The 57,671-nt window shown below is 62.7% G+C and carries 45 protein-coding genes and 1 pseudogene (1 of these 46 running past the window's edge); 15 read left to right on the top strand and 31 right to left on the bottom strand.

Annotation, left to right across the window (positions count from 1 at the left end; genetic code table 11):
* A protein-coding gene (locus ACIOVD_RS19900) for a hypothetical protein (RefSeq protein ID WP_401129781.1) crosses the window boundary here: on the top strand, positions 1-297 show its 3' portion. Its footprint begins 75 nt before the window's first position; only the last 297 of its 372 coding nucleotides appear in the window; its start codon lies beyond the left edge, outside the window; the stop codon is at positions 295-297.
* A 9-nt stretch (positions 298-306) separates the two neighbouring features.
* On the opposite strand, the gene ACIOVD_RS19895 is transcribed toward ACIOVD_RS19900, so the two are convergent.
* The 15 genes from ACIOVD_RS19895 to ACIOVD_RS19825 form a co-directional block, all read right to left on the bottom strand.
* The gene (locus tag ACIOVD_RS19895; RefSeq protein WP_095170273.1) at positions 307-1,158 is read right to left on the bottom strand and encodes a LuxR C-terminal-related transcriptional regulator; all 852 of its coding nucleotides are present in this window, start codon (positions 1,156-1,158) and stop codon (positions 307-309) included.
* Between the two features lie 53 nt (positions 1,159-1,211).
* Positions 1,212-2,630 carry an aminotransferase gene (locus ACIOVD_RS19890; protein ID WP_095170297.1) on the bottom strand — a complete coding sequence of 473 codons (1,419 nt, stop codon included), beginning with the start codon at positions 2,628-2,630 and terminating at the stop codon, positions 1,212-1,214.
* Positions 2,631-2,697: 67 nt separating this feature from the next.
* Positions 2,698-3,801: a polyamine ABC transporter substrate-binding protein gene (locus ACIOVD_RS19885; RefSeq protein WP_159995930.1), complete on the bottom strand. Its 1,104-nt coding sequence runs from the start codon at positions 3,799-3,801 to the stop codon at positions 2,698-2,700.
* A 250-nt stretch (positions 3,802-4,051) separates the two neighbouring features.
* On the bottom strand, positions 4,052-4,942 hold the full coding sequence (locus ACIOVD_RS19880; protein ID WP_095170271.1) for a universal stress protein: 891 nt from the start codon (positions 4,940-4,942) through the stop codon (positions 4,052-4,054).
* A 94-nt stretch (positions 4,943-5,036) separates the two neighbouring features.
* A complete protein-coding gene (locus ACIOVD_RS19875; RefSeq protein WP_401129778.1) occupies positions 5,037-5,750 on the bottom strand; it encodes an NAD(P)H-dependent oxidoreductase in 714 nt (237 codons plus the stop codon).
* A gap of 9 nt (positions 5,751-5,759) precedes the next feature.
* Positions 5,760-7,406 carry an ABC transporter ATP-binding protein gene (locus ACIOVD_RS19870; RefSeq protein ID WP_401129776.1) on the bottom strand — a complete coding sequence of 549 codons (1,647 nt, stop codon included), beginning with the start codon at positions 7,404-7,406 and terminating at the stop codon, positions 5,760-5,762.
* A 2-nt stretch (positions 7,407-7,408) separates the two neighbouring features.
* A complete protein-coding gene (locus tag ACIOVD_RS19865) occupies positions 7,409-8,248 on the bottom strand; it encodes an ABC transporter permease (protein ID WP_401129774.1) in 840 nt (279 codons plus the stop codon).
* Between the two features lie 3 nt (positions 8,249-8,251).
* Positions 8,252-9,211 carry an ABC transporter permease gene (locus ACIOVD_RS19860; protein ID WP_401129772.1) on the bottom strand — a complete coding sequence of 320 codons (960 nt, stop codon included), beginning with the start codon at positions 9,209-9,211 and terminating at the stop codon, positions 8,252-8,254.
* Positions 9,212-9,402: 191 nt separating this feature from the next.
* A complete protein-coding gene (locus ACIOVD_RS19855) occupies positions 9,403-11,004 on the bottom strand; it encodes an ABC transporter substrate-binding protein (protein WP_401129770.1) in 1,602 nt (533 codons plus the stop codon).
* Between the two features lie 106 nt (positions 11,005-11,110).
* Positions 11,111-12,526: an aldehyde dehydrogenase family protein gene (locus ACIOVD_RS19850; protein WP_401129768.1), complete on the bottom strand. Its 1,416-nt coding sequence runs from the start codon at positions 12,524-12,526 to the stop codon at positions 11,111-11,113.
* Positions 12,519-13,709: a pyridoxal phosphate-dependent aminotransferase gene (locus tag ACIOVD_RS19845; RefSeq protein WP_401129766.1), complete on the bottom strand. Its 1,191-nt coding sequence runs from the start codon at positions 13,707-13,709 to the stop codon at positions 12,519-12,521. The genes ACIOVD_RS19850 and ACIOVD_RS19845 overlap by 8 nt, the downstream gene beginning before the upstream one ends.
* 30 nt (positions 13,710-13,739) lie before the next feature.
* The gene (locus ACIOVD_RS19840; RefSeq protein ID WP_095170263.1) at positions 13,740-15,347 is read right to left on the bottom strand and encodes a 5-guanidino-2-oxopentanoate decarboxylase; all 1,608 of its coding nucleotides are present in this window, start codon (positions 15,345-15,347) and stop codon (positions 13,740-13,742) included.
* A 10-nt stretch (positions 15,348-15,357) separates the two neighbouring features.
* Positions 15,358-17,457 carry an acetate--CoA ligase family protein gene (locus ACIOVD_RS19835; protein WP_401129764.1) on the bottom strand — a complete coding sequence of 700 codons (2,100 nt, stop codon included), beginning with the start codon at positions 17,455-17,457 and terminating at the stop codon, positions 15,358-15,360.
* 19 nt (positions 17,458-17,476) lie between these two features.
* Positions 17,477-18,637, bottom strand: a complete 1,161-nt coding sequence (locus ACIOVD_RS19830; RefSeq protein WP_095170261.1) for an acyl-CoA dehydrogenase family protein — start codon at positions 18,635-18,637, stop codon at positions 17,477-17,479.
* 40 nt (positions 18,638-18,677) lie between these two features.
* On the bottom strand, positions 18,678-19,469 hold the full coding sequence (locus ACIOVD_RS19825; protein ID WP_401129761.1) for an enoyl-CoA hydratase/isomerase family protein: 792 nt from the start codon (positions 19,467-19,469) through the stop codon (positions 18,678-18,680).
* Positions 19,470-19,926: 457 nt separating this feature from the next.
* On the opposite strand from ACIOVD_RS19825, the gene ACIOVD_RS19820 reads away from it, so the two are divergent.
* The 4 genes and pseudogenes from ACIOVD_RS19820 (at position 19,927) to ACIOVD_RS19805 (ending at position 24,916) form a co-directional block, all read left to right on the top strand.
* The gene (locus ACIOVD_RS19820) at positions 19,927-23,169 is read left to right on the top strand and encodes a T6SS effector BTH_I2691 family protein (RefSeq protein WP_401129759.1); all 3,243 of its coding nucleotides are present in this window, start codon (positions 19,927-19,929) and stop codon (positions 23,167-23,169) included.
* A gap of 54 nt (positions 23,170-23,223) precedes the next feature.
* Positions 23,224-24,033 (top strand): DUF6708 domain-containing protein, encoded by an 810-nt coding sequence (locus tag ACIOVD_RS19815; protein WP_401129757.1) that lies wholly within the window; start codon positions 23,224-23,226, stop codon positions 24,031-24,033.
* A gap of 48 nt (positions 24,034-24,081) precedes the next feature.
* A pseudogene (locus ACIOVD_RS19810) lies at positions 24,082-24,579 on the top strand (DUF6708 domain-containing protein); the annotation flags it as partial.
* Between the two features lie 85 nt (positions 24,580-24,664).
* Positions 24,665-24,916, top strand: coding sequence for a hypothetical protein (locus ACIOVD_RS19805; RefSeq protein ID WP_401129755.1), 252 nt, complete (start codon positions 24,665-24,667; stop codon positions 24,914-24,916).
* Positions 24,917-25,278: 362 nt separating this feature from the next.
* Here ACIOVD_RS19805 and ACIOVD_RS19800 read toward each other — a convergent pair whose 3' ends face one another.
* The 7 genes from ACIOVD_RS19800 to ACIOVD_RS19770 all read right to left on the bottom strand — a co-directional run bounded on the left by ACIOVD_RS19800 (position 25,279) and on the right by ACIOVD_RS19770 (position 33,322).
* Positions 25,279-26,691, bottom strand: coding sequence for an amino acid permease (locus ACIOVD_RS19800; RefSeq protein WP_401129753.1), 1,413 nt, complete (start codon positions 26,689-26,691; stop codon positions 25,279-25,281).
* A gap of 176 nt (positions 26,692-26,867) precedes the next feature.
* Positions 26,868-29,129: an ATP-binding protein gene (locus tag ACIOVD_RS19795; RefSeq protein ID WP_401129751.1), complete on the bottom strand. Its 2,262-nt coding sequence runs from the start codon at positions 29,127-29,129 to the stop codon at positions 26,868-26,870.
* Positions 29,126-29,899 (bottom strand): substrate-binding periplasmic protein, encoded by a 774-nt coding sequence (locus ACIOVD_RS19790; protein ID WP_401129749.1) that lies wholly within the window; start codon positions 29,897-29,899, stop codon positions 29,126-29,128. Before ACIOVD_RS19790 ends, ACIOVD_RS19795 begins: the two co-directional genes overlap by 4 nt.
* Before the next feature lie 4 nt (positions 29,900-29,903).
* On the bottom strand, positions 29,904-30,620 hold the full coding sequence (locus ACIOVD_RS19785; protein ID WP_095170257.1) for a response regulator: 717 nt from the start codon (positions 30,618-30,620) through the stop codon (positions 29,904-29,906).
* A gap of 92 nt (positions 30,621-30,712) precedes the next feature.
* Positions 30,713-31,360: a TetR family transcriptional regulator C-terminal domain-containing protein gene (locus ACIOVD_RS19780; protein ID WP_401129747.1), complete on the bottom strand. Its 648-nt coding sequence runs from the start codon at positions 31,358-31,360 to the stop codon at positions 30,713-30,715.
* A 100-nt stretch (positions 31,361-31,460) separates the two neighbouring features.
* Positions 31,461-32,255, bottom strand: coding sequence for a class II aldolase/adducin family protein (locus ACIOVD_RS19775; RefSeq protein WP_401129745.1), 795 nt, complete (start codon positions 32,253-32,255; stop codon positions 31,461-31,463).
* Positions 32,256-32,326: 71 nt separating this feature from the next.
* Entirely contained in the window at positions 32,327-33,322 is a 996-nt protein-coding gene (locus ACIOVD_RS19770) for an ABC transporter substrate-binding protein (protein WP_401129840.1), read from the bottom strand.
* Between the two features lie 270 nt (positions 33,323-33,592).
* On the opposite strand from ACIOVD_RS19770, the gene ACIOVD_RS19765 reads away from it, so the two are divergent.
* The gene (locus ACIOVD_RS19765; protein WP_401129743.1) at positions 33,593-35,554 is read left to right on the top strand and encodes an FAD-dependent oxidoreductase; all 1,962 of its coding nucleotides are present in this window, start codon (positions 33,593-33,595) and stop codon (positions 35,552-35,554) included.
* A 99-nt stretch (positions 35,555-35,653) separates the two neighbouring features.
* Positions 35,654-36,250, top strand: coding sequence for a cupin domain-containing protein (locus tag ACIOVD_RS19760; RefSeq protein ID WP_095170252.1), 597 nt, complete (start codon positions 35,654-35,656; stop codon positions 36,248-36,250).
* On the opposite strand, the gene ACIOVD_RS19755 is transcribed toward ACIOVD_RS19760, so the two are convergent.
* Positions 36,247-37,179: a helix-turn-helix domain-containing protein gene (locus ACIOVD_RS19755; protein ID WP_401129741.1), complete on the bottom strand. Its 933-nt coding sequence runs from the start codon at positions 37,177-37,179 to the stop codon at positions 36,247-36,249. The two genes, ACIOVD_RS19760 and ACIOVD_RS19755, sit on opposite strands and share 4 nt — an antisense overlap.
* A 162-nt stretch (positions 37,180-37,341) precedes the next feature.
* Here ACIOVD_RS19755 and ACIOVD_RS19750 point away from each other — a divergent pair, with 162 nt between their 5' ends.
* The 4 genes from ACIOVD_RS19750 to ACIOVD_RS19735 all read left to right on the top strand — a co-directional run bounded on the left by ACIOVD_RS19750 (position 37,342) and on the right by ACIOVD_RS19735 (position 41,925).
* Positions 37,342-38,700 (top strand): glutamine synthetase family protein, encoded by a 1,359-nt coding sequence (locus ACIOVD_RS19750; RefSeq protein ID WP_159995893.1) that lies wholly within the window; start codon positions 37,342-37,344, stop codon positions 38,698-38,700.
* A 156-nt stretch (positions 38,701-38,856) separates the two neighbouring features.
* The gene (locus ACIOVD_RS19745) at positions 38,857-39,945 is read left to right on the top strand and encodes a polyamine ABC transporter substrate-binding protein (protein ID WP_159995891.1); all 1,089 of its coding nucleotides are present in this window, start codon (positions 38,857-38,859) and stop codon (positions 39,943-39,945) included.
* Complete coding sequence (locus ACIOVD_RS19740; RefSeq protein ID WP_401129738.1) at positions 39,942-41,255, top strand: NAD(P)/FAD-dependent oxidoreductase; 1,314 nt, start codon at positions 39,942-39,944, stop codon at positions 41,253-41,255. Before ACIOVD_RS19745 ends, ACIOVD_RS19740 begins: the two co-directional genes overlap by 4 nt.
* 178 nt (positions 41,256-41,433) lie before the next feature.
* Positions 41,434-41,925, top strand: a complete 492-nt coding sequence (locus ACIOVD_RS19735) for a GNAT family N-acetyltransferase (RefSeq protein ID WP_401129736.1) — start codon at positions 41,434-41,436, stop codon at positions 41,923-41,925.
* An 11-nt stretch (positions 41,926-41,936) separates the two neighbouring features.
* On the opposite strand, the gene ACIOVD_RS19730 is transcribed toward ACIOVD_RS19735, so the two are convergent.
* The gene (locus tag ACIOVD_RS19730; protein WP_401129734.1) at positions 41,937-44,201 is read right to left on the bottom strand and encodes an ATP-dependent DNA helicase; all 2,265 of its coding nucleotides are present in this window, start codon (positions 44,199-44,201) and stop codon (positions 41,937-41,939) included.
* Positions 44,198-45,850 (bottom strand): VRR-NUC domain-containing protein, encoded by a 1,653-nt coding sequence (locus ACIOVD_RS19725; protein ID WP_401129732.1) that lies wholly within the window; start codon positions 45,848-45,850, stop codon positions 44,198-44,200. Before ACIOVD_RS19725 ends, ACIOVD_RS19730 begins: the two co-directional genes overlap by 4 nt.
* A 251-nt stretch (positions 45,851-46,101) precedes the next feature.
* Between ACIOVD_RS19725 and ACIOVD_RS19720 the strand changes: the two genes are divergently transcribed.
* Together ACIOVD_RS19720 and ACIOVD_RS19715 are read left to right on the top strand one after the other, a co-directional pair.
* Positions 46,102-46,326, top strand: a complete 225-nt coding sequence (locus tag ACIOVD_RS19720; RefSeq protein WP_095170244.1) for a YgdI/YgdR family lipoprotein — start codon at positions 46,102-46,104, stop codon at positions 46,324-46,326.
* A gap of 124 nt (positions 46,327-46,450) precedes the next feature.
* A complete protein-coding gene (locus ACIOVD_RS19715) occupies positions 46,451-48,472 on the top strand; it encodes a reprolysin-like metallopeptidase (protein ID WP_401129729.1) in 2,022 nt (673 codons plus the stop codon).
* A gap of 53 nt (positions 48,473-48,525) precedes the next feature.
* On the opposite strand, the gene ACIOVD_RS19710 is transcribed toward ACIOVD_RS19715, so the two are convergent.
* From ACIOVD_RS19710 to ACIOVD_RS19690, 5 genes are all read right to left on the bottom strand, one after another.
* On the bottom strand, positions 48,526-49,629 hold the full coding sequence (locus ACIOVD_RS19710; RefSeq protein ID WP_401129727.1) for a P1 family peptidase: 1,104 nt from the start codon (positions 49,627-49,629) through the stop codon (positions 48,526-48,528).
* Positions 49,630-49,773: 144 nt separating this feature from the next.
* On the bottom strand, positions 49,774-50,868 hold the full coding sequence (locus ACIOVD_RS19705) for a polyamine ABC transporter substrate-binding protein (protein ID WP_401129725.1): 1,095 nt from the start codon (positions 50,866-50,868) through the stop codon (positions 49,774-49,776).
* Positions 50,869-50,921: 53 nt separating this feature from the next.
* Entirely contained in the window at positions 50,922-51,263 is a 342-nt protein-coding gene (locus ACIOVD_RS19700) for a cupin domain-containing protein (RefSeq protein ID WP_095170241.1), read from the bottom strand.
* A gap of 28 nt (positions 51,264-51,291) precedes the next feature.
* Complete coding sequence (locus ACIOVD_RS19695) at positions 51,292-52,698, bottom strand: NAD(P)/FAD-dependent oxidoreductase (protein ID WP_401129723.1); 1,407 nt, start codon at positions 52,696-52,698, stop codon at positions 51,292-51,294.
* Positions 52,699-52,748: 50 nt separating this feature from the next.
* Positions 52,749-53,564, bottom strand: coding sequence for a helix-turn-helix domain-containing protein (locus tag ACIOVD_RS19690; RefSeq protein ID WP_401129721.1), 816 nt, complete (start codon positions 53,562-53,564; stop codon positions 52,749-52,751).
* A 244-nt stretch (positions 53,565-53,808) separates the two neighbouring features.
* Here ACIOVD_RS19690 and ACIOVD_RS19685 point away from each other — a divergent pair, with 244 nt between their 5' ends.
* Positions 53,809-54,084, top strand: a complete 276-nt coding sequence (locus ACIOVD_RS19685; protein WP_401129719.1) for a DUF1652 domain-containing protein — start codon at positions 53,809-53,811, stop codon at positions 54,082-54,084.
* Here the strand turns inward: ACIOVD_RS19685 and ACIOVD_RS19680 are convergent.
* Complete coding sequence (locus ACIOVD_RS19680; RefSeq protein WP_401129717.1) at positions 54,075-56,591, bottom strand: UvrD-helicase domain-containing protein; 2,517 nt, start codon at positions 56,589-56,591, stop codon at positions 54,075-54,077. The two genes, ACIOVD_RS19685 and ACIOVD_RS19680, sit on opposite strands and share 10 nt — an antisense overlap.
* A gap of 253 nt (positions 56,592-56,844) precedes the next feature.
* Here ACIOVD_RS19680 and ACIOVD_RS19675 point away from each other — a divergent pair, with 253 nt between their 5' ends.
* The gene (locus ACIOVD_RS19675; protein ID WP_159995871.1) at positions 56,845-57,540 is read left to right on the top strand and encodes a pirin family protein; all 696 of its coding nucleotides are present in this window, start codon (positions 56,845-56,847) and stop codon (positions 57,538-57,540) included.
* Positions 57,541-57,671: the final 131 nt, after the last annotated feature.

Here is a 57,671-nt window from a genome sequence, read left to right as displayed (position 1 = left end):
CCTGACCCGCTCCCGGCCGCAGCAGCCGTACTGAAAACAGCACCTGAATCGGATGGTAAAAAAATCATCTCGGCGCAGTGGATGAAGCGTGATTTTTCTGCCGAAATCCACAGCCTGTCCAGTGGCGATGTTTCGGGGCTTCTTATAAGAACCACCGGCTACGCGCCGGGAGAACAAATTACCGTTGAGCTCGATGATAAAAACAGCAATGACGATGGTGGTAGCTACACGCTAACCAAAAAAATAACCGGCGTCGTGGATAAGCACGGTGAAGTCAGAGTACTGATCAAAAGTTAAACCACCTTATCAGATGCGGTCCTGGCGCAGCCACTCGATGAATAGCGCAAACAACTCGGACTGGGAGTTGATCGCCAACTTCAGGTACAGGTTCTTGCGGTGCATGCGCACGGTTTCTGCGGCGATCCGCAGTTCGTTGGCCGTCGACTTGACCGAGTGACCGCGCAGCACCATGTGCGCCACTTCACGCTCACGCTCGGTCAGCACCTCACAACCGAAATGCTCGAAGGCGTGCTGGATACTCGGTTTGAGATCGACCGTCGCAGGTGCAGCTACCGCCTCCTGTTGGGTGATCAGCCGGTTGCACTGGGCAAACTGGCGGATGAACTGGCGGACCATAGGCTCGACTGCGCGCAGCAGGTCCAGTTGCCCGGTGCTCAAGGCCTGGCCGCCAAAGCCCTGGAACAGGCTCAGGGACACCTTGCTCTGATTGCCGACATCGACAATGAAATAACTGTCTTCCGAACAACCGCCCTTGAGGTAGTAGGCCTTGTAGTAGTCGCTGTCGAAAAAGTCGTCCGGGGCGATTTCTTCCAGGTGATAGAAGCCTTCCGCCAGGCCCTGCTCCACCGCCAGGCAGAACGGGTCGAGCAGGTAACCGCCGGAGAAATAGCGTTCGATCACCGACTCCCGGTACTGCTCGGGAATGCCTTGCAGGTACAAGGATTGGGGTGGCTGGTCCTTGCGCTCCAGGCTGATCATCACCGATTCCACCGACACCAGGTGTCCCAAGGCCTGCGCCAGGTAGCGCAACGCATCCGCCGTATCGATCCGGGTAAAGGCGTGCGCCAGCCCGGCGTGCCATTGATGCAGGGCACGCCAGGGCATGGCGATCAGTGTGTGGTCCTGGGCTTTGCTCATGCCGCGCAGTCTAGCCGGTGAGCCAGGACCGCGCATAGGCAGGCCGCGGCTGCTCATCGCCCGGCGTACAGGTCCAGGGCCTGGAGTTCGGCGGCGACCTCGAGGATGCACGCGCGCAGGGTCTCGACGATTTCGTCGACCTGGGCATGGGTGATGATCAGCGGCGGCGACATTACGTTCAGGTGCATGATCGGCCGCACCAGCAACCCCTTGGCCTGGGCCCGCAGATGAATCCGCTCGCCGATGTTGACCTCGTCGGCAAACAGCGCCTTGCTGGCCTTGTCGGCCACGAACTCGACGCAGGCCATGAGTTTCTCGCAGCGCACATCGCCCACCAGCGGCAAACCACGCAGGGTTGCCAGGCGTTGTTCCAGGTAGCTGCCCACCTCCTGCACGTGGGCCAGCAGGTTCTCGCGCTCGATGATCTCGATGTTCTTCAGCGCCGCGGTGCAACACACCGGATGGCCACTGTAGGTGAAACCGTGGGTGAAGCAGCGCCCTTGGCCGGGCTCGGCGATCACGTCCCAGATCCGCGTCGAGAAAATGCACGCCCCCAGCGGCAGGTAGGCCGAGGTCAGACCTTTGGCGGTGGTGATGATGTCCGGCTGCACGCCGAACAGCTCGCTGGAGGCGAACCACTTGCCCAGGCGGCCGAACGAGGTCACCACTTCATCGGCGACAAACAGGATGTCGTGGGCCTGGCACACCTGCCACATGCGCTGCAGATAACCTTCAGGGGGAATGATCACCCCGCCGGAGCCCATGATCGGCTCGGCAAAAAACGCCGCGACCCGGTCGGCACCGATGCTGTGGATCTTGTCTTCGAACTCCTGGACCAGGAATTCGAGGAACTGCGCCTCGTCCATGCCATCCGGGGCGCGGTACGGGTTGGGGTTGGAGACGTGGTGGATCAGCTCATGGGCGTAATCGAATTCCGGCACCCGGTCAGCAGCCTTGTTGCCGATCGACATCGTCAGGCAGGTCGAGCCGTGATAGGCGTTGTAGCGGGCAATGATGTGTTTCTTCTGCGGTTTGCCACGGCAGTTCTGGTAGTACTGGATCAGTCGATAGGCGGTGTCGACCGCAGTCGAACCACCGGTGGTGAGGAACACGTGGTCGAGATCGCCGGGAGCCAGGCTGGCAAGTTTTTCGCAAAGCTCGATTGCCACCGCATTGGCCATGTCGGAGAACGGATTGGCGTACGCCAGTTGCCGGACCTGATCGGCAATCGCCAGGGCCATTTCCTCGCGGCCCAGGCCGATGTTGGTGCACCACATGCCGCCCACCGCATCGAGAAAGCGCTGGCCTTCACTGTCGTAGATATACGCGCCGTCGCCGGCGACGATGTTCAGCGCGCCGTTTTGCCGGTGCTCATCGAACACGTGGTAGCCGTGCATGTGGTGGGCCTTGTCGGCCTTGACCAGTTGGGCGTTATCGAACTGGTTGAAGAACTCGGCGTTGGGTGTGGTCATGGCAAAGGTCTCGAAGGTGATGATCAATCAGCTGGGATAATCAAGGTGGGAGCGAGCCGGCACTGACTCAGAGCCCGGTCTTTACCGTGCTCCAGACCCGAGTGATGGCGCGCATGTCCTTGGCATCCTGGGTCTTCTGCGCAAACAGCCGCGCACGCGTGGCCGCGTCGGGGTAGATCGCCTGGTTGTCACGCACCTCGGGCTGCAGCAACGCGGTGGCGGCCTGGTTGCTGTTGGCGTAGTGGATGTAGTTGCTGACGTCGGCCATTACCTGGGGTTGCAACAGGTACTGGAGGAACTTGTGGGCGTTGGCCACGTGGGGCGCGTCACTGGGGATGTACATATTGTCGAACCAGATCAGCGAGCCTTCCTTGGGCACGAAGTACGCCAGGTTGATCTTCAGCTTGGCCTCCTCCGCCCGGGCCTGGGCGGTGGCGTAATCGCCGGACCAGGTCATCGCCATGCAGACATCGCCATTGGGCAGGCTGGTGAGGTAGTTCACCGAGTCGAATTTCTTGATGTAGGGTCGCACCGACAGCAACAGGTCCTGGGCGGCCTTGAGGTCGGCCGGCGCGGCGCTGCGGGGGTCACGGCCCAGGTAGGTCAATGCCAGGGGGATGACTTCGGTGGGCGCATCGATCAGGGTCACGCCGCAGTCGGCGAAGCGCGAGACAATCTTGGGATCGAAGATCATCGCCAGCGAACCGATAGGGGCATCGGGCATGCGGGCCTTGATCATGTCGACGTTGTAGGTCACGCCATTGCTGCCCCAGGTGTAGGGCGCCGAATAGGCCACACCGGGATCGTAGCCCTGCAGGTCCTGCAGCACCTTGGGGTCCAGGTTGCTCCAGCCCGGCAGTTGCTGCTTGTCCAGGGGTTGGAACACCTTGGCCTTGATCAGCGGCGGCACCAGAGAGGCATTGAGCACCACCAGGTCGTAACCGGAGTGGCCGGTGAGCAGCTTGGCCTGCACCGTCTCGTAGGCATCGAAGGTGTCGTAGATGACCTTGATCCCCGTGGCCTGTTCAAAGTCGGCCAGGGTCCTTTCACCGATGTAGTCCGCCCAGTTGTACAGCCGCAGCGTGTGGGCATCGTTCACCTCGGCGGCATGCACCGCCCAGGACAAGGGAGCTAGCAACAGACTGGAAAACACGTGTAGTGCCTTGCGCATTGCACATTCCACCTTATAAGCAGACTCGGCTCTGGATGAGCGGACGTGCTTACTATTGGCGGATTGACGCAACGGCACCATACCCCGAATGGGGGTGGACGACCGCCCCCCAAACGCAGAACCGTAGCAGCTGTCGAGCCCGCGAGGCTGCGTCAACGGCCGCACGACGTTCATTCAACTCGGCAATACATCCGCCGGGGGTCGCTACGCAACCCAACGCAGCCTTCGGCAGCGGCTACAGGGATATCCGTCAGACTGCCAGCACGCTGCAGGACGCCTGGTACAGCAGATGCTCGGTGGTGCTGCCGATGAGTTTTTCCAGGCCCCGAGACTGATTGCGCCCCAGCACCAGTACATCGACCTGGTTCTGATGGGCGAATTCGGCCAGCACCTGGACTGGATCACCCTTGATGAAGTGCCGGTGCTCCGGCGCTACGCCAAAATGCTCGGCGGTATTGAGGAAGGCGTTTTCCAGGTCCTGGCGCAATTGCCGGGTCAAGTCGCTCAACGCCAACCCGGCGGCGCCCAGGTCACCCAGAAAATCGGCGGTTATGTCGCAGGCTGTGACCAGGTGCAGTTCGGCATCGCATTGCAACGCCAGGCGTTCGGCCTGCTTGAGGATCCGCTCGTTGAGCTTTTGATTCTGTGGCTGGTCATTGGCGCTGTCGATGGCCGCAACGATCTTGCGCGGCAAGGCCTGGGCCTGGTCGCCCACCAGGTAGGTCGGCACCGGGCAATAGCGCAGCAGGTGCCAGTCCATCGGGGTGAAGAAGGTGCGCTTGAGCAGCGGTTCCTGCTGCACTTGCTTGATCAGCAGGTCCGGTTGCAGTTCGCTGACGTGCTGCAGGATGTCGCTCCTGACGTCTTCGGACCACGTGGTGTAGGCCGTGACCTCAACCCCGCTGACTCGCAGTTGATGGGCTTGCGCCTGGAGCCAGAGGTCCTGTTCCTGCAGATAGCTGGCCCGTGCGCTGGCCCAGTCATCGCCCTCCAGCAGGGAAAGGATGCCCAGGGACTTGATCAGCCCGACGATGTGCAGGCTCGCGCCACTGGCCCCGGCCAGCGCACCCGCCTGCTGGATGGCCGGCGACTGGCGCAGGGCCGGGTTGATGATCAGCAGCAGGCGTTGGTACTGGCTCATGGTCGGATTCTCGGATGAAGTTATGTTCAGTATTGACCCAAGACTGCACCCGTGGGGGTTTAGCGTATTGATCCCGATCAAGGCCGGTGGCTGGTCAGGCCATAGTTGGGGGCCGCGGATACAACTGCTCGTCAAACTGGGCCAGTCGCGGGAACACCAGGGGCTGTTCATCCGCCAGGTGCTGCAGGCGCTGGTCGTACTCCACCAGAAATGCCTGGCGCGCCTCATCGCTGATATAAGGCACGTGCCAGGCGACAAACGGCTCCAGCACATCAAACCCAACGTAGGCCAAGGTCCCGCGCAGGATCGGCCGCAGCATGTCTTCCAGCGGGCCGTGAATCGCACCGTCGCCGAACATGTGCTCACGCCCCCCCAAGGTCACCGTCACCAGCGCCTTCTTCCCGGCCAACCCACCCTGATCGTAAAAACGCTTGCCGCCATAGCAAATGCCCGACACCAGCACCCGATCGATCCAGCCCTTGAGCATGGCCGGGGCGGAGAACCAGAAGATCGGGAAGTTGAGGATCAGCAAGTCGGCCCACAACAGCTTGTCCAGCTCGCCCTGGATGTCCGCGGCCAGGGATTGGCTCTTGACCCCCAGGCGTTGTTCCAGGGCGTAGACCAGGTAATCGGGGTTTTCCCGCGAGGAAAAGTCCTGGCTGCTGGCGACCGGATTCCAGTTCATCGCGTACAGGTCGCTAACCTGCACCTCGTGGCCCTGGGCCTTGAGGGTGGTCACGGCCTGGTCACGCAGGGCCGCGGTGAAGGAGTTCGGTTCGGGGTGAGCGTGGACGATCAATACTTTCATGATGATTCCTTAGACGTCTGCAAGCGTCGGCGTTGAAGGGTGTGCAGCGCGCGTGGCCAGCAACCGGTCGAGCCAGTCGGGGTCCATTTGCGGTTCGGATGAAAACAGCAGCCCGGTGTAGTCCTGGTGCGGCGGGGTAAAGATGGCATCACGTGAGCCGTGGTCGACCACCCTGCCCCTTTGCATCACCAGCACCTCGTCGGCAATCGCCCGCACCGTGGCCACGTCGTGGGTGATGAACAGGTAGGCGACGCCGAGCTGTTGTTGAATACGGTTGAGCAGTTTCAGTACACCCTCGGCCACCAGTTGGTCGAGGGCCGAGGTCACTTCGTCGCAAATGATCAGTTGCGGATCGGCCGCCAGCGCCCGGGCGATGCAGATCCGTTGTTTCTGCCCACCGGACAGTTCCCGGGGCTGGCGCTCCATGAACGTCGCCGGATCGAGTTCGATCATCTCCAGCAACTCGGCCACCCGGGCGCGCATGGCCTGGCCCTTGAGCCCGAGGTAAAACGTCAGCGGCCGGCCAATGATGTCGACGATGCGCTGGCGCGGGTTGAGCGCCGTGTCGGGGATCTGGTAGATCATCTGGATCTTGCGCAGTTGCTCCTTGCTGCGCTGGCGAAAATCCGCCGGCAGCGGCTGACCGTCGTACAGCACCTGCCCGGCCGTCGGTGGCAGCAGGCCGGTGATCAAGCGCGCAGTGGAGCTTTTGCCGCTGCCGGATTCACCGATCACCGCCAGCATCTGGCCACGGTACAGGCTCAGGGATACGTCGTGCAGTACCGGGTGCTGACCATAGCTGGCGCAGCTGTTGCGCAATTCCAGCAACGGCTGTTCCTGCTGCGGCAAGGGCTTGGGTTCGGTGCGAAAACTGCGCACCGCCCACAGCGACTTGGTGTAGTCCTGCTGCGGGGCGTCGAGCATTTGCCGGGTCTGGGCCTCTTCCACCAGCTTGCCGTGGCGCAGCACCATGATCCGGTCGGCCATCTGCGCCACCACCGCCAGGTCGTGGCTGATGTAGATCGCAGCGCTGCCATACGTTGCCACGGCGTCGCGGATCGCCGCCAGCACCTCGATCTGGGTGGTGACGTCCAGGGCCGTGGTCGGCTCGTCGAAGATGATCAGGTCCGGATGGCAAGCCATCGCCATCGCGGTCATGACCCGCTGCAACTGGCCACCGGAGACCTGGTGCGGATACCGCTGGCCGATCTGCTCGGGGTTGGGCAGGCGCAGCACCCGATACAGTTCGACGGCTTCGGCCATGGCTTGCGCGCGGCTGATGCCGGCGTTCTGCACGGCGGTTTCGACGTGCTGGTCAATCAAGCGATGGGCCGGGTTGAACGACGCCGCGGCACTCTGCGCGACATAGGCGATGCGCAGCCCCCGCAGTTTGCGCAGGGTCTCGGGCTTGGCGGCCAACAGATCGATGCCATCGAACTGCAGCGATCCGCCGGTGATCCGGCAGCCATCGCGGGTGTAGCCCATGGCGGCCAGGCCGAGCGTCGACTTGCCGGCCCCCGACTCGCCGATCAGGCCCAGCACCTCGCCCCGTTGCAGGGTCAGGTCGATGCCCTTGATCAACGGGTGCCAGGCGTCCTCGTAGTGACCTTCGATGTGCAGGTTGCGGATTTCCAGCAGCGGTTTGGCAGTATTCATCATCAGCATTCCTTGAGACCGCTGGATTTGTGCAGCATCCAGTCGACGACGAAGTTGACGCTCACCGTGATCAACGCCACGGCCAGGGCCGGCAGCAAGGGGCTGATGTCACCGAAGGTGATCAGCACCGCGTTGTCGCGCACCATGCTGCCCCAGTCGGCCGTGGGCGGTTGAATCCCCAGGCCGAGGAACGACAGCGCGCTGATGAACAGGAACACAAAGCAGAACCTCAGGCCGAACTCGGCAATCAGCGGCGCCGCGGCATTGGGCAGCACCTCGCGGGTCACCAGCCACCACAGGCCTTCACCCCGCAGCCGCGCGGCCTCGACGAAGTCCTGGACCACCACGTTCATCGCCACCGCGCGGGACAAGCGAAATACCCGGGTTGCATCCAGCAGCGCGATCACCAGCACCAGCGAGGTGGCCGTGGTGCCCACCACGCTGAGGATCAGCAAGGCAAAGATCAGTTGCGGGATGGCCATCAGGATGTCCACCACCCGCGACAGGCCCTGGTCAACCCAGCCGCCCTTGATCGCCGCCACCAACCCGCTCAAGCCGCCGAGCAGGAACGCCAGCAGCGTAGTCAGGAAGGCAATCCCCAGGGTATTGCGGGCACCGTAGACCAGGCGGCTGAACATGTCGCGGCCCAGGTTATCGGTGCCCAGCAGGAACTCGCCGCCCCAGGGCGCGAAGCCCTCGCCCACCACCTGGGTTTCACCGAACGGCGCCAACAGCGGGGCGAACAGCGCCACCAGGACATACAGCACGATCACCAGCAGGCCGAACTGGGCGCTAAGCGGCGCCCGGAACGGTGCCCGGAGCAATTGTTTAAGCAGGCTCATGGTCTACCCCTTCGGATGCATCAGGCGTGGGTTACTGGCAATCGACAGCACGTCGGCGCTGGTATTGAGCAGGATGTAGGTGGCCGCGAAGATCAGGCTGCAGGCCTGCACCACCGGAATGTCGCGCTTGGCCACCGAGTCCACCAGCAACTGGCCAAGACCGGGATAGACAAACACCACCTCGACCACGACTACCCCCACCACCAGGTAGGCCAGGTTCAGCGCCACCACGTTGACGATCGGCGCCAGCGCGTTGGGCAGGGCGTGGCGAAAGATGATCCGCGACGGGCTGATGCCCTTGAGCCGGGCCATTTCGATGTAGGGACTGGCCAGCAGATTGATCAGCGAGGCGCGGGTCATGCGCATCATCTGCGCGATCACCACCAGGCTCAGGGTCGCCACCGGCAGCACCGAGCGCTCGAGGATGGTGCCCAGCGAGGCGTCTGGAGCCAGGTTGGAAATACTCGGGAACCAGTTGAGTTTGACTGCGAACACCAGGATCAGCAGGTAGGCCACGAAGAACTCGGGAAACGACACCGCACTCAAGGCCGAGGTGTTGAGCAAACGGTCGAACCAACTGTTGCGATACAACGCCGCGAGCATGCCCAGCAACAAGGCCAGCGGCACCGAGACCAGCGCCGCCAGCAGCGCCAGGCTGAAGGTGTTGCCCAGGCGGCTGCCGACCAGCTCGGCGATCGGCCGCTGGTTGGCCAGCGAAACCCCCAGGTTGCCCTGCAGCAACTGCCAGATCCAGTGGCCGAAGCGGGTCAATGGCGGCAGGTCCAGGCCCAATTGCGCGCGGTAGGCCGCCACGGTTTCCGGGGTCGCTGACTGGCCGAGCATGGCCTCGGCGATGTCACCGGGGAGCATGCCGACGGCGAGGAAGATGATCACCGATACGGCGAACAGGGACAGCAGGCCCAGCGCCAGGCGCTGACCCAACAGCTTGAAAATACTTCTCATCGTGCGGTTCCTTGAATTGGGCACGCCTTTGAAGATTGCGATTTTCTACTGTGGGAGCGAGCGCCCGCTTGCGGCTTGCTCGCGATGGCGGCAGTACATTCAACATCAATGTTGCCTGACCAATTGCTGTCGCGAGCAAGCCGCAAGCGGGCGCTCGCTCCCACAGGGATTTTCATCGCTTCGAGAATTTCTTACGCCTGCCACCAGCGCTCGATCACCCGCAGCCCGTCCAGCTCGCCATACGGCGCGGTCTGGCCGCCGTGGCTGACTCGCTTGGAACGGGCCGCCACGGAGCTGGCGAACAACGGCACGATCGCCCCGCCGTCGTCGCGGCACAGCGCCTGCATTTCGTTGTACATCTCGCGGCGCAGCGGCTCGTTCATCTCGCCCCGGGCGGCATTGAGCAACTGGTTGAAGCGCGGATTATCCCAGTGGGTTTCGTTCCAGGCCGCGCCCTTGGCGTACCCGATGCTGAACATGCGGTCGGCGGTCAGGCTGCTGTACCAGAACGAGGTGGTGAAGGGTTGCTTCATCCACACGTTGGAGAAAAAACCGTCGGCTGGCTCGCGCACCACGTCGATGTCGATCCCGGCGGCTCGGGCCTGCTCCTTGAACAGCACCGACGCGTCCACGGCCCCGGTGTAGGCTGCATCGGACGCTTGCAGGCGCACCTTGAGCGAATCCATGCCGGCCTTCTTCAGGTGGAAACGCGCCTTGTCCGGGTCGTAGGTGCGTTGCTCCAGCGCGCTGTTGATGAACCGGCTGCCGGGCTGGATCGGGTGGTCGTTGCCCACCAGGCCATAGCCATAGAGCACCGAGGCCAGCAGGGTTTCGCGGTTGATCGCGTGCTTCATTGCCAGGCGCACGTCGTTGTTCTGGAACACCGGGCTGTCGGTCAACATGGGAAAGGTGTAGTGCTGGGCGCCCTTGGTTTCCTCGATCACCAGGTTGGGGTTGCGCTTGAGCAGCGCCACAGTCTTGAGGTCGACTTTGTTGATCACGTCCACCTGGCCGGTCACCAGGGCGTTGACCCGCGCGGCGCCATCGGCAATGGCGATCAGTTCGGCGCTGGCGAAGTGCGCCCGGCCGGGTTTCCAGTAGTCGGGGCTGCGCTCCAGGGTCATGCGCACGCCCGGTTCGAAGTCCTTGAGTCGATAGCCGCCAGTACCGACCGCAGACTGCCAGTCCGGCAGACCGTCCTTGCTGGGCATGATCACCAGGTGGTAATCGGCAACCACATAGGCGAAATCGGCGTTGCCCGAGTGCAGTTCGAACACCACGCTGTCCGGGCCCTGGGCGCTGACTTTGGCGACATCGCCGAGCACGGTCTTGGCCGCCGATGTCGACTTCTCGCCCAGGTGGTGCTGGATCGAGGCCACCACATCGTCGCTGTTCAGGCTCTTGCCATTATGGAAGGTCACGCCCGGGCGCAACTTGAAGGTCCAGACCCGCGCGTCCGGGCTCGACTCCCAGCTCAGCGCCAGTTCCGGAATGGCGCTGCCGTCGACGGCGATTTCACTCAAGGTGTTGTACACCGCCGAGAACCCGACAAAGGTGAAGGTGTCGCTCCAGGAGCCGGGATCGCGCGAGTCGGTGGTGCTGCCACCGGCCAGGCCCAGGCGCAGCACGCCACCGGGCTTGGGGATCGCCTCCTCGGCAAATGCGCCAAACGGCAAACCCATAGAGAAGGCACCGGCCATGGCGGCCGCAGCCGCGCTGTACTTGAGGAAGTCCCGGCGCGGGAAGCTATGTGCATGGATCGCTTGAGTAATTTTGTTGTTGTTATCGCTCATTGCATGGCCTCTGATCAAAAGCTGCGTTGTTAATCGATTACCGGTCCAACTCCACGCAAGGCACCGGGCCATGGCCCGGTGCAAACACCCTGTGGGGCGTCAACCGTCACACCTGGATCGCCTTCACTTCGACGAATTCATTGAGCCCCTCTTCCCCCCACTCCCGGCCATTACCGGATTGTTTATAGCCACCGAACGGCGCCTGGTAATTGAACGCCGCGCCATTGATAAAGCACTGGCCCGCGCGCAGTTGCCGGCCCAGGTGCAATGCGCGCTCAGCACTGCCGGCCCAGACCGCGCTGGACAGGCCGAACGGCGAGTCATTGGCGATCTGCAACGCGTGCGCTTCATCGATGTAGGGGATCAGGCACAGCACCGGGCCGAAGATCTCTTCCTGGGCGATGCGCATGCGGTTGTCGACATCGGCGAACAGGGTCGGCGTGACGTAGTAGCCCCGCTCGAACGCCGACGCGTGGTCACCGCCGCACACCAGCCGCGCACCTTCCTGCTGGCCGAGCCGGATGTAGTCCTGCACGGTGCGCCGTTGCGCCGCCGAGCACATCGGTCCGAGAAAACTCTGTGGATCCAGCGGATCACCCATGGCCAGGCCAAGGGTTTGCTCGCGTGCCAGTTCCACCGCCTCGGCGTAACGACGGGCGGGCAAGAGCATGCGCGTCAGGGCGGTGCAGGTTTGGCCGGAGTTGATCATCACGTCCTGTACGCCGTACTGCACGGCAGCGGCCAGGTCGGCGTCCTCGGCGATCAGCAGCGGCGACTTGCCGCCCAGCTCCAGGCACACCCGCTTGACCGACGGTGCGGCAGCCTGGGCCACGCGCACTCCGGCGCCAGTGGAGCCGGTGAACGACAGCATGTCGACATCCGGGTGCTTGGCCAGGGCCTCGCCGACTTTCGAACCCGGCCCGCTGACCAGGTTGAACACCCCGGCAGGCAGGCCGATGGCCTCGATCATCTGCGCCAGCAGGAACGCGTGCAGCGGGGTTTCCTGGCTCGGCTTGACCACCACCGTGCACCCGGCGGCCAGGGCCGGCGCCAGTTTGCCCAGCAGTTGATGCAGCGGGTAATTCCACGGATTGATGAAGGCACAGACACCCACTGCTTCACGGATCACCAGGGAGTTGCCGACCTCACGGACCTGATCCATCAGGCCCGCCAGCTCCGCGTATTGCTCCAGGCCAATGATCGGCCCGTCGACTTGTACCGAGCGGCACCATTGCACCGGCATCCCCAGTTCGCTGGTGATCACTGCCGCCATCTCGTCCGCCCGCAGCCGCAGTTGCTCGGCCAGCGCGCGGATGTAGCCGGCACGCACATTGGAGGCGGTACGTGACCAGGGACCAAACGCCCGCCGCGCCGCAGCCACGGCCAGTTCGACATCACGCTCATCGCCCAGCGGCACGCGGCCGGCGAGTTCTTCGGTGGCCGGGTTGATCACCTCGGCCACGCCCTGCCCCGACGGGGTCAGCCAGCGGCCATCGATATACAACAAACGGTGATCAAGCATGGGCCTGGGCCTCCATCAATTCATGGGCACAACGGGCGATGCGCTGGCAGGCCTCGCGCAGTTGTTCGCTGTCGACCACCAGGCCCAGGCGGATATGCCCGGCCGCACTGGGGCCAAAGGCTTCGCCGGCCAGCACCGAAACGCCGTGGCGATCCAGCAGACGGTCGGCAAACGCCTGGGCGCTGAGCCCAGTGGCGCGGATATCGAGCATCACGAACATCCCGCCATCGGGTTTCAACGCCCGCACCCCGGGACAATCGGCCAACACTGCGCAGACCAGGTCACGGCGCTGGCGATAGGCCTCGCGCATCGCCGCCAGTTCTGGCAAGTGGTTGTCGAGGGCGACCACGGCGGCATCCTGGACGAAATCCGGCAGGCCATAGAGCATGCACAGCGCAAGGTTTTCCAAGTGCGCAGCCAGCGCCGGTGGCGCCACCACCCAGCCGATCCGCCAGCCGGTCATGGCGTGGGATTTCGACAGGCTGTTGAGGGTCGCCGTGCGCTCTGCCATGCCCGGCAGACTGGCCGGACTCACGTGTTCGCCGTCAAACAGCAGCTCGCTGTAGACCTCGTCGGAAATCAGCCACAGGTCATGGCCGATGCACAGTTCGGCCAAGGCTTGCCAGGTGCTTCTCGGCAGGCTGGCCCCTGAAGGGTTGTGCGGGCTGTTGAGCGCCAAGGCCCGGGTGCGCGGGGTGATGCGCGCGGCGACGTCTTCGGGCATCACCCGAAAGCCATTCTCGGAACGCACCGGCACCGGGATCACCACCGCGCCGCAGGCACCGAATACGGCTTCGTAGGTGACGTACATGGGCTCGGCGACCAGTACTTCATCGCCCGGGTTGAGCACACACTGGGCCACGCTGAACAGCGCACATTGGGCGCCAGCCAGGACGATCACCTGTTCAGTGGTGACTGCCTGGCCACTGCGCGCCTGGTGCCGACGGGCGATGGCGTCACGCAGAGTGCGTTTGCCGCGCACGTCGGCGTAGTGGGTGTTGCCCGCCAGCAGGCTGTCGATGGCGGCCTGGACGATGGGTTCCGGGGTGTCGAAATCCGGGTCGCCCACCGACAGCAGCAGAATGTCTGCACCTTGCTCGCGCAAGGCCAGTGCACGGTAGTGAATATCCCAGGCGGCGGCGCCGTCGCCGGCGATACGTTGGGTCAGATCGGAAAAACGCATGGTCCTGCCTCCGTCAAACAAACCATCAAGTCAATGAGCGCAGGCATGCTTGAGCTCGATCAGGGTGACGCCGTTGCGTTTGAAGCCGTGGCGCAAATCGGTCTGCAACTCGGCCAGGCTCTGCGGCTGGCTGACGGTGCAGCCGAATGCTCGGCCGAGGGCGGCAAAGTCCGGATTGCGCGGCAGCACGCCGATCGGCTCGATGTCCAGGCTCAGCATGTCGTCGCGGATCTGGCCCAGGGCGTCGTTGTTCCACAGCAGCACCACCAGCGGGCTGTCCAGTTCCTCGACGGCGGTCGCCAGTTCCTGGGCGGTGTAGAGGAATCCACCGTCGCCCACCAGCACCAGGCCCGGACGCTGCGGTGCGCCGAACTTGGCGCCGATCCCGGCGGGCAAGCCATACCCCAGGGTGCCGTAGCCTGTGGGGTGCAACCAACTGCGCGGGGCCAGACTGGCGAAGGCGTAGTTGCCGGTGTAGGCCAGTTGGGTCATGTCGGTGCTGATAAAGGCGTTGTCCGGCAGTTCGGCGCCAATGCGCTGCAAAATCGCCTGGTGGATCGACTGCAATGGGCCGTGACCGGCCTGCACCGCTTCGCGCAAGGCGGCGACGGCGGCAATCGCCGCGCTGGCGTCGCGCGGGCCGGACGGCAGGCGTTCGAGCAAGCCGTCCAGGGTTTGCCGGGCATCGCCGTGCAAAGCCACGGCACAGGGGTAGAAGTCGTTGAACTTGCGGGGGTCGATATCGACTCGCAGCAGCTCGGCATTCAACGGCAAGCGCTCGCGCCAGAAGTCTGTGTCGGCCATTTCCGTGCCTACTGCCAGCACCACGTCCGCCTCGGCGATCAACTGCCAGCCCGGCTCCACGCACAACGACGAGCCGGCGTTGAGTGCTGCCTGCGGCGGCAACAGACCCTTGCCGGCGACACTGGTGAACAGCGGCGCGGCCAGCCTGGTGCTGAGTTGCTGCAGTTGCGCGCTTGCGTCCAGGGCGCCGCCTCCGGCGATGATCATCGGCCGTTTGGCAGCGTTCAATTTGCTCACTGCCTGGTCCAGGGCGCTGGCGCACGCGGCGCCACGTCCGGGCCGCACCACCACGTCCTGGCTCCAGTCGCGCGACACCGGTGCCGACAAGACGTCCAGCGGCACGGAAATGTGCACCGGGCGCGGCCGCTCGCTGTCGAACACCGCGTAGGCGCGGGCAATCAATTGCGGCAGGTCGTCAGTGCTCAAGGCTACGGCCGAGAACGCGGTGATCGGCGCCGTCATGGCGCGCTGGTCCTGGGTTTCGTGCAGGCAGCCCCAGCCCTTGCCGAGGCTGGCGGTGTGGTTGACGCTGGAGATCACCAGCATCGGGATCGAGTCGGCATAGGCCTGGCCGATACCGGTGGCGGCATTGGTTACCCCGGGGCCGGTGATGATGAAGCAGACTCCCGGTTTGCCGCTGACCCGCGCGTAGCCGTCGGCCATGAAGCTGGCGCCTTGCTCATGCCGGGTCAGGACGTGGCGGATGCCGCTGCCGGGCAAGCCGCGATAGAGTTCCAGGGTGTGTACCCCGGGAATGCCGAACACGGTGTCGACCCCGTAGTTGGCCAGCAGGCGAACCAGGGCCTGGCCACCGGTCAATGGTGTGGTGTGCATGTGTTTATCCTCACGCATGGCCGAGGCGAATCAACGCATCGACCGCGGTCGTGCCGTGGGCACCGACCAACAATGGGTTTACATCGAGTTCCAGCAACTGACCGGCGTTTTCGCAGGCGTAGTCGGCCACCGCGCGGATCGCGGCCACCAGTGCCTCGAGGTCCGCCGGCGCACGGCCACGAAAGCCCTGGAGCAAGGCTGCACTGCGCAAACTCAGCAGGGCATTGCGAATCGCCCCCTCGGTGGTCGGTAGCAGCAGGCTGCGACTGTCCTTGAGCAATTCCACCAGGACCCCACCGGCACCGATCACCAGCGCCAGGCAAAAGTCGTTTTCGCGCTTGATGCCGACAATCAACTCCGCCAGCGGCGCGCTGGCCATGGGTTCCAGCAGCACCTGATCGAAGACCACGCCAGGGGCGTAGGCGCCAATGCTGGTCGCCATGTTGCTCAGGGCGGCAGTCAAGGCGGCGGCGTCCTTGAGGTTGAGCGCCACGGCCCCGGCCTCGGTCTTGTGCGGCAACTCGGCGCTGAGCGCCTTGAGCACCAAGGGGTAACCCAGGCGTTGGGCATCCTCGAGGGCCTGCGCAACGCTACTGCGCACGCCATTCGGTACCGGCAGGCCAAAGGCCCGCAGCGCCTGCTTGGAGTCCCATTCATTGAGCAGCCGGCCCGTCCCCGCCAGCGGCTGCGGACAGAGCGGCAGCAACGCCGATTCACCCAGGGCCAGCAACGCCTGGCGGTTAGCCTGGTAACCGGCGATCCGGCCCCAGGCGGCCAGGCCGTCTTCCACTCCTTGCAAAGCAGCTACGCCCTGGGCATGCAAGCGCTCGCGGGCATGGGCCGGCAGCAGCTCGGGGAAAGCCGAGGTGACAAAGCCAGTCTTGCCGTGGCGCACCAATGCCTGGCAGTACAGCTCCAGCAACAGGTCGCACTCCTTGCGCTCGCCGGTGAACTGGGCGGGGTAATCGAGCACCAGCATGGCCGCGTCGGCTTCGGTGCGCAGCGCGCTGTCGAGCATCCGGTTGAGGGCCTCGCCATTGCCCCAGATGGCGGTGGTGAAGTCCAGCGGATTGACCAGGTTGGCGTAGCTGGGCAGGACCTGCGCCAGCTCGGCGGTTTGCCCCGCGTCGAGTTTGGGCAGGCGCAGGTCGTTACGTTCGGCGTAGTCGGCAATCAGCCCGGCATCGCCGCCGGAACAGGCCAGCGCAATCAGGCTGTTGCCCGTTGGCAAGCGACCGCAGGCCGCCGCCTTCAGGGTCTCGACGAAGCTCACCGGGCCACTCACCCGAATCACCCCCAGGCGCGCAAACAGCGCGTCGTACAGGGCATCGGAACCGGACAGCGAGCTGGTGTGACTGAGCGCCAATTCGGCGCCGATCTGCGACACCCCGGTTTTCAGGACGATCACCGGGATGCCCTGCTCCAGCGCCTTGTGCGCGGCACGGGCAAAGGCCGGGACGTTCTTCAGACCTTCCAGGTGCAGGCCGATGGCGGTGACTCGCGGTTCGTCGAGCAACACGTCCATCAACTCCGCCACGCCCAGTTGCGCCTGGTTGCCCACCGACGCCATGTAGGCCACCGGCAGCGAGCGGTCGCTCATCGACAGGTTGTAGGCGAAATTGCCACTCTGGGTCAGCACGGCCACGCCCCGCTCCACCGCCTTGCCGCCATGGGCCACCGGCCACAGCGCGCAGCTGTGCAGGTAGTCGAGCAAGCCGTAGCAGTTGGGGCCGAGCAAGGCCATATCACCGGCAGCCTCGAGCAGTTGCTGTTGCAGGGCCTGGCCCTCGGCGCCGGTCTCGGCAAAACCGGAGGCGTAGCAGATCGCCCCGCCCGCGCCCTTGGCGGCCAGTTCGCGGACGCAGGTCAGGGTCAGTTCACGGTTGGTGGCAATGAACACCGCGTCCGGCCCGCAGGGCAGATCGCTGACCTGGCGGACGCACGGCACGCCTTCCAGTTCGTCGTGTTGCGGGTTGACCAGCCACATCTGGCCGGCATATCCGCCTTCGGCGCAGCGCTTGAGGGCGCGGGCCATGCTGCGCCCGCCGACAAACGCGACGTGGCGTGGGGCGAGCAGGCGCTTGAGGTTGTCTCGAATCGTCAGGGGCATGGGGGTTCTCCGGGACCGATCAGCGCAGCAGCGGCCGCAGCAGCTCGCGGGAAATGATGTGCCGCTGGATTTCCGAGGTGCCTTCCCAGACCCGCTCGATCCGTGCGTTGCGCCAGATGCGCTCGACCACACACTCATCCATCAAGCCCATGCCACCGAAGATCTGCACCGCCTCGTCGGCGACCTTGCCCAGGGTTTCGCTGGCGAACAGCTTGGCCATGCCGGCTTCGCCATCGGTCATGCTGCCCTGGTCCATCTTCCAGGCGGTGTGCAGGGTCAACAACTCGGCCGCACGGATCTGCGTGGCCATGTCCGCCAACTTGAACGAGATACCCTGGTAGGTGCCGATCGGCTGGCCAAACTGCTTGCGGTCTGCGGCCCATTGCAGCGAGACGTCCAGCGCCCGCTGCGCCTGGCCGACACAGTTGGCGGCAACCATCACCCGCCCGGCGGTCAGCCAGGCATTGGCCACGTCCCAGCCCTTGCCGACTTCACCCAGCACCTTGGAGGCTGGCACGCGGCAGTCGTCGAAGAACATTTCGTAGGTGTGGTAGCCGCGGTTGCTCACGCATTTCGGGCCGCGGCGGATGGTCATGCCCGGGGTATTGCGGTCGACCAGGAACGAAGTCACGGCGTTGCGCGTACGGCCGTTATGCTCGTAGGTGTCGGTCACGGCAAACACGATGGCGAAGTCGGCGTGTCCGGCGTGGCTGATGAAGTGCTTGCTGCCGTTCAGCACGAAGTCGTCGCCGTCCCGTACCGCGCGGGTCTTGATCGAGTTGGCATCGGAGCCGGCACCCGGTTCGGTGAGGGCGAAGCAGTCGATTTTTTCGCCCTGGATGCACGGCAACAGATAGTCGTTGATCTGCTGGCCGGTGCACGCCATGAGGATCTTCGAGGGACGTGCGACGAACACGTGCAGCGCCCAGGAGACCTTGGACAGCTCCCGCTCGATCAGCGCCTGGGACAGGTAGTCCAGGCCGCCACCGCCCACCTCTTCCGGCATGTTGAACGCATAGAAGCCGGCGGCGATCGCCTTGCCGCGAATCTGCGCCGCCAGCTCGGGCGATACTTCGTCGGCGCGGTCCACCGCCTCTTCATAGGGCAGCAGTTCCTTGGTGACAAAGCTGCGTACGGCGTCCACCAACATTTCTTGTTCTTGGGTCAGTTGGAAATTCATGCTGCTACCTGTTGTTCGTGTGCTGAATGAGGTGGGGGCGTTAGCGTCCGATAAACCGCGCCGGGCGTTTCTCGGCGACGGCGCGCAGGGCTTCGCTGGCGTCTTCACTGCGCCCGCACAGCAGGCCAGCGGCCAGTTCGGCCTGGAGTTGTTGCGCCAGGCAACGGTCAGCGCCTTCACGCATGAGCTGCTTGGCCTGGGCGAAGGCAAAGGTCGGCCCATTGGCCAGGCGCGTCGCCAGTTGCGCGGTGACGCTGCGCAACTGCTCGTCGGCGCAGACTTCGCCCACCAGCCCCGCGGCCAAGGCCCGTTCGCTGCCCCACAGCTCGTCGAGGAACAACAGGCGCTTGGCCTGCTCACTGCCAATCAGGCGCGGCAAGTGCCAGCTGGCACCGGCATCGGGCGAGTAAGCCATGCTGGTGTAGCCGGCCTTGAAGCGCGCCGATTGCCCGGCGATGCGCAGGTCGCAGCACAGGGTCAGGTCCATCCCGGCGCCCACGGCGGTGCCGTTGATGGCGGCAATGGTGGGTTTTTCCAGGCTGTGCAGGCGGTTCATCAGGGCATGGGCGGTTTCGGTCCAGCCGTAGCTTTCCAGGGCTCCCCGCGCCTCGGCGGCCGCCCATTCATCAAGGTCGGCACCGGCGCAGAAACTGCGGCCACTGCCGGTCACCACCACCACCCGCACCTGCGGGTCGGCGTTGTAGCCATCGAGCAAAGCGTGCAGGTATTTCAGGGTCGGAATGTCGAGCGCGTTGCGCTGGGCGGTGCGATTGAGGGTGATCCAGGCAACGCCGGCTTCAACCTGGCTGAGCACGGCAGAATCAGTAGTCATGGGAATCCTCGAATTATTGTGTTTGGCCTGAGGTGCTGCGACTTGAGGCCATACTAAACGAGTGTTCAACAAGGCGGCAATCGTTGGGGAAATCTGCTGTAACAGCGGTTGATCGTTTATATCTTGTTGTATTTAAAGGGTTTGTTTGTTGGTGGCGGTTAGCTGGAGATCGCGCTGTTACAACTTTGCACAACTGATGACAGGACGCGGGATATGGGTATAGCAATGCCGTAATCCTGGTCCTGGCGTTCTGAGGTGAGGGCCTGCCTTCAAAATCAAAACCCGAAGCGTCCTACACCCAACACCGAAACAGCTGATTTATCCCTCCCCCACTCCTTGCATAGGGTGCTCGGCACTTCAGACAAGGAAAGCTCATGTCACAACGGACCTGCGTCTTCGCTCCCTGTGCGGCCTATGAGGCGGCCACCGTTAATGCTGGCGTTCGGGGGCGAGCCCAATGACCCTCGGCGAACAACTGGCCATCGTCGTCTCGGAAACCGGTTTGTTCACCGACCAGTGCCGGGCCTGCGAGCGCCAGGGCTTACCGATCCTGCCCTTGCGCCAGGCTTTGGTCCCGGACTACGCGGTCGATCCGTTCCTCGCCGAGAATGGCCAGGTCCAGACCCGATTGGGCTGGCGCACCTTGCGCGCGGGTTACCTGTATGTGTTGCTCGACCGCTCGATCTGGCAGGCCTACCAGGTCACACCTGACGGCTATCTTCGGCAGTTCAATCCCTATACGCCGCCGGCTAGCAACGAGTCCTTGCTCGCCTCGGAATGTGTCTCGGCCGATCACGATGCCCCGGCCTCGTTCCTCAACATCGACACCCATGAGCACCGCGTAGCCTGGTTGGCGTTTGCCAGTGATCCCTGGCCGGTCAGTGTGCTGGATGCCTATAAGGCCGGACATGCCTCGCACCGTTTCCAGGCGCTGGACCTCGCCCAGGCACGGGATAACCCGGCCAGCCTGAGCCTGGCCATGACCGCGGAGTCGCTGCAAGTGAATGAGCGGGTCCTGGAGTACCAGTCGCTGCAGGCGGGCCAATTCCCCAGCGTGCACGGTGTCTACCCGCGCGCCCTGCGCTGTCAGGCATTAAGAGGTTTCCTGCGTAACAACACCGCGCGTCATGAATTGCAGCAGGGGGTGCTGGCCTTCGTCCTCGATGACACCGTCGGCCTGGTCCAGGAATACAACGCCCAGCGCACCGCCTGGATTCACGCCCGCCAGCAATGGCTGGAAGATCCGCTACGGGCCTACCAGCACCAAACCTCGCAGATTCTCTTGGCCATCCGCGCCCAGCACCGTGACCGGGCACAGGCGCACACCCCATCCTTCGAACCCTTCAGCGGTGACGGCCCCCCGGTGTTTGTCGACCCTGGAGTTGAACGCCAGCGTATCATCGACCACGCGGCCGTCGAGTCCGATCAGGACCTCGAGCAGCGCTACGACGAAGCCGCGCGCGCACGGTTTCAGCAGGGCTACGATAAACGGCTGCAACGTTACCAGCAGTTGATTGATCAAGCCGCCGAGGCCTATGCCGCAGCGTGCCGCACGCCACGCTTCAACTGCATCGAACAGCATGACTACGACGGTGCTGTCGGCGCCTCCGGCCGGGCCTACGCCACCACCATGGCGCTGTGCTTGCGCGGTGGCATCAGCGAAGCACCGGCTGCCAACGGCGACGAGCACGGTCCCAGCGCCCAGCTCTGGCGGGCGTGGCTCAGCAATCCACAGAGCCCGATCTACCGCGCCCTGTTGTTACGTGACCAGTCCCTGCTGGCCAACCTGCTGCCGACTTTCGAGGACAACGCCAGCCTTGCCTGGAACGACAGCGAACGGCTCTACAGCGCCCTGAGCAAACTGATCGCCAGCGACCAGGGCGGGCTCCTGCTTGGCGCCTACCTGAAACAATCCATGGCCGACCTGCTCGGCGCCCTGAATGCCGCCAGTGCCCGCCTGCAACCGATCATCAGTCCCGCGGTAGGGCGCGTGGTTTCCCGTGTCAACAGTGCCAGCCAACTGCTGCACAACCGCCTGCACCTCACCGAACTCCAGGTGCAGATGAAACTCAGCGAGTACTACGCGCTGCAATCGGAGCATTTGCGCAACCTGCAGCGCAACGCCGTCGCGGCCATGCCCCGCAGTTGGGACAACATCCTCGACGAGACGGGCACGTGGGACCCGAAAAACCGCAAGGTCACCGGCAAAGTCCGACCGCTGATCCAGGGCGGTTTACTCAGCCTGGCGCTGCTAGATCCAAAACTGGCTGCGTTGACCATCACCGTGAGTGTCTGGGTCGAAGGCAAGGCGGCTGGCTTGCTGCAGGAAACCCTGCGCGGCATGGCGCAACTGACTGACAGCACGCACTCGGCATTGCTCGATGTCAGGGTCGGCATGGGCACCCTCGAGCCCCAGGCGCGTCAAGTGCTGCAGGGGCTCAAAGTCTCATCAAAACAGGCGACCCACTGGGTACGCACCGGCTTCAGCGGCCTGCGCGGCGCCGCTGACGGCAACATGCTGCTGGCGCTCGGTGGGATGTATTTGCTCAACGACGCCTTGCACAAGAACCTCCAGGAAGCGGAGCGAGTTGTCGGGGATAAGGCCCTGGAAGCGCGGTTGGCGTTGTACGGCAGCAGTCTGGGGGTGTTGGGGGGTGGGGTGGAGTTGGTGGGGTCGGCGCTGGCGAAAGGGGGGAGTCGGGTGTTGGTGAATGGTGGGTTGTCTGTGCGGGGAGTGGCGGCTATCAAGAGAACTGCGGATGCTGGGGATGTACTCGCGAGGGCGGGGGCTGTCATAGGGGCTGCTGCGGGGATTTTTGAGGTAATGCAGGCTGGGGTGGCCACATATCGAACATTAAGCGCCGGGGATAGCTCTGCTGCGGGCTTGTATACACTTTCCATGGTGCCTTTAGCCTTTGGAGCGGGATTTAGCGTGGTGGCCGCAGCCTCCGGAAAAACTGCTTTGCTCGGTCCAATGGGGCTTGGAGTAATCCTCGGTCTGGCAGGATATGCAATGTACAAACTGGCCCAGAGCAAAGAATCGACTCCCTTCGAGCAATGGGCAAAACGCTGTTACTTCGGAAACGCCAACGAAACCCCCAAGGTTCATTGGATCAGACCTGATCAAGCCCACATCGCGATTGCCGAACTCAATGCCATTACCCTGGGCCTTGAAGCCGGTATCCATTTCCGACTGCGTTTGACCGGACTCAGTTCACCTGACGATGGCGGCCTCATCCCGGGCCTCAGTGCCCCGGTCTACGAGCAATGTCTGGAGTATCGGATATCCCTGCCGTACTTCGACGCGACCCGCTCTGCCTACCGCTGGGCGGTGACGATCCATCGCCGCGGTGACGAAACTGGCAACCAGTCGATAGGCGGTGAAGTGATCGTGGAAGGCGAGCTGAATCCCCCACCCATCCTTACCTCCGCCAGCGAGCGCCGCGCAGCACTGAAGGCATCAACCCGACCAAGACAGCCTGACTACAAGGAAAACAGCATCACTCCCCGCGTCAACTTGCGCACCGTGCGCTCGACTGATGGCAGCCCCATGCAAGTGAAGGACATCCAGGGCGCAATTGTCCTACTGCTGGAGTCTCGCCACTACAACATCGAGGGCGCGACCTTGTCATTGACCTACTGGCCAGACCGGGATGTACAGGATGCTTATGCAGAACTGATCACGATGGATTTTCTATGAAGTGCAGAAGGCCGTGCAGCAAAACGTATTGACCACCCAGACTGGAGCATTGCAATGGCTTATACAGCCCCTTTACTCAACAAGCCGGCGGAGGGCTGGAAGCATGACCTTCCAGGCCCCAATCAACTACCAACAATGACGCCGTACCCACCAGTCCTTCCCAATTCGCCCAATTACGTAGACGACATCTATATGGAGTTGGCGCGGTCAACGTTTCGGATGCGTGGCGTATCCGCATGGGGAGCAATCTATTTTTTTCTGTTTTCTATGATTCCACCCATTGCTTGGATCTTTCTGACGCTAAAAGTAGGAGAGGTACCGTCCTTTGTATTTCATATCTTCGGCCTACTAGCGACGTCTACGGGCATATGGGGAGCGATTTATTACTGGCGAATGGATACCGAAGCCCCCCGCGATGAACCCATTCGCTTCAATCGCCTGCGGCGCAAAGTCTATGTCTATCGCTTCTTCCATAACGGCGCAAAACCCTTCAGCCGCACGGACTGGGGGGTGCGCCCGGTAGTCTATGACTGGGACGACCTGCATGCCGAAGCCTGCAGCATCTACGGTCCCATGGGTACCGGCGGTTTTATCGAAACCGTCACGCTGGCCGTGCTCAAACCCGGTACACACGAGGTGCTCGATCGCTTTGTGTTCGCCCACGGAATCCTGCGAGGCGAGATGTATTGGGCCATGGCTCAACTCTTCATGCAGCAAGGGCCGCATGCCCTGCCCACCTTCCCCTACGTGCCCCGCGATTGGAACAACGAAGACGTGAGCTTCAACCTTGCTCGGCGTCTCGCGCCCAAAGTCGTCTGGCCGGCGGAGATGGATCTGGAGTCACGGACGGCGCCCCCAGCCTGAATCAGATCCAAGGTGGCAGCCGTTTTAATCTCTTACTGGAACCAGGCAATGGCATATACCGCTCCACTACTCAACAAGCCGGCTGAAGGCTGGAAGCATGACCTTCCGGGCCCCAACCAACTACCCACTTCGACGCCGTATCCACCAGTCCTTCCCAATCCGCCCAACTATGTAGACGACATTTATTTGGAACTAGCGCGCGCCACATACCGAATGCGGGGCCTTGGTGTTTGGTGCTCTGTTTTCATCATTGCCTTGGTAGCTGTTTGTGCATTCTTCCTGGCTATGATCGCGATTACTTCCCCTTCCCTCATCCCTCTGGGGATGAGTGCCGTAGGATTAGCCTCGATAGGTATCTGCATCTGGGCTGCAATATATATATGGCGAATGGATACCGAAGCCCCACGTGATGAGCCCATCCGCTTCAACCGCCTGCGTCGCAAAGTCTATGTCTATCGCTTCTTCCATGACGGCGCCAAACCCTTCAGCCGCACTGCCTGGGGCGTGCGCCCGGTGGCCTATGACTGGGACGACCTGCATGCCGAAGCCTGCAGCATCTACGGCCCCATGGGCACCGGTGGTTTTATCGAAACCGTCACGCTGGCCGTGCTCAAAACCCGGTACACACGAGGTGATCGATCGCTTTCTGTTCGCCCACGAAATCCAGCGCGGCGAGATGTATTGGGCCATGGCTCAACTCTTCATGCAGCAGGGCCCCCATGCCCTGCCCACCTTCCCCTACATGCCCCGCGATTGGAACAACGAAGACGTGAGCTTCAACCTGGCTCGGCGTCTCGCGCCCAAAGTCGTCTGGCCGGCGGAGATGGACCTGGAGTCGCGGACAGCGCCATGCCCAAGGCTGGGGAGCCTGGGTTGCAAGTAGGGAGTGGGTAATATCAGGACGCACGTATTTTCTTGGCCGAGTTTGGCTGGTAAGTCTTGTGGCATGTTGATGGACGGTGGTGACCCGGACATTGACGGAGCGAGCGTCTGCTTGCGGCCTGCCAGCGATGATCGCAAGGACGGCGTGGTGCATCAGGCAGTGTGCGTCATCGTTGACGACCATCGCGAGCAAGCTCGCTCCCACAGGGTCTGGTGTATGCAGGGACCTGTGGGAGCTGGCTTGCCAGCGATGGTTGCAAGGACGACGTGGTGCATCAGGCAGTGTGCGTCATCGTTGGCGACCATCGCGAGCAAGCTCGCTCCCACAGGGTCTGGTGTATGCAGGGACCTGTGGGTGGGGGGTTATGTGGTAGGCAGTTGCGGGGCCAGGACGCCCTGGCGTTTGCGGTGGATCAGGAAGTAGGCGCCGTAGCACAGGGCAATGAAGCCGAAGCCCCAGTACAGCGATGGGCGTTGGGTTGGGTCCAGGGCCAGGAACACGAACAACGAGCAGCACAGGGCGATGCACACCAGCGGCAGCACCGGGAACCACGGGGCGCGGTATTTCAGGTCTTCGAGCTTGCCGCCATCACGCAGGTAGGCCTTGCGGAATTTGTATTGGGCCAGGGCGATGACGATCCAGGTCACGGTACCGGACATCCCGCTGACGGCCATCAGCACCATGAACAGGGTGTCGGCGGCGACGAAGCTGGTCATCAGCGACACCAGGGCAAAACACAAGGTGATGCTCAGGGCGCGCAGTGGCACGCCGCGTTTGCTCAGGGGCGACAGGCTTTTCGGTGCCATGCCGGTCTTGGACATGGCCCAGAGGATCCGGGTCGAGGCGTAGAGGCCGGAGTTGCCCACCGAGAGGATCGCGGTGAGGATCACGAAGTTCATCAGGTCCGCGGCGTAGGGGATGCCGACCATGTCGAACACCTGCACGAACGGGCTCTCCATCAGGCCCGCCTGCTGCCACGGAACGATGGCGGACAGCACAATGATCGCCAGCACGTAGAAAATCAGCACGCGGAACACCACGTTGCGCACGGCCCGCGGAATGCTCTTTTCCGGCTGGTCGGTCTCACCCGCTGCCACCCCCATGATTTCGCAGCCCTGGAAGGCGTAGACCACGGTCATCATCACGGCGAACACCGCTGACAGGCCGTTGGGAAACACTGAATCGCCGATCAGGTTGCTCATGCCCGGTGCCGGTGCACCGCTGCTCAGCGGGATCGCGCCGAAGATCACCAGCACGCCGACCACGATAAAGCCCAGGATCGCCGCGACCTTGATCCCCGAGAACCAGTACTCGGCTTCGCCGAAGGCTCGGGTGGCCAGGGCGTTGAGGCCGAACAGCACCACCACGAACAGGGCCGACCAGTACCAGATCGGTACTTCAGGGAACCAGCGCACCATCAGCATGCCGGCGGCAGTAAATTCCAGGCCTACGGTGGTGGCCCAGCTCATCCAGTACACCCAGCCGATCATGAAGCCGGTGGCCGAGCCGATGAACTTGGTGGCGTGGGTCTGGAACGACCCCGACACCGGCATCTGCACCGACAATTCGCCCAGGCAGACCATCACCAGGTACATCAGGAAACCTGCTACCAGGTACGCCAGGATCGCGCCCACCGGACCGCCCTGATTGATGGTCACGCCGGAGCCCATGAACAGCCCGGTGCCGATCACGCCGCCCAGCGACAACATGAAAATGTGCCGGCTTTTAAGGGCGCGGGTCAGGTGGATGCCTGTACGTTCAGTGGTTTGCGTCATGTCAGCACCCCAGGCGAGTGAGGTGGACGGGATCAGCTTTACGGCCATTCATTATTATTATCTCCAATAAGCTTCGAAGACCGCGCTGTGGCGGTTGCCCCGATTATTGGAAGGCCATGTAAGTTCGCGTTGACGGTAAAGATCGAAGTTGTAGAAAGTCGTAACAGATTTGTACGTCAGCTCTGCAACAGGCCTTTGAGGGTCTGCAGGGCTTCGTGGAGCTGGGCATCGACCTGGGGTGCGAGGTCACGCAGGGCCGATTCGGCGTTGCCCAGCGCCGCGTCTTCCAGCGCCCGCAACACCTGGGCCAGGGCGCGGAAACCCAGGGAGTCACTGCTGCCGGCCAGGCGATGGGCCAGGTGTGCGACCTCGGTGCAGTCTTCGGCCGCGATGGCTTCCGCCAGGACCCCACGGTGCTGGATGATCGAAGTGCGCAGCACCGTCAGCAGACCCAACACCTTCTGTTCGCCGAGCAATGTGCGATGGGTATCCAACAGCGGCCAGTCCATGGCCCCGTCCTGCGTTGCGGGTTCGGCCGACGGCGTCTGCCCCGCCAGGACCGCGCGCAGCTCGGCCAGTTTCAGCGGCTTGGCGAGGATGCCGTCCATCCCGGCATCCAGATAGCCGCGCACGAGTGCCGGTTGTACGCTGGCGGTCAGGGCGAAAATCCGCGTGGCGCGGCTCGGCCCGACACCGCCACGGATCTGCCGGCACAGTTCGACGCCGCTGATCCCCGGCAGGTACACGTCCAGCAGGATCACATCAAACGCCTGGGCGGCGCACTCGGCCAATCCCTGCTGGCCCTCCTCCGCGAGCCAGACCTGGTGCCCGTCCTGTTGCAGCAGGCCGCTGACCACCTCACGGTTGAGCGCCACATCTTCGACCACCAGGATCTTCAGCGCCGGGCCGCTGACCTGCTCGACGGGTTCATCGACCAACTCGCCCGCCGGCGCCAGTGTCAGCTCGAACCAGAAGCAACTGCCACGTCCCGGCTGGCTGTCGACCCCGATGCTGCCACCCATTTTCTGCACCAGGTGTTTGCAGATGGCCAGGCCCAGCCCGGTGCCGCCAAAACGTTGCGCCACTTCCTCACTGGCCTGGGTGAAACGCTCGAAGATCTTTTCCTGCATCGCCGGGTCAATGCCGATGCCGTTGTCGGTAATGCTGACCCGCACGCGTTGCCCGTCGAGCCCCGGTGTCGGCGCCAGCAGCATCACCAGCACACTGACCTCACCGCCCTCGGTGAACTTGATGGCGTTGGCCAGCAGGTTGCTCAGCACCTGGCGCAGGAACTGTTCGGCTGCCAACTGGCGTGGCGCCAGCTGCGGGTCGATCAGGCAATGCAGGCGCGTGCGGTTGTCCAGCGCCCGGGGTTCGAGCAGGGTCAGTACCTCATCCAGCAGTTGGCGCAAGGAAAAGTTCACCGGCTCCAGGTGGGTTTCGCCCTCCTCCAGGCGCGCGAAGTACAGCACCTCGTTAAGAATGCTCAGCAAACCTTCACCGGCCTTGTGCAGGGCATCCAGGCGTTTGCCGTCGAGTTCGTCCAGGCGCGGGCTGCGCAGCAGTTGCGCCATGCCAAGGATGCCATTGAGCGGCGTGCGCAATTCGTGGCTCATGGTCGCCAGGAACCGCGACTTGGCGAGGTTGGCCGCCTCGGCTTCGTCCTTGGCGCGCATCAGGCTGGCGGTACGCCGTTCGACCATGCGCAGCAGGTCATCGCGGTTGTGCTGCAGGGCCAGGCGGTCGGATTCGCGGCGGTCGATGTCACTGAGGATCGCCCGGCGCATGTCGTCCAGGGCGTGGGCCACCGTGTCGATTTCATCCGGGATGCCACTGCGGCTCTTGTCCAGGCGCAAGGGTTCCTGCCACTCGCCGGCAGCGATGCGCCGGGCGAACCCGGCCATCACTTGCAGGTGGCGGGTCACCAGACGGTAGAACAATCCGGACAGCGCCACCGCCAGGCCACAGAGAAACACACTCATCCACAGCAGGCTGGTCAAGCCAGTGGCGTACAGCCGCTGGTGCACGGCCCCCAGGTCAGTGCTGACTTCGAGTTGCCCCAGGTGACGTTTTTCTCCGGAAGGCGGCTGGTAATCCAGTTCGAAGCGCTCGATGCGCAAGGGTCCGACCGGTTGCGGATTGCCCTGCAACAATTCGAAGTCCGGGCTGCTCAGGCGCACCCGCGCCACGTCGGAGAAATCCACCAGGCCCCGAAGCTGGACATTCAACTGCTCCTGGTTGAGGTCCCACAGGCTGCGTTCCAGACTGGCCAGGTAACCGGCGCGAATCAGCTCCATGCGCGAGTCGATGTCACGCATCTCGCGGCGGTACTCGAAGTACAGCTGCACGGTGCTGGCGAGCACGGTAAAACACAGGCTGAACAACAGGATGAACAGCAGCAGGCGTCGCAACAACCCACCGGGCCGGGCGCGGATCATTGCGCGTCCGCCGGCAGGCTGACCATGTCGCGGTAGGTGACTTCGCTTTCGTTGAGCCAGCGTTCGATGTCGCCGGCCTCGACCATGTGCTGCAACTGGGCATCGATCTGCGGCATCTGGCTGGCCAGCGCCGAGCGCCGCGACACCGCGATCCGCAGGTAGTCGACGCTCAGGGGCTGGGGCAAGGCGACGATGTCCTGGGCGCCTTTCAGGTGTTCGACGTACAACTCGCCAGTGCGCCGCTCCTGGGTGATGAAGTCGATGCGCCCGCGAATCAGCTTGCCGAAGTTCTGCTCACTGTTGGAGACCCATTCGATATTGTTGCTGCGAGCCACCAACCGGTCGAAATCCACCCCGTAGCTTTCCCCGAACAGCAGGCCGCCGCGGTACCGGGCGAGGTCTTCGAGGCGTTCGAAGCGCACCGGGTGTTGCCGATTGATGAACACCGCGACGTCCTCGCGCAGCACCGGCACCCGGGAAAACACCAGGCTTTGCTCGCGTTGCGCAGTGCTGTAGGCCAGCACCACGTCGACCCGACCCTCGGCGGCGTCCAGCAGGCAGCGTTTCCAGTTGCCCAGCACCACGGTCTCGACCTCATAGCCCAGCGCGCCGAACAGGTGCTTGACCACGCTCGGGGCCAGGCCGCGCACCTGCTTGCCGTCACTCCAGGAGATCGGTGGGTACACCGGGTAATCGCAATAGCGGACCTTCTCGGCAGCCATGGCGGTACCGGCGCCGAGCATCAGTAACAGCCCGAGGGCGCGCACCATCGCCTCAGGCCGCCACACTGGCGGTAAACAGGTAACCGGCGCCGTGAATGGTAATGATCAACTGCGGCTCGGCCGGGTCGTCATGCAACTTGCGCCGCAAGCGCCCCACCAGCACGTCGATCGAGCGGTCGTTGGGCACCCACTCGCGGTTGCGGATCTGGTCCATCAACTGGTCGCGGCTCAGGGTGTGGCCACTGTTGCGCAGGAACACGCTGAGCAACTGGTATTCGCCGTGGGTCAGCAGGGTCTCGTTGCCGGCGTCATCGATCAGGCGCCGGCGATCGGTATCCAGGGCCCAGGCAGCGAATTGCTTGACCGGCTTGGCCGCGGCGGCGAGTGGCTGGGGGGCTTGGGCATGACGCACCCGGCGAATCAGGTTTTTCGCCCGGGACACCAGTTCCCGGGGGTTCAGCGGCTTGATCACATAGTCATCGGCGCCGCACTCCAGGCCGACGATACGGTCGATTTCGTCGTTGCGGCCGGTGATCAGGATGATCCCCACTTCCGAGCGCACCCGCAGTTCGCGGGTCAGGGTCAGGCCGTCCTTGCCTGGCAGGCGGATGTCGAGCATCACCAGGTCGACCGCTTGGCTGGCGAGGAAGGTATCCGCGGCCTCCGCCGTTTCGGCGCAGTGGACCGCGTACCCTTCCTGGGACAGGTAGGCGTGCAGCAGTTCGCGAATCAGCGGATCGTCGTCGACGATCAGTACCCGAGGAGTCATCGCTTGAAGTCCTGCGTGTGCCCGAAGGCGTGTTTCTTATTAGAGTGGTTTTGCGTTTCAGCGGCTGATCCTAGCCTCTGCTGAACGATCGATCAACAGCTGCTGGTCGGCACGCAGAAACGCTGGCGCCCGCCGGCCTGGAGCCCATCGACCCAGGCTTCACAGATCTGCATGCCCTGCTCCGGGCTGAAGGTCCCGGGGTTGAGTCCGGACTCCAGCCACAGGCCATCGAGCAAGGCGCTCAGGCCAATGGCCGCGAGGTCGGCGTCGAAGTGTTCCCAGCCCTCCTCCTGGGCCAGTTCGGCCAGCACCTTGCGCAAGATGCCGCGGTATTCGCCGTAAGAGTGTTCGTGAGCCAGGTTGATCGCCTCGGCGGTTTTTACCGCGCCCCAGAACGCCAGCCAGGCATCGATCAGTTGCGGGTCCAGCAGTTCGGCGGAAAACGAGCCACGAAAGAACGCCGACAATCGCTCCCGCGCAGTCGGCGCGGCCTGCTCCATGGCCTCGCGCAGCAAAGTCATGACCCGCCCGGTGATCGCCATGTAGGCTTCGGCCACCAGTTCGTCCTTGCCCGAATAGTGGTGGCTGATCAGCCCCACCGAGACCCCGGCCTCAGCGCAGATCTTGCGAATCGATGCGCCCTGGAAGCCATGGCGCTTGAGGCACACCAGGGTCGCCTCGATCAGATTGGCCTTGCGCAGCTCCGGCTCCATGCGTGAAAAACGGGCTTCCTGACTCATGGGCGACTCTCTCCTTGGATCGATCATTGGGGCCCTGCACCGCCCCTGCGTTGAACGACTGTACAGCAAGAGTGCGCCCAGTCTCCAGCCTCAACCGCGTTCAGTCACGATAGCCTGGGGCAATGCGTTCGAGCAGGCGCAACATCGCCGCCCAGGCCAGTTGCATGGCATCCGGATCGCTCAACTGGCCCTCTTCCAGGGGCCGGCCGGGGTCGTTGAACTGGCGCTCGGTGTGCGCGCAGACCTCGTGGGGCGGCAGCAGCAATTCGCCACAGGCCTGGGCCGCCAGTTGGATCTCGCAGGCCTTTTCCAGGTAATACATGCGCAAGAACGCCTGGCCCACGGTGGCGCCCACGGTCAACAGGCCATGGTTGCGCAACATCAACACCGGCTTGTCCGCCAGGTCGTGCACCAGGCGCTGCTGCTCGCTGAGGTCCAGCGCCACGCCTTCGTAGTCGTGGTAGGCAACCCGGCCGTAGAACTCCATGGAAATCTGATTGACCGGCAACAGCCCGCACTTCAAGGCCGCCACCGCACAACCGGCGCGGGTGTGGGTGTGCAGCACGCACTGGGCGTCGTCACGGGCGCCGTGGATCGCACTGTGGATGACAAAACCCGCCGGGTTGACCGGGTATTGCGATGGCTCTACGGCATGTCCGTGAAGGTCGATTTTCACCAGGTTGGAGGCGCTGATTTCATCGAACATCAAGCCGTAGGGGTTGATCAGGAAGTGGTGCTCCGGCCCAGGCAGGCGCACCGAGATATGGGTGAAGATCAGATCGGTCATGCGAAAGTGCGCGATCAAGCGATAGCACGCCGCCAACTCTTCACGCAGGCGCTGCTCGGTGGCGCTGCGCGCGGTGGGCGTATCAGGGTGGCTGACAAATTGCTTCATTGGCGAGGTTCTCCAGGCAGATGGCTGGGCAGACAGTAAGGCTGGACGGGGCAAGCGTCCAGCCGCGCGGCTTATTTGCTGGCCCAGGCGTTGAAACGCTCTTCCAGTTCTTCGCCGTGATCGACCCAGAAGCCGACGTCCATCGACAGCGCACCCTTGAGGTTCTGCGGCGCGGTCGGCACCCAGCGCGCGAGCGACTGATCCAGGCGTGCCGCGGCCTCGGTATTGGTCGGACCGTAGGGAATCTGCTGCACGTACTTGACCTGGGCATCGGGCTGATTGGTGAAGGCGATAAACCGCTTGGCCTGATCGACATGCCGGGAGCCCTTGATGATCGCCCAGTAGTCCATGCCGTACAGGCTGCCCGGCCAGACCAGGCCCAGGTGACTGCCGCCCTGGGCGGCGGCGGCAATCCGCCCGCTGTAGGTCGAGGTCATGACCACGTCGCCGGCGGCCAGCCATTGCGCCGGTTGTGCGCCGGCTTCCCACCACTGGATATGGGGCTTGAGTTCGGTCAGCTTGGCGAAGGCGCGGTTGACCCCTTCAGGAGTGCCCAGGACCTGGTAGACGTCCTCGACCTTGACCCCGTCGGCCAGCAAGGCGAACTCCAGGTTGTACACCGCGCGCTTGCGCAGGCCGCGCTTGCCAGGGATTTTCTCCACGTTCCAGAAATCCGCCCATGAGGCCGGGGCCTGGGCCAGCTTGTCGGTGTCATAGGCAATCGCCACGCTCCACACCAACGCGGCGGAACCGCACTCCTGCGCGGCCTCGGGAATCAACCGTGCGGCATGCCCCAGTTGCGTCCAGTCCAGGCGCTCGTACATGCCCTCTTCGCAGCCGCGCATCAGGTCCGGGCCTTCGATCTGCACCACGTCCCAATCGACGTTGCCGGTGTCGACCATCACCTTGATCCGGGCCATTTCGCCGTTGTATTCGCTCTGGATCAATTTGCTCTGGTCCAGCGCGCTGAAGGGCTGGAAAAACGCCACGTCCTGGGCTTTCTGTCCGGCGCCGCCGTATCCGACCACCACCATGTCCGGCGCCGCCTGAACGCTGCCCATGGCCATGGCCAGGGACAACAGCAAGGGATAACGAGCGAGCTTGAGTCTATTGGCTTTCATCTAGCAGTCCTCGTGCAGGTGCCACCCGGAGCAGGACCGGCGTGACCCATTTTTATTGTTGTGAGGTTCGCCCCAGGAGCGGGCGCCAAATGAAAGTACTGCAAGCCTTAGTAAAAAAACAAGTTGATTTTTTACTGCCGGTAAATTTCTATAGGGCAATAATAACAACGCCGAAGCACGGCCTTTCGGCTTCAGCCTGCCTGGAGTAAGCGCACCATGCCGACCTCGTCCCCCGCCTTTGCCCATCTGTTCGAGCCCTTGCAGATCCGCGGCAAACGCCTGAAAAACCGCATCATGTCCAGCGGGCACGACACCTCGATGCCGACCGACAACCTGGTCAACGCGCAACTGATCGCCTATCACCGGGCACGCGCCGAAGGCGGTGTCGGGCTGATCGTGCTGCAGGTGGCCGGGGTCCACGACAGTGCGCGCTACACCTCCCATGTGCTGATGGCCACGGACGACGCCTGCATCGAGGGTTACCGTGAGCTGGCGCGGACATGCCACGAGCATGGCACCCTGGTGCTGTCGCAGATTTTCCACCCGGGGCGGGAAATCATGGAGTCCAGCGACGGTCTGCTGGCCGTGGCCTACTCCGCCTCTGCAGTGCCTAACGAGCGCTTCCGGGTGATGCCACGGGCGCTGGACCAGGCGATGATCGATGAGATCGTCGCCGGTTATGCGGCGGCCGCTCGCCGCCTGCATCAGGCTGGAATCGACGGGGTCGAGGTGGTCGCCAGCCATGGTTACCTGCCCGCGCAGTTCATCAACCCCCGGGTCAACCGACGCACCGATCACTACAACGGAGACCTCGAACAACGCCTGCGCTTCCTGCGGGAAGTGATCGCGGCGGTGCGCGCCAGCACCGACGAACAGTTCATCATTGGCCTGCGGATTTCCGCGGGCGAGCGTGACCCCGAAGGCTTGAGCGAAGATGAGTCCCTGGCCAGCGTGCAAGCGCTGCAAGCCCAGCTGGACTACGTGCACATCGTCGCCGGCACCTCGGCCTCGCTGGGTGGCGCGGTGCACATTGTGCCGCCGATGGCCATCGAAGCGGCGTACCTGGCCAAAGAAGCCGGGACCTTCAAGGCTGGCCTGAAGATTCCACTGTTCGTCACTGGCCGGATCAACCAGCCCCAGGAGGCCGAACTGATCCTGGCCCGGGGCCAAGCCGATGTCTGCGGCATGACCCGGGCGCTGATCTGCGACCCGCAAATGCCCAACAAGACCGACGCCGGGCGTGCCGAAGACGTGCGCGCGTGCATCGCCTGCAACCAGGCGTGCATCGGGCACTTCCACAAGGGATTGCCGATTTCCTGCATCCAGCACCCGGAAACCGGGCGCGAACTGATCTACAGCCAACGCGCGCCAGCGACTCGGCGCAAGCGCATCATGATCGCCGGCGGTGGCCCGGCCGGAATGAAGGCCGCAGCGGTGGCCGCCCAGCGCGGGCACGAGGTGACCCTGTACGAAGCCAGCTCGCAACTCGGCGGCCAGGTGTTGTTGGCCCAACTGCTGCCGCGCCGCGCCGAGTTCGGCGGAGCCAGCACCAACCTGCAGCGCGAGATGCAGTTGGCCGGGGTGCGCGTAGTGCGCAACACCCGGGTCGACCGGGCACTGGTGGAGCGCGAACAGCCGGACCTGGTGATCGTTGCGACCGGGGCCGAACCTTACTGGCCAAACTTCGAGCGTGGCGGTGAATTGCAGGTGGTCGACGCCTGGCAGGTGCTCAAGGACGAGGTGCCGATCGGCCGTTCAGTGGTAGTGGTGGACTGGCGCTGCGACTGGATCGGCCCAGGTATCGCCGAGCGCCTGGTGCGGGCTGGGCATCAGGTCCAGTTGGCGGTCAATGGCACTCATTGCGGGGAAAACCTGCCGCTGTACGTGCGTGACCAACTGGCCGGCGAACTGCATAAGCTCGGCATCCCGATCACTCCGTATGCCCGGCTCTATGGCTGCGACGACAACACGGTGTACCTGCAACACACCGCCAGTGGCGAGCCAATGCTGCTGGAGAACATCGACACCCTGGTGTTGTGCCAAGGCCACCAACCGGTGGATACCCTCGGTGCCGAACTGCAAGGGCTGGTGGAGTTTCGCCGGATCGGCGACTGCCTGGCACCGCGCACCGCCGAAGAAGCCATCTACGAAGGCCTGAAAGTCGCCTGGGAGCTTTAAGCCTGTTTATACTCCGGGACTTTAGGTTTTGGCTTGGGCGCAAATCCCCGCTTTTAAAGGTGGGACCGCGCTCAAGCCCCTCCCGGTCTGGAATTCGCCATGAGCAACAGCAACACGCCTGCGCCCGACATCGGCAGCGCTGCGCCGCATTTCCTCGGCACGCGGATTCGCGGCCTGCGCAAACGCCGGGGCATGACCCTGGCGCAGCTGGCGCAGTTGAGTGAGTTGACCGCCGGTTACATCAGCCAACTGGAACGCAACCTCGCCTACCCGTCGATCCCGGCGCTGTTCAACATCGCCCGTAGCCTGGGCGTGACCATCCAGTGGTTCTTCGCCAGCGAAGTGCCCACTGCCCCCGAAGACCAGGGCGTGGTGGTGCGCAAGAACAGCCGCCTGAGCGTGCACTACGAAGACGGCATCGTCGACCACCTGCTCACCCCCCAACCCAACCGCCAACTGGAAATGCTCCACTCGCGCTTCCCACCCGGCACGTACAGCCAGCAAAGCTACAGCCACGACGGCGAAGAAGCTGGCTACCTGCTGTGCGGCAGCTTCGAGCTGTGGGTCGGCGATCGGCATTTCCAGCTCAGCGAAGGCGACAGCTTCAGCTTCTCCAGCCAGGAACCACACCGCTACGGCAACCCTGGCGAAGTGGATGCGGTGGTGATCTGGGTGATTACTCCGCCGACGTTTTAACGCCGCACGCGCCCACTGGTTGCTGTAGCCCCCGCACGCTTGAGGGTGTCGCTCGGCAGTTCCTTGAACAGTGCCCGGTAGCTGCTGGAAAAACGTCCCAGGTGCCAGAATGACCAGTGCATCGCCACTTCGGCCACGGTGGTCTGGCCGGGGTGGCTGCCGAGCAGTTCGCGGCGGGCGCTGTTGAGGCGGCGCAAGCGCAGCCATTGGGTCGGGGCCATGCCGGTGTAGGTCTTGAAGGCGTGTTGCAACTGGCGCAGGGAAACCCCGGCGACCTGGGACAACTGCAGCAGGTTGAGCTGTTCTTCCGGGGTATCGGCTGCCCACTCGCCCACCCGTTTCATGAGCACCCGCTCCCCTGCCCGGCGCTGCAATGCGCCCTGGTCGAGGCAGACGCAGGCGTTGTCGAGGATGAACAGGCAGTCGTCCAGCAGTTGCTGGGTCAGGGCGTCCCGGCTCGGTGGGTCGATGGTCTGGGACAGCCGGGTCAGGGTGCCGCTGAGCCAGCGGCTGAACAGCGCGTTCTGCTGAGAGTTGAGCGGCGCCATGAACAGGCCTTCCAGGCGTTCGATGCTAACGCCATGGCGCTGCAGGAACTGCGGGCCGAAGACTACGGCCACTTCCTGGTAGTTCTCCGGAGTGATCCAGATGTTGCGGCTTTCGCCGTTGAGCACGTAGAGCGCGTTGTCGCTGCGATCGAAACAGAACGCCAAGGCCCCCGGTGGCGCGCTGAAATTCTGCTCGACCCGGGTGTTCATGCATTCCTCGTAAATCTCTACCCCCTGCAAGTCCAGATAACGCACCAGGCCGGCGAAGTGCCCGGGTGACATCTGCTGGTAGTGCTGCACCCACCCAGGGGTCGCGCGTATCTGGTCGGCGACGTCTGCGGTGTTGAAAGCCTGCACATGCAAGGGATTTGGCGCTGTCATGGGGAGATCCGCGCGCACTCTTTTGGTGCGCTTGATGGCTGCTGAAAGTGGATAGATGGAACCGTAACGCTGGCCCAAGATAGTCGTCAACGCGCTACAGGGGAAGTCTCTGTGCACAGCAAGCCTGACTCTGGCGCGGATAAAACCAATAACGAGGTCTTTATGAACGCCCCTTTCGATCAGCTCTCCACCTGGCTGAAAGATCACAAGATTACCGAAGTCGAATGCGTGGTCACTGACCTGACCGGTATCGCTCGCGGCAAGATAGCGCCCACCAACAAGTTCCTGCATGAGCGAGGCATGCGCCTGCCGGAAAGTGTGCTGTTGCAAACGGTAACCGGGGACTTTGTCGACGACGACATCTACTACGACCTGCTCGACCCGGCCGACATCGACATGGTGTGCAAGCCGGTGTCCGACGCGGTGTACGTGATTCCATGGGCCATCGAGCCCACTGCGATCGTGATCCACGACACCTTCGACAAATTCGGCAACCCGATCGAACTGTCGCCGCGCAACGTGCTCAAGAAAGTCCTGCAGCTGTACACCGACAAAGGCTGGAAGCCGATCGTGGCCCCGGAAATGGAATTCTACCTGACCCAACGCTGCGAAGACCCAGACTTGCCACTCAAGGCGCCACTGGGCCGTTCGGGCCGTGCCGAAAGCGGTCGGCAGTCGTTTTCCATCGATGCCGCCAACGAATTTGATCCACTGTTCGAAGATGTCTACGACTGGTGCGAAGCCCAGGGCCTGGACCTCGACACGCTGATCCATGAAGACGGCCCGGCGCAGATGGAAATCAACTTCCGGCATGGCGACGCACTCGACCTGGCCGACCAGATCACCGTGTTCAAGCGCACCCTGCGCGAAGCGGCGCTCAAGCACAACGTCACCGCCACCTTCATGGCCAAGCCGATCGGCGATGAGCCAGGCAGCGCCATGCACCTGCACCAGAGCGTGGTCGAGATCGCCACCGGCAAGCCAATCTTCGCCAATGAAGACGGCAGCATGAGCGAACTGTTCCTGCACCATATCGGCGGCTTGCAGAAGTACATTCCCAAGCTGTTGCCGATGTTCGCCCCCAACGTCAACTCGTTCCGGCGCTTCCTGCCGGACACCTCGGCGCCAGTGAACGTCGAATGGGGCGTGGAAAACCGCACCGTCGGCCTGCGGGTGCCGACCTCGAGCCCGGACGCGATGCGCGTGGAAAACCGCTTGCCCGGCGCCGATGCCAACCCCTACCTGGCGATCGCGGCCAGCCTGTTGTGCGGTTACCTGGGCATGGTCGAACGAGTCGAACCGAGCGCCGGCGTCGAGGGCCGGGCCTACGAACGACGCAACCTGCGCCTGCCGATCACCATCGAAGACGCCCTGGCGCACATGGAGAACTGCCCGACCATTGAAAGCTACCTGGGCAGCAAGTTCGTGCGCGGCTACGTCGCGGTGAAACGCGCCGAACATGAAAACTTCAAGCGCGTGATCAGCTCCTGGGAGCGCGAGTTCCTGCTGCTGAGCGTCTGATACCGGGACTGTGGGAGCGGGCCGGGCGGCGCTCCGCTTGCTCGCGGTGGGGAGCTGATCCTCGAGCTGATGTCGACTGATCTGACGTCATCGCGAGCAAGCTCGCTCCTACATTGGGTCCTGTACATCGAAAACAATTATTCCAAGAGGTGTCGAATGCGTCTTATGAAATCCGTGGTTCCCGTTGCCCTGGCGCTGTTGTGCAGTGCCGTTGCCCATGCGCAGCCCAGCGTCAGCGTGTACAACTGGACCGACTACATCGGCGAAACCACCCTCGCCGACTTCACCGCCAAGACCTCGGTCAAGGTCATCTATGACGTGTTCGACTCCAATGAAACCCTGGAAGGCAAGCTGCTCGCCGGGCGTACCGGCTACGACGTAGTGGTGCCGTCCAACCACTTCCTGGCGCGCCAGGTTAAAGCCGGGGCCTTCCTCAAGCTCGATCGCGAGCAATTGCCGAACTGGAAGAACCTCGACCCGAAACTCTTGACCCTGCTGGAAAAGAACGACCCCGGCAACGCGCACTCGGTGCCGTACCTGTGGGGCACCAACGGCATCGGTTACAACGTCGACAAGATCAAGCAGGTACTGGGAGTTGACCATATCGACTCGTGGGCAGTGATGTTCGAACCCGAGAACCTGAAAAAGCTCAGCCAGTGCGGCGTGTCGATGATGGATTCGGCCGATGAAGTGTACCCGGCCATCCTCAACTACATGGGCATGGACCCGCGCAGCGAAAAAGTCGAAGACTACAAAAAGGCCGAAGCCAAGCTGCTGACCATTCGGCCCTACATCACCTACTTCCACTCCTCCAAGTACGTCTCGGACCTGGCCAACGGTGATATCTGCATCGCTTTCGGCTACTCCGGCGACGTGTTCCAGGCCGCCAACCGGGCCAAGGAAGCGAAGAACGGGGTGAACATCGCCTACGCCATCCCCAAGGAAGGCAGCAACCTGTGGTTCGACCTGCTCGCGGTACCCGCCGATGCCGGCAACCCCAAGCAAGCCTACGAGTTCATCAACTACCTGCTGGACCCCGAGGTCATTGCCAAGGTCAGCGCCACCGTCGGCTACGCTAACCCGAACCCGGCCGCCAAGCCGTTCATGGATGCCGAGCTGGTAAACAACCCTGAGGTCTACCCGCCCCAGGCGGTGCTCGACAAACTCTACATTTCCACCACCCCGACGCCAGAAATCATGCGCCTGATGACTCGCTCGTGGAGCAAAGTGAAGTCCAACAAATGAACCAGGCCACTCAATTCAACCCAGACACCGAGCACGCCCGCTCCTACTACGCGGCCAGCGCCAAGGGCATGCGCCAACGCCCGGCGCTGGGCGCGGACCTGGAGGCCGACGTCTGTGTGATCGGCGGCGGTTTTACCGGGGTCAATACCGCCATCGAACTGGCCCAGCGCGGGCTCTCGGTGATCCTGCTGGAGGCTCGGCGGATCGGCTGGGGCGCCAGCGGGCGCAACGGCGGACAACTGATCCGCGGCGTCGGCCATGACGTCTCGGGATTTGCCCGCTACGTCGGCGAGGACGGCGTGCGTTACCTGGAGCGCGCGGGGATCGAGTCGGTGCAAGTGGTGGCCGAGCGTATCCGCCAGCACGGCATCGACTGTGATCTGCGCTGGGGCTTTTGCGAACTGGCCAACACCGCGGCGCAGTTTGCCGCGTTCAAGGCTGAGCAACAGAGCCTCCAGGCCCAGGGTTATGCCCACGAGACCCGGCTCGTGGCGGCGCAGGACATCGACCAGGTGGTCAATTCCAAGGTCTACGCCGGGGGGCTGGTGGACATGGGGTCGGGGCATCTGCACCCGCTGAACCTGGTCCTCGGCGAGGCACAGGTGGCTGAATCCCTGGGGGTGCGGATCTTCGAACACAGCCCGGTGCTGGAGATCGTTCACGGCAGTACGGTCAAAGTCCGCTGTGCCAGCGGCTCGGTACGCGCCGGCACACTGGTGCTGGCCTGCAACGCTCACCTAGAGGAGCTGGAGCCCAAGCTCAGCGGCAAGGTCCTGCCCGCCGGCAGCTACATCATCGCCACCGAACCGCTGTCGCAGCAGGCGGCGGATCAGTTGATCCCGCAGAACCTGGCGCTGTGTGACCAGAAAGTCGGCCTGGACTATTACCGGTTATCGGCCGACCGGCGCTTGTTGTTTGGCGGTGCCTGCCATTATTCCGGGCGGGACCCGGCGGACATCAGCGCCTACATGCGCCCACAGATGCTCAAGGTGTTCCCGCAGTTGGCCGATGTGCGCATCGACTATCAATGGGGTGGGCGCATCGGGATTTCCGCCAACCGTTTTCCGCAGATCGGCCGTCTATCGGCGCACCCGAACGTATATTACGCCCAGGGCTACTCCGGCCACGGCTTGAACGTCACCCACTGGTGCGCACACCTGCTGGGCGAAGCGATCCATGCCGGACACAGCCAGGGCTTCGACGTGTTCAGCGCAGTGCCGCACCTGACCTTCCCCGGTGGCCGCGCATTGCGCACCCCGCTGCTGGCATTGGGCATGGCGTGGTATCGGTTGAAAGAGATGGTCGGGTGATGGGCTGGGCAAATGGACGCGCTGTCTTGCCACCTTGATGTAGGAGCGAGCGCCCGCTTGCGGCTTGCTCGCGAAAAACCCGAGAGCACCGCGTTGAATCAGCAAACACGCGTCATCGTTGACGTCCATCGCGAGCAGGCTCGCTCCTACAGTGTGGTTTGTTTGAGGACCCTACCCCATGCCCGGCATCGAACTGCTGCGCGCTCAGCGCGATGAGCTGGACTGCATCGAGAACCTGATGCAGTTCTACCTCTATGACTTCAGTGAATGGCTGCCGCTGACCTTCGCCGAGCGCGGCTTGTTCAATGTGCAACTGCCGCCCGACTATTGGCGCAAGCCCGCCACCCAGCCCTTCCTGATCCGGGTGGATGGCGCATTGGCCGGTTTTGTCACGGTGGACGATACGGCACACCTGGCCGGGGTGACGTTCAATATCAGCTATCTATTCGTCAGCCGTCGATACCGTGGCCAGGGCGTTGGCCGCCATGTGGTAGACGCCCTGCTGCAGCAGTTTCCCGGCTGCTGGCAGGTTTTCCACCTGGACGCCAACCTGGCGGCCAAGGCGTTCTGGGCCAAGGTCATCCCGGCGCTGGGTGCAAGCGAACTGAGCCAACACCGGTTGCCGGTGGACGGTTACCCCTGCACCTTGTTCAAGTTCCGCATCCCCTGACGGCATCGAGCTTACGCACGGCCGCTGACGGACCACCAGCGTGGCAGCAACTGCTGGACCTTGGGCTCGGCGAATCGATCGTCGATCAACATCACCAACCCTTGATCCTGCTGGGTGCGAATCACCCGGCCGGCGGCCTGTACGACTTTTTGCACGCCGGGGAACAGGTAGGTGTAGTCATAACCATCGCCGAAAATCGCCGCCATCCGCTGCTTCAACTGCTCGTTGACCGGGTTCAGTTGCGCCAGCCCGAGGGTGGCGATGAAGGCGCCAATCAGCCGTGCCCCGGGCAAGTCGATGCCCTCGCCAAATGCCCCGCCGAGTACCGCAAAACCAACGCCCTGGCTCTGCGCAGTGAACTGTTCGAGAAACGCCTGGCGGCTGCTTTCGTCCATGCCCCGGGACTGCGACCATTGCTGGATGTGCGGGTGACTGTGGGCAAACAGTTGGGCCACCTGTTGCAGGTAATCGAAGCTGCTGAAAAACGCCAGGTAGTTGCCGGGGCGTGCGCTGAACTGGCGCGCCATCAACTCGACGATGGGGGCCAGGGAGGCCTGGCGATGGACAAAACGAGTGGAGATCTGGCTGACGATCTGCACCTGGAGCTGGTCGGCATGAAATGGCGACTCGACGTCGATCCACACCGTCGCCGGCGGCAGCCCCAGCAGGTCGCGGTAATAGCGCTGCGGGCTGAGGGTCGCGGAGAACATCACCACACTGCGCGCCGCGGTCAGCCTGGGGCGAATAAAGCCGGCCGGCACCACGTTGCGCAGGCACAGCAGCGCCAGGCTGCGCTGGCCGCTGGACTGGCGCTTGCTGATGTCGAACACGAAGTGCTGGTCGAACAGCTCCGCCACCCGGCAGAACTGCAGCGCATCGAAATAGAAACGCTGCACCTCGGCGTCCAGCCCTTGCGGGTGGTCGTTGAGGTGGTCGCCGATGGCCGCGGTGCACAGCGCCAGCGCCTGCAACAGCTTGTCCGGCGCCTTGGCATAGGCCTGGTAAGGGCTGGCCTGCTCCTTGTGCAGCGCATTCCATTCACGGTTGACCCGCTGCAGGCTTTTCTTCAGGACCTGGGGGGCGATCTTGCGCATGCTGTTGAAGCTGAACTGATCCAGGCTGGCGCTGTACATCTGGCGCCCGCGCTCCACCAGGTTGTGGGCCTCGTCCACCAATACCGCCAGTTGCCACTGGTTGGCCTGGGCCAGACCGAACAGCAGCGCGCTGAAATCAAAGTAGTAGTTGTAGTCGGCGACCACCAGGTCGGCCCAGCGCGCCATTTCCTGGCTCAGGTAGTAAGGACAGACCTGGTGCTCCCGCGCGATCTGGCGCAGCGCCGCCTGATCAAGCAGGGTCAACTGGCTGGCCGCCTGGCGCGCTGCCGGCAAGCGGTCATAAAAGCCCTTGGCCAACGGGCAGGACTCACCGTGGCAGGCCTTGTCCAGGTGCTCGCAGGCCTTGTCCCGGGCGACCATTTCCAGCACTCGCAAGGGCAACCCCGGTGCGCTGTCGACCAGTACCTGTGCGGCATCCAGCGCCAGTTTGCGGCCTGGAGTCTTGGCGGTGAGAAACAGCACCTTGTCGAGCTTCTGCGGCGCCAGGGCCTTGAGCATCGGGAACAGCGTGCCGAGGGTCTTGCCGATGCCGGTGGTAGCCTGGGCCATCAGGCAGCGGCCGGTGCTGACCGCCTTGAACACCGATTCCGCCAGGTGACGCTGGCCGGGACGAAAGTCCGGGTGGGGAAACCGCAGGGCCTGTGCGGCCTGATTGCGCGCCTCGCGATGAGCCAGTTCCTGCTCGGCCCAGGCCAGGAACAACCCGCACTGCTGGTTGAAGAAGGTCTCCAGCTCAAGCGCGCTGCAGGCTGACACCAGGCTGGTCTCCTGCTCACTGACAATGTCGAAATACACCAACGCCAGGTTGATCTCGGCCAGCTGCAGTTGCTGGCACAGTAACCAGCCGTAGATTTTCGCCTGGGCCCAATGCAGTTGCCGGTGGTTGGCCGGCATACGCTCGAGGTCGCCGCGGTAGGTCTTGATTTCTTCCAGGCGGTTCTGCGCCGGATCATAACCGTCTGCCCGCCCCCGCACGGTCAACTGCCGGTATTGGCCTTGCACCGCCACTTCGTTCTGGTAGCCCGGACTGCGCCGCGAGGCCACGGTGCGATGCCCGACAATGCCCTCCAGCGCCGTGGGCGATGGGGTGAAGCGCAGGTCGAGGTCACCGCACTTGGCGGTGAACTCACACAGGGCACGCACCGCGATGCTGTAGCTCACTCGCAAGGTAACGCCCACTGCACGTAGCACACGGCGATGGGCATCTGATGGGCATGGCAGAACTCCAGCCAGCGCACCTGGTTATCCTGCAAGCGATCGCCGGGGCCCTTGACCTCGATCATCCGGTAGGTCTTTTGCTGCGGCCAGAACTGAATCAGGTCGGGCATGCCGGCGCGGTTGGCCTTGATGTCCTGCAACAGGCGATCGAACCAGTGCTTGAGGTGTTCCGGCGGCAGGCAGAGCAATGCCAGTTCCAGCAGTTCCTCGGTCAACACTCCCCAGAACACGAAGGGCGATTGCACACCCGCCTTGGCGTGAAAACGCTGGCGAATGGTCGCGGCATAACGGCCATCGTCCAGTTCGCCCAGGCAAGCCTGGAACAACTCGGCGCGGCGGGTATGGAAATCCTCGCTCAGCAGGTCCACCGGCCCGCGCTGGAACGGGTGGAAGAACGCCCCGGGCAGTGGCGCAAAGATCGCCGGCCAGCAGAGCAAGCCGAACAATGAATTGATCAGGCTGTTTTCAACGTAATGCACCGGTGCCGCCGGGTCATCCAGGTGGGCCTGGACATGAAACTCCACCGACAACGCCGGGTCGACGCGCAGCAGGTTGAGGTCCAGGCGCTCGACTTCCCGCGGCTTCAGGCGTGGCGCCGGCGGCCCGCCAAGTTTGCGCCGCAAGCGCGGCAGCATCCGCAGCACTTGCTGCTGCTCGGCGGCACTTTGCGGCGCGAGCTCGGCCTGGGTCGCCAACTCCAGCGCCAGGGCATACTCGGCGCAGCGCTCCAGCACACGGATCAGGCGCGCCCTGGCACCCGGATAGTGGCACTGGCGATAGATGTCCAGCGCTGCCGGCCAGTCGGCCAGGCGTTCGCAGTGTTGCCCGAGCAGGAACAGCAGTTTGTCGCGGCGTCTCTGCAGCCAGGGGTTGGCGCTGTCCAGTGCGTGAATCCGAGCCACCACCTGGCTCACGTCCTCAGCGCCTTCGAAGGCTTGCTGGCAGCCATGCAGATAGAGAAACGCCTCGACGTCCTCGCGACTGCGCAAACCCCGGGACTCGGCGCAGAACTCGACTTTCTCGTAGGTGTAGATGCCCAGGTCCGCCAGCACGAACTCCGACCAGTCCTGGTAAAGGTTGCCGAAGAACATCAAGCGCAGGCGATCGCACAGGTCCATGATGGTCAGGCTCAGGACCCGATCATCCAGGGCCGGGTACCACTGTCGCAGGGTTTGCGGGTGGGGGAATGGCTCACGCAAGGCGTCGAGCCAGGCGGTTTTTTTCGCTTTGGGCTGGTCGATGGCCGTGCCGAAACAGGCCAGGATCTCGGCCTTGAGCAGCACCTCGAACAACGCATCCAGAGTCAATGGTGCCTGATCGTCGACCCAGCCCAGCGCCAGTAACGGCTGCACCGCCAGTGCCGTCGCGCCAATTTCCGGGTACTGCAACTTGCCCGGGCGAAAGTGTTCGCCCTTGCGCATCACCATGCGCACCAGTAGCGCCTGGGAAGTTCGCGGCAATTGGCCGAAAGACTCAATGAATGCCTGCTCCTGCGGGCTGAGCACATCGGCATAACGCTGCTGCAGCCAGGCGAGTACCTGCTGAAAGTTATTCAGGTAGTAGAACGGATCTTCGAGCGGATTGACGGTCACAGATAGAAAGGGCCATGGCGAGCGGATACTGGTTATGCATACAGATAGCAGTTCAGCCGCGCCGCTGGCAAATGGAAAAAGATAAATGGCCGGGTTTTGTCCATTCCATCTACCCTGATGTGGTATTTTTCCAGCTTTTTCAGGGCCTAAGCGAACTTTCCCGGGATAAGCGGGACCAAGGGCCTAGTGATATCGCGCCGCTGCTCCTTGCATCAGGCCGATCGAGTGATTCTGGATTGAGAGGTTTTAGTATGAACATCCGTACTCTGTGCATGCCCCTGGCCGTGGTCGCCTTGCTGGCGCTGGCAGGTTGCTCGACCCCAACGGTAGTGACCCTGCAGAACGGCACCCAATACCTGACCGAAGATATGCCGGACACCACCGCTGAAGACGGTTTTGTCGAGTTCAAGGACATTTCTGGCGCGACGGTCAAGGTCAAGGCGGATGATGTCGCCACCATCCGCAAGGAAAAATGACCCTGCGCCTTCACGCTGCAACAGGAAACCCCAAGTAACAGGCGATCATTTGAAGTGCTTTATATTTGTTGATAAACAGACGAGTCATCGGAAGTTTACAAACATTATAAAGCCAGGTGATCGCATGTTTTATTCATTGTCCAGCACACACCGAAACATTAACTTAAGTTACCTCATCAACTGCATTAGCATAGCCACCACCACTGCACCACTCACAGTCTTTGCGCAGCCCTTCCCCGCTCCCTCATCGACAATTGTTTCGTTTCAACAAGCGCGGCTCGCACCTGACACTTTTCGCTTGGATCCTTCTGTTTTAGAATCCATCCAGCAAACCGCCAAAGATGGCACCTCCCGACAACTGCAATTACCCCTACCAGAAGGTGGCGACACGGTATTCACCCTCACCGACTCCAATGTTCTACCGCCAGAACTTGCCCAACGTTACCCGCAGATACAAAGCATGAAAGGCACTGATTTGCATGGCCGCCACATACGCATGGACATATCTGATCGCGGAATGCGGGCGATAATATTTGACCCACAAGGCACATGGCAGATCCAGCCCGTACCCAACCTTAATCGACCCTCCTCTTCCCCCGATAATTACCGCAGCTTTCGTATTCCTGGGCTCCTTGCCAGTGCCCCGCCACACAGGACCGAGCCGCCACGCCAGGGCGTGCCGGCACTAACGAGCCCCCAACCCAGCCAGACCTCGCCGATTAATCAGCACTCGCGCGAGTATCGTCTTGCAGTGGCAACCACCAGTGCATATTCGCAATACTTCGGTGGCAGCGTTGCAGCCAGTTTGGCCAGTGTGGTCGAATCTATCAATCGAGTGAACGCGGTATTTGAACGGGATCTTGGAATACACCTGAGGCTGGTCGAAGACAACGACAAATTGATGTTTACTGATCCGACCACGGATCCCTATCGTTCCCCCACGGATGACGAAGATTTCGACTATTCGCGCAAACAAAATACCCGTGTATTAAAAGAGTTGATTGGCAGCGAAAACTTTGATGTGGGGCATTTATTTGAAATGTCTGAAGGGGGCGGAGCAATAAACGCTGCTGTTTGTGATGACGAAGGCAAGGCCAAGGCCAGTAGCGGTCTAACCCCGAAAGAGGATGATGTCGAACTACTTAACCAGTATTTCATTAACACTGTCACTCACGAACTGGGCCATCAATTTGCTGCAGATCACACGTTTAATGGTTGCATACGTGACGCAGATGCTGCTTTCGAACCCGGCAGCGGCTCAACCATCATGAGTTATGCGGGCGAGTGTTTCTTGTCAACACAATGGCCGCCAACCATAAACCCACTGCACAACCTGCAGAACCATAAAGACACTTTTTTTCATGCAAAAAACATCGAGCAGGTGCACGCCTTCACTTCCGCAGCCGGCGCGACCTGTGGCGTTGAACGGATCAACCCCAACCGCCCTCCGGTAATTGCGACTCCCTATGGTGATGCGAGCCTGTTCATCCCGGCGCGGACCCCGTTTGCGCTTACCGGGCATGCTTACTCCACCGTCCCGAATGCGCAATTGACCTATACCTGGGAACAAATCGATTTGGGGCCGGAGCAGTTGGAGAACGAAGCATTGAGCGATAAGATCCAAGGTCCGATTTTCCGCTCATACCCGCCCAGCCTTGAAGGAACGCGTACCTTTCCAAAGCTAGAGGCGATTCTCGCGGAACAGCGCCTGAATGGAGAAGTTTACCCCGCGACCACACGCGAGCTGAATTTCCGCCTGACCGTGCGTGACAATCTGCCGGACCTGGCGTCCACCGCCTACATCGACCGCAAAATCCACGTCATGGATACTGGCCAGGCCTTCGCAGTGACTAAACCCACCAGCAATACCACATGGCAGGTCGGCACTGCCCAATCTGTCAGTTGGCTCGTTGCAGGTACCGCCCAAACGCCGATCGCCTGCCAGACCGTGCGGATCGAACTGTCCCTTGATGGCGGTCACACTTATCTGACTCAACCATTACTCGCGTCAACTGCAAACACCGGACAGGCTCAAGTAACGCTGCCTACGCTTGACGAGGGCAGCGCCAACTCGCGCATTCGCTTGAGCTGCAACAGCAGTGTATTTTTCGCAGTTTCTCCCGCCAACTTCAGCATCGTGCAGTAAGCGCATTGCTCACCCCCGTGAGGTTTTCGCCTCACGGGTTCATCAGGCCAGTACTACGTCGTACTGTGCCATCCAGTAGCACCCAGCGCCTGCAGCAGCAGCCCGGGCTTGAGCCCCTCAACTTGGCGGCCATCGTCGCTGCACATATCCTCGCCTGCGAGCAACGCATTGATGATCGCCTCCTCCACCGCTTCGGCCGCTGCGCTGAACAGGGCCGAGAGGTAATCGTTGTTGAGCATCGCCAGGGGGGTGCTCAATGGCAGGTCCTTGCGCCCGTAGTCCGCAGGCGGCAGGTCCTGGTTGCCGGTAGCGAACGCCAGGAAGATGTCCCCGCTGGAGTCTTCGGTGCCGCCGCCGGTGCGGGCGATGCCGATCGAGGCGCGCTGGGCCAGGCGTTGGCACTGGTGCGGCAGCAGGGGCGCATCGGTCGCGAGGACCACCACGATCGAGCCCATGCCAGGCGTGCCCTGGTGTTCGAAGGGCGATGGGCTTGGCACCAGTTGGCGGCCGACTGGGTAGCCGTCGATCCGCAGTTCGCGGCGTTTGCCATGGTTGGCCTGGACCAGCGCGCCGACGGTGTAGCCACCCTGCCCGGCCGGTACCTGCCGCGACGCGGTACCGATTCCACCTTTGAACTCATGGCAGATCATCCCGGTGCCACCGCCGACCGCGCCCTCCGCCACGGGACCAGCACTGGCATTGGCGGCCGCTTCTGCCACGTGTCGCGGGCCTACGTGTTGGCCCCAGATGTCGTTGAGCACGCCGTCGTAGGTCTCCATCACCACTGGCATGCACCAGTAGGTCGCAGGGTCCGCGAGGCTGTCACGCTCCAGCGCAACCAGGGCGTCACGCACCACGCCGACGCTGTGGGTGTTGGTGATGGCAATCGGGGTTGTCAGCAGCCCGGCTTCACGAATCCATTCCAGTCCCGTGGCATCACCATTGCCGTTGAGCACATGGCAACCGGCGAAACACGGCTGCTGCCGCGCATGACCGGCCCGCGGCTGGATCAGCGTGACGCCGGTCCTGACCTGCTTGCCGTTGACTTGCTCGCGCAGCGTACTGTGCCCGACCCGAACTCCCGGGACATCGGTAATGGCATTCAACGGTCCCGGTACGCCCAAGCCCAGGGTGATGCCCAAATCACGTGCACGCATGTCCTCTCCTCAGCAATATTCAAGCACCGGTTTGCGCCGGCGAAGGACCGCTACTCTAGAGAACCCCGACTGTCGCGCCCATTACCCCGTTGGGGTATGCCCCCCACAAGCACAGGGACGCAATCCCCTACGGGATAGTGCCGATCAACTCCCGGTGCGAATCTTGTTCCACAGCCGGGTCCGAATCCGGTCGATGTTCAGGGGCATGGCTTGCAGGGCGAACAATTTGCCCATCATTTCCGGACTCGGGTAGACCTTGGTGTCGTTCCTGATAGCCGGGTCGATCAGGCTATCGGCCTGCTGGTTACCGTTGGCGTAGTGCACATGGTTACTGATGCTGGCCATGACGTCGGGGCGCAGCAGGTAGTTCATGAACGCGTAGCCTTGTATTTCGTCGGGAGCATCGACGGGCATGGCCACCATGTCGAACCAGATCGCCGCGCCTTCCTTGGGAATCGCGTAGCCGATGTCCACGCCGTTATTGGCTTCCCTGGCCCGGCTTTCGGCCTGCAGGATGTCACCGGAGAAACCCACCGCAACGCAGATATCGCCGTTGGCCAGGTCACTGGTGTACTTGGAGGAATGGAAATAGCTGACGTAGGGCCGCACTTTCATCAGCAGGGCTTCGGCCTTCTTGTAGTCCGCCGGGTCCTTGCTGTGGTGGGGCAAACCCAGGTAGTTCAAGGCCGCGGGCAGCAGTTCCGGGCCGTTATCGAGGATTGCCACGCCGCACTTCTGCAGCTTCTCCATGTATTCGGGCTTGAAGATCAGGTCCCAGGAATCCACGGGGGCGTTGTCCCCCAGCACCGCCTTGACCTTGGCGATGTTATAGCCGATCCCGGTACTGCCCCACAGGTAGGGAAAGCCGTGCTCGTTGCCCGGGTCGTTGTCTTGCAGGGCCTTGAGCAACACCGGGTTGAGGTTCTGCCAGTTCGGCAGTTGGCTCTTGTCGAGCTTCTTCAGCGCCCCGCCAGCGATCTGCCGCGCCATGAAGTGGTTGGAGGGGAACACCACGTCATACCCCGATTGGCCGGTCATCAACTTGCCATCGAGGGTTTCGTTGCTGTCGTAGACGTCATAGCTGAAACCGATAGCGGTTTCTTTCTGGAAGTTTTTCATCGTGTCCGGCGCGATGTAGTCCGACCAGTTGTAGACCTTCACGGTCTCGCCGGCCTGGCTGAGGGACGCAGCCAACATCAGCGGGGCCAGCATCAGGGGTGCACGGGGTAAGCGGATCATGATTCGATTCCTGTTTGGCGTTTTTATTGGCAGGTCTTCGGTTGATCAGAGGATCAAAAAATCAATACGTAGGTCTTGCGCACCGTTTCCTCGATGTCCCAGATCCCGGTGCTGTTCGCGGGCAGCATCAAGGCATCGCCGGCTTCTATCTGCAGGGGCTCGCCGTTATCCGGGGTGAAGGTGCAGCGGCCCTGGACGAAGTGACAGAACTCTTGCGCGACGATCTGCCGCCGCCAGCGACCCGGGGTGCACTCCCAGATCCCGGTTTCGACGCCGTCGCTGCGCTCCACGCTGGTGGTCGAGGTGACCGCTACCGGCGTACCGAGCGGAACTGCGACCGGGGCGGATTCCTGCAGCGGCACATGATGGGTGTTCTTGAACTGGGTAATGCTCATGTCGATACCTGTGGGTGAGTGAAGCGCGTTAGTGCATCAAGCCTTCCATGAACCCCGCTACCTGCGTGGCAAGCTTGCGGCGCCAGGGCGCGCTGTGCAGGTCGGCCAGGGTGCGGTCTTCGTGGATGAAGCTGCGGATGATCGCGTTGTAGCCCAGCCAGCGCAGCGGCTCCGGCTCCCAGGCGCGCAACGCGTCGAGGCCGCCTTGGGGGATGACCCAGGGCTGGCGCACCAACTCGCTGTCGCGTTGCAGGATCAGGTCGGCCAGGGTCCGGCCGCCGAGGTTGCTGGCGCCGACGCCTTCACCGCCGTAACCACCCGACAGGGCGATGCCGCTGCGCACGTCGCACAGCATGTGCGGCTTGAAGTTGCGCGACATGCCGAGGTTGCCGCCCCAGGAATGGGTGATCTGTACGTTCTTGAGCTGCGGGAACAATTCACCGAACAGGTAGCGCCGCAGCTCCACCTCGCTGCTGGTCAGGTCGAAGTTGTGCCGCAGTTGACCGGCGAACTGGTAACCACCACGGGCGCCGAACACCAGGCGATTGTCGGCTGTACGCTGGCCATAGGTGACTTGGCGGCTGCTTTCGCTGAAGGCTTGGCCGCGGCTCAGGCCGATTTCGTCCCAGGTCGCTGCGGACAACGGCTCGGTGGCGACCAGCAGGCTCTGCACCGGCAATTGATAACGACCCAGCGGGGCCAGCGTCACGGCATAACCCTCCACCGCCGGCACCACCCAACGCGCACGCACGCTGGCCTTGGCGGTGCGCACGCTGCCCGATTGCCAGGCAGTCACGGGGCTGTTTTCGAAGATCTTCACCCCCATGCGCTCCACGGTTCGTGCCAGGCCCCGCACCAGCTTGGCCGGCTGGATCGTCGCGCAGTGCGGCGCATAGATGCCGCCATAGGGCTTGGCAACCCGGATCTGCTGGTTGAGCTGCTCGGGGGTCAGCCAACGATAGTCGGACTGATTCAGGCCCTGGGCATAGAGCCCGTCCAGATACTGGCGCAGGCTGTGCTCCTGTTCGGGGTAACGAGCGGCGCAATACAGCACCCCGCCTTTGCGGTAATCGCAGTCGATGCCTTCCCGTTCGATGACGATCGCCACTTCATCGGGAATGCTGTGCAGCAAGTCGAAGGAGGCCCGCCGTTGTTCGGCGGACAAGCCGGCCAGCAGGCGGTCTTCGCCCAGCAGGTTACCCATCAGCCAGCCGCCATTGCGGCCCGACGCGCCAAAACCGGCAGTTTGCGCCTCGACAATGGCAATGTTCAGCTCCGGGGCCTGGCGCTTGAGGTAGTACGCGGTCCAGAGACCGGTGTACCCGGCGCCGATGATCACCACATCGACATCCAGGTCGTGCTCAAGGGCAGACCTCGGCAACAGCGGCTCCTCGAGCTGGTCCATCCACAAACTGATCGTGCGCCACGCCGGCATGCAAGTCTCCGCCATTCAAGTTTCGATGGCGTCGATCCTAGTGGGTTGGCTCAGGGCTTGTCTTGCGCGCGTGCACGCAAAGAAATCTGTTTGACGTAGGCCTTGGGCGACAGCCCGGTGTGCTGGCGAAAACAGCTATAGAACGCCGACAACGAATTGAACCCGGCGGCGAAGGCCAGTTCGTCGATGCGCACCGGGGGCGTGGCGCGGTCCAGTGCCGCCAGCAGATGCTGCAAGCGCGCCTGGTTGACGTAGCGGTAGAAGCTTTGCCCCAGGACCTGGTTGAGCAGGTAGGAAATCTGGTTGCGGCTGTAACCGCACTCCTCGGCGACCCGTTGCAGATCCAATTGTGGATCGAGATAGGCTTGCTGGCGCTGGAAATACTGCTGCAGGTCCTGGGCCATGAAACTCAGCTGCCGGGGTGACAGCCCCAGCCGGCTGGCTGCCGGACGCGGCGCACCTGGTGTCTGGCTGTCACGCGGTTCGTGGACCAGGGACGCGTACTCATTGACGCGCCAGATCAGCCCGTCACGCACGGTGATGGCCTCGCTTGAGCGAAACGACACCAGCCCTTCGCCACCGCGCAGGGTCATGCGGTATTGGATGAACGCGGTATCGCCATCCAGGCGGATGCGGTCCGAATGCTCCAGCGCCTCCTCGGGATCACGGGGCATGCTACTGCGCACGTATTCACGCAACTCACTCAAGCCCAGGACCCGGTTCTGGAAAAAGTCGTGGTACTGGATGTCCGGGTGATACAGCGCCATCACGCCGTCGAGGTCGCGGTGCTTCCAGCACAGGTGATAACGCAGCACGGTTTCGCCGGTAGCCTGGGTCAACAACGGGCCATCTTCTGGGGCAGGCATAGGGCACTCGACGACATAAAGCACCGAGCTTGCCGAACTTGCCCGCGGGCTTCAATGGCAATGGGCAACGCCGGAACGTGATCCAGCGCATAAAAACCGCGTTCAATCGCCAAATGGCCTGAAAAACCCAGTAACTGCAGGCTGAACGAGTGCTATTTTTATTCACTCAACCGGTGGCGCCACAGAGGGCGCTCTCTCCTGCCATGAGCTAACGGAAGCGCTCGATCACCCAGGTGGGCAACAGATGAACAAGGCTTCGCAGAGTAAGGTCACCTTTCCCAACGCCTGCCAGTTGATGCGCTGGCATTTTCATCCCGTGGGCTTCGAGGCCAACATGGATGCCCCGGGGAGCATGATTGCGCGGTTGTTCGACCGTGTCAGCGGCGAGACGCTGCTGGCCATCGCCGGGATTCCCTGCACCACGGTGATGAACGCGGCAGATGTGGAGCGCATCATCGAAGCCGTGGAGGATGAACTCGAAGCCTTCATCCCCTCCCAGGCGCTCAAGAGTTACGCCTGAGCCCCCAACCCGATGGCTTTGAAATCTGTGGGAGCGGGCTCGCTCCCACCACCTGTACGGTGATCGGCGAAAAACGGCTTGGCGGCGATCCGGTCGGAGGCCCGCGGCATGTTCACCATCGGGCCTTCCTGGGCATCGACGTACCAATAGCAATGACTGACCGCACGGGTGATGCCGACATACGCCAAGCGCAGGATTTCGTCTTTCTGCGCGCTGTCGTACGGATCGGCATCTGCGTCCTTGCCCAGTCCCGCCATCCGATAGACCTGATTCTTGTAGGGCGAACTGGTCAGGTGCTGGCAGTCCCCCAGCAGGAACACCGCGTCCGCCTGGAGCCCCTTGGCACTGTGATAGGTCAACTGCTTGAGGCGTCTGGCCTCGTACGGCAAGCTAGAATCAACATTAACTACAGATGAAACATGCTTCTCTATCAATAACTTATCGCTGCTTTTTCGATACAACATTAAGATTGAATCACCCTTCTGGTAGTGCTCCGTCAGGCGTTTGCCCAGCGCAGCCTCATCCCGCTCATGGATCTGCACCGGCAACAAAGATGTCGCCTGCCCGCACGCCTTGGCCTTCTTGCCTGGGATCGCCGGGGCGGCACGCACGATATGTTCGGCCGCATCAATGATGTACTGGTGGCTACGGTAGTTATCGCTGAGCATTACCCGGGTAGTGCTGGGTGACGAGAACTGCTGGTTGAACTCCATGAAGTACTTGGGCGAACTGCCACGCCAGCCGTAGATCGATTGCCAGTCATCACCCACGCACAGCAGTGAAGAACGCTGGGCCCCACGGCCGACATGCATGGCCGGCCCGCGGCGACGGATTTCGCGAAGAGTTGCCCGCAACCAGGAGACGATCTGCGGCGATACGTCCTGGAATTCGTCGATCATCAGGTGCGACATCGGTCGCAGCAGTTCATCGCTGAGCAGCCTGAGGTTTTCCGGCGAGTGCTCGCTGAACAAGGCGAACATCCGGTTGTAGGTCATCACTGGTGGCTTCTGGTCCAGTAGATGATCCTCGAACGTGCGCCAGAACAGACTCAATGCCTCAAAGAAAAACCGGTCTGGATCATCCTTGGCAAAGGACATCTGGCCCACGGCGGTGGGCACGTCGAGGCCGAGGTTCTCGATAAAGCTGGCGGCACCGACAAAACAGTCGAGCAACGGCGCGCTGGCCAGCTCGCCCTTGACCTTGTAGTCGAACCCGGGACCGGCGCTGGCATCCCCTGCCAGCGTCGCCAAGACCCGTCTTGACGATTGATAACTATCTATCCAAATCAAAGGCTTACGACAGAAAGCTTGAAATAGGGTGCGCTTTACTGCCCATTCTGCGCGCACCGTTAGCTTGGCGTTGGGGCGGCTTACCTGGGGATTTTCCTGGGGGTCGAAGCCCAGCACCACCCAGGCGTCCAGGCTCGGGATGTAACCGTGGCAATGAAAGGTCGCGCCATTGATCTCGAACGTCTGCCGGCTAGGCTCGATGCCCTTGATCGGCCAGGCGCCGGCACGCAACCACAGGTCCTCGACGACATCGCACAGTTCTTCGTCGCGCTTGGCCGCCAGCTCAGTCACTGCCATGCGTTTTTGTACATCCGGGTGGTCGCGCTCCAGTTCCTTGAGTTGCAAGGCGTGCCGCGACAATGGCGTGATCAACTCGCGAAAACGCAGGTTATCGGTAAACAATCGGTGAAAACAGGCGTTGAGCTGTTGGCGCTGAGTGTCGTTGATCCGCAGGTCGAAGGGGTTGCTGTCGACCTGCGTGTCATCCAGCAGTGTCCGCTCGCTAAGGTTCTCGAAGGCTTGCAGGCGCTCGAAGCCAGGCAGGCTGCGGACCATCGGCAAAATCCGCGAATGAAAAGTGCGCACCAGGTCGCGCGCGTCCTTTGGCGACAGCGCCCGGCCCCACAAGGCGTAGAGAGCAATCAGCTTGTTGATGAAGTCCTTGCGCGACTCCCGGGTGAAGGTCACCACGGTCAGGGAGTCCAGTTCAAAGCCCAGGTACTGGGTCAGCAACACGATGCGCAACGCCAGGGTGGTCGACTTCCCGGCGCCCGCCCCGGCAATCACCGAGGTAGACGGCGTATCGCTGAAGATCATCTTCCACTGCGCGGCGCTGGGTTGCGCTGCCCCCGGCAGCAGGCGCGCGACATCAGCCTTGACGCGCTTCTTCAGGTCAGCACTCAGGGGCAGTCGCCAGTCGTCGAACAAGTGCTCGTCGACCCGTGGTGCCGGGTGCTCGGTGCAGCGGCTATCGCGAATCAGCAGGACCTGGCGCCCTTCCTCCAACCCTTCGGCCCTGCCTTCCTGATAACCGTAATCCACCCCGGCGGTATGTCCGCTGCGAAAGCCGTCCGCCTGGCCGTGCAGCCAGGAAGCCCGATGCTGGGCGCGCAAACGGGTCAGACCATGGCCAAAGAAACGCGCGGCCAGGCGCTTGAACAAGGGCATCTCGGCCAGGGGCAAAAGCTCGGGGGGAAGATCGGGGGTGTGTTGCGGCACGCTGACTCCAGGGTGTGAGGCTGTTGCGGGCTATGGTGTCTGCATTTGCCCGGGAGTTCTAGTCAAATGCTTATCCATCATTGGTTTAAGTGATGAAGTGAAGGTGTTGCCGAAGCAGGCCTCGCGAATAAATATCTAATTTATAGATCGGTTTGAAGGGGTTTTTACGCTTTTTATCGATTCATGCCTGATGGAAGATGCACGCCATCAACCACCGGTTCTCGTTGTATGACGAACCTTTCAGGAGACGATCATGCTTGAACTCAGACCCTTCACCTCCCTGGGCGGCGCCAACCACGGCTGGCTCGACGCCCACCATCACTTCTCGTTCGCCGAGTACCACGATCCCAAGCGTATGCACTGGGGCAACCTGCGAGTCTGGAACGACGATGTGATCGCCCCGGGCACCGGCTTCCCCAAGCACCCGCACCGCGACATGGAGATCATCACCTACGTTCGCGAAGGCGCTATCAGCCATGAGGACAACCTGGGCAACAAGGGCCGTACCGAGGCCGGAGACGTCCAGGTCATGAGCGCCGGGACCGGGATCACCCATAGCGAGTACAACCTGGAGTCGACGGCGACCCGGATCTTCCAGATCTGGATCATCCCCAACGAGGCTGGTTCGGCTCCGTCCTGGGGCGCCAAGCCTTTTCCCAAGGGCCAACGCGAAGGTTTCGTGACCCTGGCCAGCGGCAAGGCCGGCGACGACCAGAGCCTGCGGATCCGCGCCGATGCACGTTTGGTGGCGGCCAACCTGAAAGCTGGGGAAAGCGCCGAATACGCCCTGGATAACGGCCGCCGGGCGTACCTGGTGCCGGCCACGGGGGTCATTGAAGTCAATGGCTTGCGCGCCGAGGCGCGGGACGGTGTGGCGGTTGCCGATGAGCGGGTGTTGCGGGTCACCGCGATCGAGGACAGTGAGATTGTCTTGGTGGATCTGGCCTGACATCTTCCCCGGGGCGGCCTCTGGGCCGACCGGGGTGTTGGATTAGACCGAGTACATATCCATTCTTGCGGTAACGGCCTCCTATGGTTCCGCTTTTACAGCGGCTCACTTTTGGAGGAGCCCAAAAGTAA

It is taken from the genome of Pseudomonas sp. NPDC087626 (assembly GCF_044743405.1).
In the GTDB taxonomy this organism is placed as follows: Bacteria; Pseudomonadota; Gammaproteobacteria; order Pseudomonadales; family Pseudomonadaceae; genus Aquipseudomonas.
This window is presented reverse-complemented; position numbering and strand designations above follow the sequence as displayed.

Excerpts from the sequence above, each read along its gene's own strand:
- ACIOVD_RS19895 (WP_095170273.1), bottom strand. The coding sequence starts at position 1,158 with ATGAGCAAAGCCCAGGACCACACACTGATCGCCATGCCCTGGCGTGCC.
- ACIOVD_RS19890 (WP_095170297.1), bottom strand. The coding sequence starts at position 2,630 with ATGACCACACCCAACGCCGAGTTCTTCAACCAGTTCGATAACGCCCAA.
- ACIOVD_RS19885 (WP_159995930.1), bottom strand. The coding sequence starts at position 3,801 with ATGCGCAAGGCACTACACGTGTTTTCCAGTCTGTTGCTAGCTCCCTTG.
- ACIOVD_RS19880 (WP_095170271.1), bottom strand. The coding sequence starts at position 4,942 with ATGAGCCAGTACCAACGCCTGCTGCTGATCATCAACCCGGCCCTGCGC.
- ACIOVD_RS19875 (WP_401129778.1), bottom strand. The coding sequence starts at position 5,750 with ATGAAAGTATTGATCGTCCACGCTCACCCCGAACCGAACTCCTTCACC.
- ACIOVD_RS19870 (WP_401129776.1), bottom strand. The coding sequence starts at position 7,406 with ATGAATACTGCCAAACCGCTGCTGGAAATCCGCAACCTGCACATCGAA.
- ACIOVD_RS19865 (WP_401129774.1), bottom strand. The coding sequence starts at position 8,248 with ATGAGCCTGCTTAAACAATTGCTCCGGGCACCGTTCCGGGCGCCGCTT.
- ACIOVD_RS19860 (WP_401129772.1), bottom strand. The coding sequence starts at position 9,211 with ATGAGAAGTATTTTCAAGCTGTTGGGTCAGCGCCTGGCGCTGGGCCTG.
- ACIOVD_RS19855 (WP_401129770.1), bottom strand. The coding sequence starts at position 11,004 with ATGAGCGATAACAACAACAAAATTACTCAAGCGATCCATGCACATAGC.
- ACIOVD_RS19850 (WP_401129768.1), bottom strand. The coding sequence starts at position 12,526 with ATGCTTGATCACCGTTTGTTGTATATCGATGGCCGCTGGCTGACCCCG.
- ACIOVD_RS19845 (WP_401129766.1), bottom strand. The coding sequence starts at position 13,709 with ATGCGTTTTTCCGATCTGACCCAACGTATCGCCGGCGACGGCGCCGCC.
- ACIOVD_RS19840 (WP_095170263.1), bottom strand. The coding sequence starts at position 15,347 with ATGCACACCACACCATTGACCGGTGGCCAGGCCCTGGTTCGCCTGCTG.
- ACIOVD_RS19835 (WP_401129764.1), bottom strand. The coding sequence starts at position 17,457 with ATGCCCCTGACGATTCGAGACAACCTCAAGCGCCTGCTCGCCCCACGC.
- ACIOVD_RS19830 (WP_095170261.1), bottom strand. The coding sequence starts at position 18,637 with ATGAATTTCCAACTGACCCAAGAACAAGAAATGTTGGTGGACGCCGTA.
- ACIOVD_RS19825 (WP_401129761.1), bottom strand. The coding sequence starts at position 19,469 with ATGACTACTGATTCTGCCGTGCTCAGCCAGGTTGAAGCCGGCGTTGCC.
- ACIOVD_RS19820 (WP_401129759.1), top strand. The coding sequence starts at position 19,927 with ATGACCCTCGGCGAACAACTGGCCATCGTCGTCTCGGAAACCGGTTTG.
- ACIOVD_RS19815 (WP_401129757.1), top strand. The coding sequence starts at position 23,224 with ATGGCTTATACAGCCCCTTTACTCAACAAGCCGGCGGAGGGCTGGAAG.
- ACIOVD_RS19800 (WP_401129753.1), bottom strand. The coding sequence starts at position 26,691 with ATGACGCAAACCACTGAACGTACAGGCATCCACCTGACCCGCGCCCTT.
- ACIOVD_RS19795 (WP_401129751.1), bottom strand. The coding sequence starts at position 29,129 with ATGATCCGCGCCCGGCCCGGTGGGTTGTTGCGACGCCTGCTGCTGTTC.
- ACIOVD_RS19790 (WP_401129749.1), bottom strand. The coding sequence starts at position 29,899 with ATGGTGCGCGCCCTCGGGCTGTTACTGATGCTCGGCGCCGGTACCGCC.
- ACIOVD_RS19785 (WP_095170257.1), bottom strand. The coding sequence starts at position 30,620 with ATGACTCCTCGGGTACTGATCGTCGACGACGATCCGCTGATTCGCGAA.
- ACIOVD_RS19780 (WP_401129747.1), bottom strand. The coding sequence starts at position 31,360 with ATGAGTCAGGAAGCCCGTTTTTCACGCATGGAGCCGGAGCTGCGCAAG.
- ACIOVD_RS19775 (WP_401129745.1), bottom strand. The coding sequence starts at position 32,255 with ATGAAGCAATTTGTCAGCCACCCTGATACGCCCACCGCGCGCAGCGCC.
- ACIOVD_RS19770 (WP_401129840.1), bottom strand. The coding sequence starts at position 33,322 with ATGGCCATGGGCAGCGTTCAGGCGGCGCCGGACATGGTGGTGGTCGGA.
- ACIOVD_RS19765 (WP_401129743.1), top strand. The coding sequence starts at position 33,593 with ATGCCGACCTCGTCCCCCGCCTTTGCCCATCTGTTCGAGCCCTTGCAG.
- ACIOVD_RS19760 (WP_095170252.1), top strand. The coding sequence starts at position 35,654 with ATGAGCAACAGCAACACGCCTGCGCCCGACATCGGCAGCGCTGCGCCG.
- ACIOVD_RS19755 (WP_401129741.1), bottom strand. The coding sequence starts at position 37,179 with ATGACAGCGCCAAATCCCTTGCATGTGCAGGCTTTCAACACCGCAGAC.
- ACIOVD_RS19750 (WP_159995893.1), top strand. The coding sequence starts at position 37,342 with ATGAACGCCCCTTTCGATCAGCTCTCCACCTGGCTGAAAGATCACAAG.
- ACIOVD_RS19745 (WP_159995891.1), top strand. The coding sequence starts at position 38,857 with ATGCGTCTTATGAAATCCGTGGTTCCCGTTGCCCTGGCGCTGTTGTGC.
- ACIOVD_RS19740 (WP_401129738.1), top strand. The coding sequence starts at position 39,942 with ATGAACCAGGCCACTCAATTCAACCCAGACACCGAGCACGCCCGCTCC.
- ACIOVD_RS19735 (WP_401129736.1), top strand. The coding sequence starts at position 41,434 with ATGCCCGGCATCGAACTGCTGCGCGCTCAGCGCGATGAGCTGGACTGC.
- ACIOVD_RS19720 (WP_095170244.1), top strand. The coding sequence starts at position 46,102 with ATGAACATCCGTACTCTGTGCATGCCCCTGGCCGTGGTCGCCTTGCTG.
- ACIOVD_RS19715 (WP_401129729.1), top strand. The coding sequence starts at position 46,451 with ATGTTTTATTCATTGTCCAGCACACACCGAAACATTAACTTAAGTTAC.
- ACIOVD_RS19710 (WP_401129727.1), bottom strand. The coding sequence starts at position 49,629 with ATGCGTGCACGTGATTTGGGCATCACCCTGGGCTTGGGCGTACCGGGA.
- ACIOVD_RS19705 (WP_401129725.1), bottom strand. The coding sequence starts at position 50,868 with ATGATCCGCTTACCCCGTGCACCCCTGATGCTGGCCCCGCTGATGTTG.
- ACIOVD_RS19700 (WP_095170241.1), bottom strand. The coding sequence starts at position 51,263 with ATGAGCATTACCCAGTTCAAGAACACCCATCATGTGCCGCTGCAGGAA.
- ACIOVD_RS19695 (WP_401129723.1), bottom strand. The coding sequence starts at position 52,698 with ATGCCGGCGTGGCGCACGATCAGTTTGTGGATGGACCAGCTCGAGGAG.
- ACIOVD_RS19690 (WP_401129721.1), bottom strand. The coding sequence starts at position 53,564 with ATGCCTGCCCCAGAAGATGGCCCGTTGTTGACCCAGGCTACCGGCGAA.
- ACIOVD_RS19685 (WP_401129719.1), top strand. The coding sequence starts at position 53,809 with ATGAACAAGGCTTCGCAGAGTAAGGTCACCTTTCCCAACGCCTGCCAG.
- ACIOVD_RS19675 (WP_159995871.1), top strand. The coding sequence starts at position 56,845 with ATGCTTGAACTCAGACCCTTCACCTCCCTGGGCGGCGCCAACCACGGC.